The organism is Frateuria flava, from assembly GCF_017837635.1.
In the GTDB taxonomy this organism is placed as follows: Bacteria; Pseudomonadota; Gammaproteobacteria; order Xanthomonadales; family Rhodanobacteraceae; genus Frateuria_A; species Frateuria_A flava.
Genome location: NZ_JAGJRS010000010.1, coordinates 134919 through 188714 on the forward strand (window position 1 = coordinate 134919; position 53796 = coordinate 188714).

Annotated in this window: 41 protein-coding genes and 1 pseudogene (1 of these 42 cut by a window edge); 18 read left to right on the plus strand and 24 right to left on the minus strand. The window is 68.6% G+C overall.

Features of this window, described 5'->3' with window-relative positions; translation table 11 throughout:
• The 3 genes from J7I44_RS04945 to J7I44_RS04955 all read right to left on the minus strand — a co-directional run.
• Nucleotides 1-1157: the 5' portion of an APC family permease gene (locus tag J7I44_RS04945; RefSeq protein WP_209616728.1), read on the minus strand. 163 nt of this gene lie to the left of the window's left edge; 1157 of the gene's 1320 nt are visible here — the first part of the coding sequence; the start codon lies at nucleotides 1155-1157; its stop codon lies beyond the left edge, outside the window.
• A gap of 528 nt (nucleotides 1158-1685) precedes the next feature.
• Complete coding sequence (locus J7I44_RS04950; protein ID WP_209616731.1) at nucleotides 1686-3599, minus strand: S53 family peptidase; 1914 nt, start codon at nucleotides 3597-3599, stop codon at nucleotides 1686-1688.
• A 177-nt stretch (nucleotides 3600-3776) separates the two neighbouring features.
• Nucleotides 3777-4652, minus strand: coding sequence for a PhzF family phenazine biosynthesis protein (locus J7I44_RS04955; RefSeq protein ID WP_209616734.1), 876 nt, complete (start codon nucleotides 4650-4652; stop codon nucleotides 3777-3779).
• 268 nt (nucleotides 4653-4920) lie between these two features.
• Between J7I44_RS04955 and J7I44_RS04960 the strand changes: the two genes are divergently transcribed.
• From J7I44_RS04960 to murD, 7 genes and pseudogenes are all read left to right on the plus strand, one after another.
• Nucleotides 4921-5577, plus strand: a complete 657-nt coding sequence (locus J7I44_RS04960; RefSeq protein ID WP_209616737.1) for an outer membrane beta-barrel protein — start codon at nucleotides 4921-4923, stop codon at nucleotides 5575-5577.
• 55 nt (nucleotides 5578-5632) lie between these two features.
• A complete protein-coding gene (locus J7I44_RS04965; protein WP_209616739.1) occupies nucleotides 5633-6244 on the plus strand; it encodes an outer membrane beta-barrel protein in 612 nt (203 codons plus the stop codon).
• A gap of 135 nt (nucleotides 6245-6379) precedes the next feature.
• Nucleotides 6380-7894 (plus strand): fumarate hydratase, encoded by a 1515-nt coding sequence (locus J7I44_RS04970; protein WP_209616742.1) that lies wholly within the window; start codon nucleotides 6380-6382, stop codon nucleotides 7892-7894.
• A gap of 456 nt (nucleotides 7895-8350) precedes the next feature.
• Nucleotides 8351-10918, plus strand: a complete 2568-nt coding sequence (locus tag J7I44_RS04975) for a bifunctional aspartate kinase/diaminopimelate decarboxylase (RefSeq protein WP_245187945.1) — start codon at nucleotides 8351-8353, stop codon at nucleotides 10916-10918.
• A gap of 250 nt (nucleotides 10919-11168) precedes the next feature.
• A pseudogene (locus tag J7I44_RS04980) lies at nucleotides 11169-11538 on the plus strand (endonuclease domain-containing protein); the annotation flags it as partial.
• A 42-nt stretch (nucleotides 11539-11580) separates the two neighbouring features.
• Nucleotides 11581-12915, plus strand: a complete 1335-nt coding sequence (gene murL, locus J7I44_RS04985; protein ID WP_209616748.1) for a UDP-N-acetyl-alpha-D-muramoyl-L-alanyl-L-glutamate epimerase — start codon at nucleotides 11581-11583, stop codon at nucleotides 12913-12915.
• Nucleotides 12915-14273 carry a UDP-N-acetylmuramoyl-L-alanine--D-glutamate ligase gene (gene murD, locus J7I44_RS04990; RefSeq protein ID WP_209616752.1) on the plus strand — a complete coding sequence of 453 codons (1359 nt, stop codon included), beginning with the start codon at nucleotides 12915-12917 and terminating at the stop codon, nucleotides 14271-14273. Before murL ends, murD begins: the two co-directional genes overlap by 1 nt.
• Before the next feature lie 470 nt (nucleotides 14274-14743).
• Here murD and J7I44_RS04995 read toward each other — a convergent pair whose 3' ends face one another.
• The 11 genes from J7I44_RS04995 to J7I44_RS05045 form a co-directional block, all read right to left on the minus strand.
• Nucleotides 14744-15031 (minus strand): KGG domain-containing protein, encoded by a 288-nt coding sequence (locus tag J7I44_RS04995; protein WP_209616755.1) that lies wholly within the window; start codon nucleotides 15029-15031, stop codon nucleotides 14744-14746.
• A 48-nt stretch (nucleotides 15032-15079) separates the two neighbouring features.
• Nucleotides 15080-15259 carry a hypothetical protein gene (locus J7I44_RS05000; RefSeq protein WP_209616758.1) on the minus strand — a complete coding sequence of 60 codons (180 nt, stop codon included), beginning with the start codon at nucleotides 15257-15259 and terminating at the stop codon, nucleotides 15080-15082.
• A 21-nt stretch (nucleotides 15260-15280) separates the two neighbouring features.
• Nucleotides 15281-15487, minus strand: coding sequence for a DUF2795 domain-containing protein (locus J7I44_RS05005; RefSeq protein WP_209616760.1), 207 nt, complete (start codon nucleotides 15485-15487; stop codon nucleotides 15281-15283).
• Between the two features lie 15 nt (nucleotides 15488-15502).
• Nucleotides 15503-15826, minus strand: coding sequence for a general stress protein (locus tag J7I44_RS05010; protein WP_209616763.1), 324 nt, complete (start codon nucleotides 15824-15826; stop codon nucleotides 15503-15505).
• Nucleotides 15827-16015: 189 nt separating this feature from the next.
• On the minus strand, nucleotides 16016-16249 hold the full coding sequence (locus J7I44_RS05015) for a KGG domain-containing protein (protein WP_245187929.1): 234 nt from the start codon (nucleotides 16247-16249) through the stop codon (nucleotides 16016-16018).
• 55 nt (nucleotides 16250-16304) lie between these two features.
• Complete coding sequence (locus J7I44_RS05020) at nucleotides 16305-16487, minus strand: hypothetical protein (RefSeq protein ID WP_209616769.1); 183 nt, start codon at nucleotides 16485-16487, stop codon at nucleotides 16305-16307.
• 41 nt (nucleotides 16488-16528) lie between these two features.
• Complete coding sequence (locus J7I44_RS05025) at nucleotides 16529-16708, minus strand: hypothetical protein (RefSeq protein ID WP_209616772.1); 180 nt, start codon at nucleotides 16706-16708, stop codon at nucleotides 16529-16531.
• A 373-nt stretch (nucleotides 16709-17081) separates the two neighbouring features.
• Nucleotides 17082-20828, minus strand: a complete 3747-nt coding sequence (locus J7I44_RS05030; RefSeq protein ID WP_209616776.1) for a translocation/assembly module TamB domain-containing protein — start codon at nucleotides 20826-20828, stop codon at nucleotides 17082-17084.
• Between the two features lie 220 nt (nucleotides 20829-21048).
• Nucleotides 21049-22806 (minus strand): autotransporter assembly complex protein TamA, encoded by a 1758-nt coding sequence (locus J7I44_RS05035; RefSeq protein ID WP_209616778.1) that lies wholly within the window; start codon nucleotides 22804-22806, stop codon nucleotides 21049-21051.
• Between the two features lie 89 nt (nucleotides 22807-22895).
• Complete coding sequence (locus tag J7I44_RS05040; protein ID WP_209616780.1) at nucleotides 22896-25496, minus strand: glycosyltransferase family 2 protein; 2601 nt, start codon at nucleotides 25494-25496, stop codon at nucleotides 22896-22898.
• Between the two features lie 193 nt (nucleotides 25497-25689).
• A complete protein-coding gene (locus J7I44_RS05045; protein ID WP_209616784.1) occupies nucleotides 25690-26154 on the minus strand; it encodes a Dps family protein in 465 nt (154 codons plus the stop codon).
• A 114-nt stretch (nucleotides 26155-26268) separates the two neighbouring features.
• On the opposite strand from J7I44_RS05045, the gene hrpA reads away from it, so the two are divergent.
• From hrpA to J7I44_RS05085, 8 genes are all read left to right on the plus strand, one after another.
• A complete protein-coding gene (gene hrpA / locus J7I44_RS05050; RefSeq protein ID WP_209616787.1) occupies nucleotides 26269-30468 on the plus strand; it encodes an ATP-dependent RNA helicase HrpA in 4200 nt (1399 codons plus the stop codon).
• 111 nt (nucleotides 30469-30579) lie between these two features.
• Nucleotides 30580-32694, plus strand: a complete 2115-nt coding sequence (locus tag J7I44_RS05055) for a RelA/SpoT family protein (protein ID WP_209616790.1) — start codon at nucleotides 30580-30582, stop codon at nucleotides 32692-32694.
• Between the two features lie 75 nt (nucleotides 32695-32769).
• Nucleotides 32770-34518 (plus strand): tetratricopeptide repeat protein, encoded by a 1749-nt coding sequence (locus J7I44_RS05060; RefSeq protein ID WP_209616792.1) that lies wholly within the window; start codon nucleotides 32770-32772, stop codon nucleotides 34516-34518.
• 11 nt (nucleotides 34519-34529) lie between these two features.
• Nucleotides 34530-35357 carry an NAD-dependent epimerase/dehydratase family protein gene (locus tag J7I44_RS05065; RefSeq protein ID WP_209616795.1) on the plus strand — a complete coding sequence of 276 codons (828 nt, stop codon included), beginning with the start codon at nucleotides 34530-34532 and terminating at the stop codon, nucleotides 35355-35357.
• A gap of 509 nt (nucleotides 35358-35866) precedes the next feature.
• Nucleotides 35867-38170, plus strand: a complete 2304-nt coding sequence (mrcB, locus tag J7I44_RS05070; protein ID WP_209616797.1) for a penicillin-binding protein 1B — start codon at nucleotides 35867-35869, stop codon at nucleotides 38168-38170.
• A 9-nt stretch (nucleotides 38171-38179) separates the two neighbouring features.
• A complete protein-coding gene (locus tag J7I44_RS05075; protein ID WP_425599743.1) occupies nucleotides 38180-38701 on the plus strand; it encodes a tetratricopeptide repeat protein in 522 nt (173 codons plus the stop codon).
• Between the two features lie 494 nt (nucleotides 38702-39195).
• A complete protein-coding gene (gene yoaA, locus J7I44_RS05080; RefSeq protein ID WP_209616803.1) occupies nucleotides 39196-41142 on the plus strand; it encodes a DNA repair helicase YoaA in 1947 nt (648 codons plus the stop codon).
• 184 nt (nucleotides 41143-41326) lie between these two features.
• The gene (locus tag J7I44_RS05085) at nucleotides 41327-41695 is read left to right on the plus strand and encodes a VOC family protein (RefSeq protein ID WP_209616806.1); all 369 of its coding nucleotides are present in this window, start codon (nucleotides 41327-41329) and stop codon (nucleotides 41693-41695) included.
• Here J7I44_RS05085 and J7I44_RS05090 read toward each other — a convergent pair.
• A complete protein-coding gene (locus J7I44_RS05090; RefSeq protein WP_209616824.1) occupies nucleotides 41692-42546 on the minus strand; it encodes a helix-turn-helix domain-containing protein in 855 nt (284 codons plus the stop codon). The two genes, J7I44_RS05085 and J7I44_RS05090, sit on opposite strands and share 4 nt — an antisense overlap.
• A 142-nt stretch (nucleotides 42547-42688) precedes the next feature.
• On the opposite strand from J7I44_RS05090, the gene J7I44_RS05095 reads away from it, so the two are divergent.
• Together J7I44_RS05095 and J7I44_RS05100 are read left to right on the plus strand one after the other, a co-directional pair.
• The gene (locus tag J7I44_RS05095; RefSeq protein WP_209616827.1) at nucleotides 42689-42841 is read left to right on the plus strand and encodes a hypothetical protein; all 153 of its coding nucleotides are present in this window, start codon (nucleotides 42689-42691) and stop codon (nucleotides 42839-42841) included.
• A gap of 47 nt (nucleotides 42842-42888) precedes the next feature.
• A complete protein-coding gene (locus tag J7I44_RS05100; protein WP_209616829.1) occupies nucleotides 42889-43506 on the plus strand; it encodes an HAD hydrolase-like protein in 618 nt (205 codons plus the stop codon).
• Between the two features lie 397 nt (nucleotides 43507-43903).
• Here J7I44_RS05100 and J7I44_RS05105 read toward each other — a convergent pair whose 3' ends face one another.
• From J7I44_RS05105 to J7I44_RS05125, 5 genes are all read right to left on the minus strand, one after another.
• Nucleotides 43904-45319 carry an FAD/NAD(P)-binding protein gene (locus J7I44_RS05105; RefSeq protein WP_209616832.1) on the minus strand — a complete coding sequence of 472 codons (1416 nt, stop codon included), beginning with the start codon at nucleotides 45317-45319 and terminating at the stop codon, nucleotides 43904-43906.
• Between the two features lie 623 nt (nucleotides 45320-45942).
• Nucleotides 45943-46698: an oxidoreductase gene (locus tag J7I44_RS05110; RefSeq protein ID WP_209616835.1), complete on the minus strand. Its 756-nt coding sequence runs from the start codon at nucleotides 46696-46698 to the stop codon at nucleotides 45943-45945.
• 123 nt (nucleotides 46699-46821) lie between these two features.
• Nucleotides 46822-47454 carry a class I SAM-dependent methyltransferase gene (locus J7I44_RS05115; protein WP_209616838.1) on the minus strand — a complete coding sequence of 211 codons (633 nt, stop codon included), beginning with the start codon at nucleotides 47452-47454 and terminating at the stop codon, nucleotides 46822-46824.
• Nucleotides 47455-47507: 53 nt separating this feature from the next.
• The gene (locus J7I44_RS05120) at nucleotides 47508-48242 is read right to left on the minus strand and encodes an SDR family NAD(P)-dependent oxidoreductase (protein WP_209616840.1); all 735 of its coding nucleotides are present in this window, start codon (nucleotides 48240-48242) and stop codon (nucleotides 47508-47510) included.
• A 38-nt stretch (nucleotides 48243-48280) separates the two neighbouring features.
• On the minus strand, nucleotides 48281-48883 hold the full coding sequence (locus J7I44_RS05125) for an NADPH-dependent F420 reductase (protein ID WP_209616844.1): 603 nt from the start codon (nucleotides 48881-48883) through the stop codon (nucleotides 48281-48283).
• Between the two features lie 134 nt (nucleotides 48884-49017).
• Here J7I44_RS05125 and J7I44_RS05130 point away from each other — a divergent pair, with 134 nt between their 5' ends.
• Complete coding sequence (locus J7I44_RS05130; protein ID WP_209616847.1) at nucleotides 49018-49908, plus strand: LysR family transcriptional regulator; 891 nt, start codon at nucleotides 49018-49020, stop codon at nucleotides 49906-49908.
• A gap of 127 nt (nucleotides 49909-50035) precedes the next feature.
• Here the strand turns inward: J7I44_RS05130 and J7I44_RS05135 are convergent, their stop codons facing one another.
• From J7I44_RS05135 to J7I44_RS05150, 4 genes are all read right to left on the minus strand, one after another.
• On the minus strand, nucleotides 50036-50317 hold the full coding sequence (locus J7I44_RS05135) for a hypothetical protein (protein WP_209616850.1): 282 nt from the start codon (nucleotides 50315-50317) through the stop codon (nucleotides 50036-50038).
• Nucleotides 50318-50503: 186 nt separating this feature from the next.
• Complete coding sequence (locus J7I44_RS16785) at nucleotides 50504-52600, minus strand: AIPR family protein (RefSeq protein WP_209616853.1); 2097 nt, start codon at nucleotides 52598-52600, stop codon at nucleotides 50504-50506.
• A 77-nt stretch (nucleotides 52601-52677) separates the two neighbouring features.
• The gene (locus tag J7I44_RS05145) at nucleotides 52678-53406 is read right to left on the minus strand and encodes an abortive infection system antitoxin AbiGi family protein (protein WP_209616857.1); all 729 of its coding nucleotides are present in this window, start codon (nucleotides 53404-53406) and stop codon (nucleotides 52678-52680) included.
• 136 nt (nucleotides 53407-53542) lie between these two features.
• Nucleotides 53543-53796, minus strand: a 254-nt coding sequence (locus tag J7I44_RS05150; RefSeq protein WP_209616861.1) for an integrase core domain-containing protein, incomplete at its 5' end; no start/stop codon positions are given.

Below are 53796 nucleotides of genomic sequence, written 5' to 3' on the forward strand. Positions count from 1 at the left end.
CCGGGCACCCGGAAACGCACCTCGCCGCGGTCGTGGCGGCGGTACCAGAACAGCGTCGCCACGCCGACCGCGCAGGCGAGCCAGTCGCCGAAGGTGGCGTAGTCCAGCAGCGCGCCGTAGCTGCCCGACAACGCCAGCACGATCGCCCAACCCGAAAGCGCGGCCAGCGCCACGTTCGGCGTGTGGTAGCGCGGATGCAGGCGCGCCACGGCGCCGAAGAACAGCCCGTCGGCGCCCATCACCTGCAGCACCCGCGCACCGGCGACCAGCGTGATGTTGCAGAAGCCCAGCGTGGAAATGGCGATACCCACCGCCATCAGCCGCGCGCCGAGGGGGCCGAACATGCGGTCCATCACCTGCGCGGCCGGCGCGGTGCTGGCGGCCAGCCCGTCATGGCCGAGCACGGCCAGGTAGGCGAGGTTGACCAGTGCGTAGGCGCCGATCACCACCAGCATGCCGATCAGCAGCGCCCGCGGCAGGTTGCGCTGGGGCGCGTCGATTTCGCCGGCCAGGTTGTTGAGGTAGGTGAAGCCCGAATAGGCGAACAACACCGGCAAGGCTGCGCCCATGAAGCCGACGCCGGTGCGCGCCGGATCGACCGCCAGCGCCGCCGGCGCGTGAGCGCCGGCCAGATACAGGCCGCATCCCACCAGCACCGCGACCGCCAGCAGCTTGAGCAGCGCGAACAGGTTCTGCACCTGCGCGCCCAGCCGCAGGCCGAACAGGTTGATCAGCGCCACGAACACCAGTGCGCCGACGGTCAGCGGCAACGCGGCCGATGCCGGCAAGGCGAAGGCGGCGACCGTGTAGCTGGCGAAGATGGTGGCCACCGCCGCGGTCGAGCCGGAATAGATCACCAGCAGCATGGTCCAGCCGAACAGGAAACCGGCCAGCGGGCCGAAGGCCTCGCGCAGGTAGACATAGGTGCCACCCGCCTGTGGCCGGCGTGCGCCGAGCTCGGCGTAGCACAGTGCGCCGATGAGGGTGAGCAGACCCGCGCCGATCCAGGCCAGCAGCAGGGCCAGACCCGATCCGGTGCGCTGCGCGGCAATGCCGGGGTTGAGGAAAATGCCGCCGCCGATGATGCCGCCGACCACGATGAGGGCGGCGTCCCAGGGGCCGAGGCTGCGCCGGTAGTCGTTCGTCGGATTGCTCACATCGATGCCGTTGCGTTGATGAGGCGCGGAGCATCGCTGGTGTGTGCGGGGTGGGCAAGGGTGGGCTGAGGCGGGTTGCCCCCATCCGCCCTGCGGGCACCGTCCCCCGCGCGCGGGGGAAGGATCGGGGTTTCGCGTGATTCGACCTACCGAACCCTTCCCGTTCGGGAAGGGCTCGAACGTCTTGCGGGATGCCACCTACCGAGCCTTCCCCTGCGCGCGCGGGAAGCTGCCGAAGGCGGATGGGGTGCCCGCAGCGGGAGCTCCGCCGCGCTTGGGACCCTTGCCGGCCCGTGGACACGTCCTGCAAAGCGGGGAGGGATGCTAGCGAGCCTTCCCCCGTTCCACGGGGGAAGGTGCCGAAGGCGGATGGGGGCGCCCGGAGCGGGAGCCGCGCCGGCTTGGAACCCTTGCCGGCCCGTGGACACATCGAGCAACGCGAAGAGGGATGCTAGCGAGCCTTCCCCCGTTCCACGGGGGAAGGTGCCGAAGGCGGATGGGGGTGCCCGGAGCGGGAGCCCCCTCCGCTCAGAACAACCGCAGGAACGCGTCCAGGTTCGCCACGTCCAGCGTGCCGATGCCCGTGCCCGGCGTGTAGTGCGGCTTGCCCTGGTAGAACCAGTTGTCGCCGTCACGCACGCTGTTGAACGCCGAGTAGCGGCCGTAGCCGAACACGTTCTGCAGGAAGTACACCTGCGGGTTCCAGAAGCCCACGCGATGGCCAAGGCTCTGCGTCAGCAACGCGCTGACGCCGTTGAGCTGCGGCGCCACGAAGCTGGTGCCGCCGCTGGACACCACGCCGCCGTCGGTGCTGGAAACCACCAGGTAGCCGGTCTCCGGATCGGCGTTGAGCGAGATATCAGGCACGTTGCGGCCGCGGAAATGGCCGGGCAGCTTCGCCAACGTGGTCGGGCCGGCCTCGGGGTCGTTGTAGACCAGTGCCTGGTGCTTCTCGCTGCGACGGATGCCGTGGGTGAAGCGCTGGTAGAACGGCGTCTCCCAGTACACGCTCACGCCACCGCCGCCGCCGACCGAGAACAGGTCGATCAGGCCGGGCCCGAAGTGGGTGTCGAAGTAGTTCTGCAGGTAGTCCCAGCCCCACACGCTCTCGCGCTTGATCGACTCCACCGGCCCACCGCTGAAGGAATAGCTGAAGGGCACGGTGGTGCCGCCGGCGGCGGTGATGTACGGATCGGACGCGGGCGAGTCGACCGTCAGCGGCGCGCTGAATTCGCCCGGACCGTCGCCGTGGCCGAGGCCGCGCACGGTGTCGTAGGCGCCGGAGTCGCCGGAGGCGGCGAACACCGACTGCCCCTGCACCGCGGCCTCCAGGAAGATCTGGTGGAACGCGCGCAGGTCGCCCACGTCGGTGGTGTCGGACACATCGGCACCGGCCACGTTGAGCGCGGCGAAGTTGTAGATCTCCGGCAGGCCCCAGCTGGTGGAGATGCTGTCGGCAAGGTTGTCCGACACGGCCTGCGCGAAGGCCGCCACGAAGTCGCCGCTGGTGTTGGGCGCGTCGTAAACCAGGATGTCCGCGTTCGGCGCCAGGCCGCCGGACTGCTCCACGTCCAGCGCGGTCTCGCCGCTGCCGCCGTTGATCGCGCCACCGCCGTTGACGTGCACCTGGGTGATGCGGTGCGGCTTGGTCACCAGGCCGATGCCGTCCCAGTAGGCCTCCGCATCGGCGGGGTCGAAGTTCGACAGCGTGACGATGCCGATGGTCGAACCCTTGCCGGTGATGCCGCGGTCGTACAGCGGGTTGATGTTGTAGAAGTTGGCCGCATCGCCCACGGTGTAGCTGCCCGGGATGCCGGTCGCGGTCGGGTTGCCGCCGGCGGCCGCCTTCAGGTTCGGATGCAGCGACTGCGGCGCGAAGGACGTGGTCGGCATCAGGACCTTCGGCGCCTTGATGCGGTGGGAGATGAACTGGCGCTCGTTACTCAGGCCGCTCACCACGGTCACCGTACCGGCCAGTGCCGCCGGCAGCATCGGGCGGGTGGCCGGGCGATGGAACATGCGGCCGTCGTCGGCCTTGTAGGCATGAATGGTGGTGCCGAACGCCTGGCCCAATTGCGCCAGCGAACCCTGCACGCGGATGGCCATCCGGTTGTCCATCACCTGGCCACGTAGCCCCTGCTGTTTCAGGTAGGCCTGCACGCCAGCGATCTGCGCGTCGGTGGCGCCGAAACGTTCGGCGAACTGCCGCGTGGTGAGAAAGCGGTGGTAGTGAGGGTTGCCGGGCGTGACGGTCTGGCGGATCAGCTGTTCGAGCTGGTCTTCGTGGCGCAGCTTGAGCATCAAGGTGACGTTTGCCGGCTGGCTGGCGGCGGCCAGGCCCATGTCGGTGGCCGATTCGGTCGTCTGCGCGGCGGAAGCCGCACCGGCGAACAACAGTGCGCAAGAGACGGCAAGGGCTTTCTGGTGGAACTTCGCGAGCATGGGGTTCTCCCTGAGATGCACGCGACGGAACGACACAGGGGTGAAGCACTGCGCCGACAGCCGCGGGCGTGCGATGGTGGCTAAAGGTTCCTTGTCGGCGCCGCACCCCCTGCGGACGACGCCACCGCCGAGCTTGCACCCTGGCGCCCGGCAAGGGAAGGGCCACGCGCCTGTGACTCAGTCGAGCGCGAAGGTTCCGCGCACGCCGACCACGCATTGGCCGCCGATGCTCACCGCGCCGGATGCCTCGTCGATGCCGACCGCCACGCGCCCGTCGCGGCCCACTTCGCGGCCCTGGCTGGCGACATAGCGATGGCCGTAGCGCGCCAGGTCGCCGGTGTGGTGCAGCAGCGCGCCGATCGCCGCGTTGGCGCTGCCGGTGACCGGATCTTCCGGAATGCCGTCGGCTGGGCAGAACGCGCGTACGGCCATCGCCGCATCGCCGCTCGCTTCGGCGCCGAACACGCTTACCCCGATGGCTCCGCGGGCCAGGCACAGCGTGGCGATCGCCGAGAGATCGGGTGCCAGCGCCCGGACGGTGCGCGCCTGGCCCAGATCGCAGACCAGCCACAGCGGGCCGTTGTCGATCGAATGCACGGCGGTGGCGGAAAGGCCCACGCCCAGGGCATCGGCCAGCGAGGCGGCGAGCGACGCATCGGCGCGGTCGATGCGCGCTGGCGGCGCCTGCACGTGGATCGTGCGCGTGGCGCCGCTGCCCTGCACGGCCACCGGCAGCAGGCCGGCGGCGCATTCCTGCACCAGTGTCGATTGCACCGGCACGCAGCCGGCCTCGATCGCGGCATAGGCGCTGCCCACGCTGGGGTGGCCGGCGAACGGCAGTTCCTGGCGCGGGGTGAAGATGCGCACGCGATAGTCCGCGTCCGGTGTCGACGGGCGCAGCAGGAAAGCGGTTTCCGAGAGGTTGGTCCAGCGCGCGATGCGCTGCATCGTCGGCCCGTCCAGCGCATCCGCGCCGACCACTACCGCCAGCGGGTTGCCCTCGAGCAGGCGCGAGGCGAACACGTCCAGTTGCAGGAACTCGAAGGTGGCCATCGGCGTCGCTTCTTCGACAGGGGAGGGTGCGAGTGTAGGCGATCGCCTACAGTCGAAAGTCGTGGCCGTTCTTGGCACGCACGCGCGCCAGCGGTGCCTTTGGGTGTTCCTCCCTCCTCGCTTGCCGGCGACATGCCCGCGGCTGACCCGGCTCGGGCAGATCTTGTAGGCAATCGCCTACAGCGCAAATTCTTGCGTCCACCTAGAATGCGGCGCCCGGCATGCCCCGCCGGGCGTACCGACATAAGACAAAACAGGGATTCCAAGCATGAACAAGATTCTGACCGTCGCGCTCGGCGCGGCGCTGGTCGCCGCGTCCGCTTCGGCTAGCGCCGCCGACGCCAACGGTGCGTTCTTCATCAACGCCGGCGTGGGCCAGGCGCAGTACCACGTCGGCCATACCGACGACCTGGGCTACAAGCTCGACGACAAGGACACCGCCGGCGCGCTGCGCTTCGGCTACGCCTGGAAGGTCGGTAACGGCTTCGACCTGGGTGTCGAGGGTGGCTACGTCAACCTGGGCAAGCTGGTGGCCAAGTACGTGGCCCAGAATGAAGACGCTTCCATCATCGAAATCGAGAAGGCCGACGTCGAGGCCAGCGGCTGGGTGCTCGGCGGTAACGGCAAGTACACCTTCACCAACAAGTGGTTCGTGTCCGCGCGCGCCGGCTGGTTCCATTCCACCGCGGATGCCAGCTACCGCTACGAGGTGATCTACGCCGATGGCCCGGACTACGTCGATTACGCCAGCGGCGACGCCGACGGCAACGGCTGGTACGGCGGCGTGGGCGTGGGCTACAACTTCTCGCCGAACGTCAGCCTCGGCCTGAACTACGACAACTACCACGGCAAGGGCGAGACCGACCTGGGCGACGTCGATGGCAACATCGGTGTGTATACCGTGACGGCCGAGTTCCGCTTCTGATCCAACCGGGGCGGGCCTCGCGAAGGCCCGCCCTTCCATCATCAAGGACGAACCGATGATCAAGTATGCGATGTCGCTTGCTGCGCTGGCCTTCGCCGGCGCCTGCAGCTCCGCTCCCGCGCAGGACAGGAATGCGCTCTTCGTCAGCGCAGGCGTGGGCCATGCCGACTACCACGTCGATGAAGTCGCGGGCAACTATTACCAGGACACTACCGGCACCGCCGCGGCGCTGCGGCTGGGCTACCTGTGGCATGGCCCGGTGGATTTCGGCGTCGAAGCCGGCTATGTCGACCTGGGTGAACTGAAAACCTCGCTGATCAGTGGCGCAGTCCTCGAGGAAGCGAAGGTCAACGCGAAGGGCTGGCTACTCGGCGCGACGGGCAAGTACCACTTCGCCGACGCGTGGTTCGTGTCGGCGCGCGGCGGCTGGTTGCATGCCTCCAGCGACGTGGACTACCGCGTGAGCACGCCGGTCGGTTCCATGAGCGGCAGCAGCAGCGTCGACGGTGACGGCTGGTATACCGGGATCGGCGCCGGTTATGACTTTTCGTCGCACCTCAGCCTCGGGCTGAACTACGACAACTATCACGTCAAGGCCAGCACCGACGACGTCTCCGCCGACGCCAACGTCGGTACCTGGATGGTGACGGCCGAGTACCGCTTCTGATTCCGAATGTGACGCCACCGCGCACCACAACGGCCGCCCTTGGGCGGCCGTTGTTTTGTCCGGTTCGGCCGGCTGCGGCACAATAGCCGGCTTGTGCGCCGCACAAAGCGGTGCGTTGAAGCCGAAAAGCCGCCCATGACCACCATCAAGCAAGACGATCTGATCCAGTCCGTCGCCGACGCGCTGCAGTACATCAGCTACTACCATCCGGTCGATTACATCACCAGCCTCGCCGCCGCCTACGAGCGCGAGGAGTCGCCCGCCGCGCGCGATGCGATGGCGCAGATCCTGATCAACTCCCGCATGGCCGCCGAAGGCCACCGGCCGCTGTGCCAGGACACCGGCATCGTCACCGTGTTCCTGAAGGTCGGCATGGACGTGCGCTGGGAGGCGACCATGAGCCTGGAAGACATGGTCAACGAGGGCGTGCGCCGCGCCTACAACCACCCGGAGAACAAGCTGCGCGCCAGCGTGCTGGCCGACCCGGCGGGCAAGCGGCTGAACACCCGCGACAACACGCCTGCAGTGATCAACATGTCGATCGTGCCGGGCGACAAGGTCGAGGTGATCGTGGCGGCCAAGGGCGGCGGCTCCGAGGCCAAGAGCAAGTTCGTGATGCTCAATCCGTCCGACTCGATCGTCGACTGGGTGCTCAAGACCGTACCGACCATGGGCGCGGGCTGGTGTCCGCCGGGCATGCTGGGCATCGGCATCGGCGGCACCGCGGAGAAGGCCATGCTGCTGGCGAAGGAATCGCTGATGGAGCACATCGACATCCAGGAGCTGATCGCGCGCGGGCCATCCAACCGCATCGAAGAGCTGCGCATCGAGCTGTTCGAGAAGGTCAATGCGCTGGGCATCGGCGCGCAGGGCCTGGGCGGCCTGACCACGGTGCTCGACGTCAAGATCAGGGACTACCCGACCCATGCGGCCAACCTGCCCGTGGCGATGATCCCCAACTGCGCGGCAACGCGCCATGCGCACTTCACGCTGGACGGTTCGGGCGCGGTGATGCTCGATCCGCCGTCGCTGGAACACTGGCCCAAGCTCACCTACGACGCGTCCAAGGGCCGCCGCGTGAACCTGGATGCCGTGACCCGCGAGGAGGTGGCGAGCTGGAAGCCGGGCGAAGTGCTGCTGCTCAACGGCAAGCTGCTGACCGGCCGCGACGCGGCGCACAAGCGCATGGTCGAGATGCTCAACAAGGGTGAGCCGCTGCCGGTCGATTTCAACGGTCGTTTCATCTACTACGTTGGCCCGGTCGACCCGGTGCGCGATGAGGTGGTCGGCCCCGCCGGCCCGACCACCGCCACGCGCATGGACAAGTTCACCGAGCAAGTGCTGGCGCAGACCGGCCTGCTGGGCATGGTCGGCAAGGCCGAGCGCGGCCCGGCGGCGATCGAGGCGATCAAGAAGCACCGCTCGGTCTACCTGATGGCCGTCGGCGGCGCGGCGTACCTGGTATCCAAGGCGATCAAGGCCAGCCGGGTGGTCGGCTTCGCGGACCTGGGCATGGAGGCGATCTACGAGTTCGAGGTCAAGGACATGCCGGTGACCGTGGCGGTGGATTCGTCCGGCAGCTCGGTGCACCAGACCGGGCCGAAAGAGTGGCAGGCGCGGATCGGCAAGATCCCCGTCTTTGTTCAATAACGCCGTGCGCACAGCGCATACCACCGCCCCCTCTCCCCTCCGGGGGGAGGATTGAGGTGAGGGGTCGGGGCTTGCGGGGAGCCGCTTCCTCTCCCCTCCGGGGAGAGGACCGAGGTGAGGGGCCGGGGCCACGGGGAGCCGAAACTGGGCGGGGCTCGGTAGGCAGGGTCGAGGCCAGGTCGACCCCTCACCCCAACCCTCTCCCCGGAGGGGAGAGGGAGCCTGACGCCGGGCAAATTCATGCTCTCCTCCATGCCGGCCTCCCGGCCTGAGCCATGCAAGTCGAGTCCATGACAATTGGATGGCTAAACGTCCATATTTCGCCCGCAAAAATCCATTGCATTCCCCTTGCCGCAGCGCAACACTGGCGCGATTGCCTTTCGCCACCACTGCAATGGAGCCCCCGTGACCCCGCAAAACCCCGCGCCGCTTCCGGCGGACGCGCCCTGGATCGTGATGAAGTTCGGCGGCACGTCCGTCGCGACGCTGCCGCGCTGGCAGAACATCCGTGAGCTGATCGCCAGCCGCCGCGCCGAAGGCGCCCGCGTGCTGGTGGTCGTGTCCGCGCTCACCGGCATCACCGACGCACTGAAACAGCTGTGCGCCGAGGGCAACGGGGACAAACGCAAGGCGGCGGCCGGCGCCATCGCGCAACGCCACCATGAGCTCCTGGGCCATATGCAGCTGGCGTTGCCGGACAAGCTCGCCGCGCGGCTGGGCGACCTGGCGGCGCTGGCCGCGGACGGTCCGCTCGCACTGGGCGAACTGGCCTGGGCGGCGCAGGTGCAGGCGCATGGCGAGCTGATGTCCAGCGCGCTGGGCGCGGCCTACCTCACGGCCAGCGGCCTGCCCACGCAGTGGGTGGATGCGCGCGAATGCCTGGCCGCCATCGCGCTGCCCAACCAGAACGAGCGCACGCGGCTGCTGTCGGCGACGGTGGAGGCGCAACCCGATCCGGCGCTGTCGGCGCGGCTGGCCGCGCAGGGCGAGGTGTTCATCACCCAGGGCTTCATCGCCCGCGAAGCGCAGGGACGCACGGTGCTGCTTGGCCGTGGCGGCTCGGACACCTCCGCGTCCTATTTCGGCGCCTTGCTCAAGGCCGCGCGCGTGGAGATCTGGACCGACGTGGCCGGCATGTTCACGGCCAATCCGCGCCAGGTGCCGGGTGCGCGATTGCTCCAGCGGCTGGACTACGAAGAAGCCCAGGAAATCGCCACCACCGGCGCCAAGGTGCTGCACCCGCGCTGCCTCTCGCCGCTGCGGGAGCCGCGCGTGCCGCTGCTGATCAAGGACACCAACCGGCCCGAACTCGAAGGCACGGTGATCGGCCCGGAGGTGCGCGAGCACGCGCCGAGCGTCAAGGCGATCAGCGCACGCAAGGGCCTCACGCTGGTGTCGATGGAGTCGGTCGGCATGTGGCAGCAGGTCGGCTTCCTCGCCGACGTGTTCGCGCAGTTCAAGAAGCACGGGCTTTCGGTGGACCTGATCGGTTCGGCCGAGACCAACGTGACCGTGTCGCTGGACCCGACCGAGAACCTGCTCGATTCGGACGCGGTGGCTGCGCTGGCGACCGACCTGGCGAAGGTGTGCCGGGTCAAGGTGATCGCGCCGTGTGCGGCGATCACGCTGGTCGGCCGCGGCATGCGTTCGATGCTGCACACGCTGTCGAACGTGCTGGCCGAGTTCGGGCAATTGCGTGTGCACCTGATCTCGCAGTCGTCCAACAACTTGAACCTCACTTTCGTGGTGGACGAGACGGTGGTGGACGAGCTGCTGCCGCACCTGCACGAGCTGCTGATTGCCGCCGGCGCGCTGCGCACCGACGACAGTGCGCTGTTCGGGCCGAGCTGGCAGGCGCTGTACGGGAGCGGCGAGGCGGCGACACAGGGCACCGCGTGGTGGCGCACGCCGGCCGAACGCGAGCGCCTGCTGGCGCTGGCTGCTCAGGCCACGCCGCGCTATGTCTACCACCTGCCCACGGTGCGCGCGCAGGCGCGGGCGATGAAGTCGCTTGGCGTGGTCGACCGCGTGCATTACGCGGTAAAGGCCAACACCCATCCGGCGATCCTGCGGGCGCTGGCGTCGGAGGGCTTTGCCTTCGAGTGCGTGTCACCGGGCGAACTGAAGGCCGTGCTGGCGGCCGTGCCGGACAGCGCGCCGCTGCTGTTCACGCCCAACTTCGCCCGCCGCGCGGACTACCTCGAAGCACTGGCTACGCGCGCCACGATCACGCTGGATGCGTTGCATCCGCTGGAGCACTGGGGCGAGCTGTTCCGTGGTCGCGAGATCGCGCTGCGCGTGGATCTCGGCCGCGGGCTCGGTCATCACGAAAAGGTGCGCACCGGCGGCAACGGCAGCAAGTTCGGCCTGCCGGTGGAGCAGCTGGACGCCTTCCTGCGCCTGGCCGACGCCCACCAGGTGAGCGTGAGGGGCCTGCATGCGCACCTGGGTTCCGGCGTGCTCGATCCGAAGCACTGGGGCGAGGTGTATGCGCAACTGGCGAGCCTGGCCGAACGCATCGGCAGCGTCGCCTTCCTCAACATCGGCGGCGGTCTGGGCGTGCCCTCGCACCCGGGCGAGGCGCCGCTGGACATGGCGGCGCTGGACCGCGTGCTGCGCGAGGTCAGGGCGGCCTATCCGCACTACCGGTTGTGGATGGAGCCGGGGCGCTACCTCGTCGCCGATGCCGGCGTGCTGCTGGCGCGCGTCACCCAGACCAAGGGCAAGGGCAATCTGCGCTACCTCGGCGTGGACACCGGCATGGACAGCCTGATCCGCCCGACCCTGTACGACGCCTGGCACGAGATCGTGAACCTGACGCGGATCGACACGCCCGCGGAGGCGCTGTACCAGGTGGTCGGGCCCATTTGCGAGTCGGGCGACGTGCTGGGTACGGACCGGCGACTGCCGGAGGCGCAGGAGGGCGATGTGATGCTGATCGCGCAGGCGGGGGCGTACGGCAAGGTGATGTCGTCGCGCTACAACCTGCGGGATGAGGCGGATGAGGTAGTGCTGGACGACTGAGGCGAGCCCCGGCCCCTCACCCCAACCCTCTCCCCGGAGGGGAGAGGGAGCTGGTTCTGCGCGGGATGTAAACCGAGCGACGCCCACGCTCTGGCTCCCTCTCCCCTCCGGGGAGAGGGTTGGGATGAGGGGCCGCTCTAGCGACAAAGTAACGAGGGCGGCCTTGCTTTAGCTCCCTCTCCCCTCCGGGGAGAGGGCTGGGGTGAGGGGGCGCTCTAGCGAAAGACCCCCATGGAGTGAGGGTTCAAGGATGAAACGCATGAACGTGGACCGGGCGCGTGGACTGCGCCTTGGCATGACCGACGCCGAGCAGGCGATTTGGTATCGCCTGCGGAACCGACAGCTGGATGGCTGCAAGTTTCGCCGGCAGCACGAGGTCGATCGCTACGTGGTCGACTTCGTGTGCACCGAGCGGATGCTGGTTGTGGAGTTGGATGGAAGCCAACACTTCGATCAGCAGGACTACGACGAGGCACGCACGCGTTATCTGGAAGCCAAGGGCTACCGCGTACTGCGTTTCTGGAACAATGACGTACTGACGAACATCGAGAGCGTGCTCGAGGCGGTAGTGGAGGCTTTGGCGAGCCCCGGCCCCTCACCCCAATCCTCTCCCCGGAGGGGAGAGGGAGCAGGGGCGCAGCGCGTTCCACCGGAGTGATCGAGTGACGAATATCAACCCCCGCCTGACCCAGAGCTTCCGCTTCCTGCGCGCCACCTACGCCGATGGCGTCGCCGAACTGGCCTACGCCTTCGACCAGGGCGAGGAGATGGTCGAGCGCATCCGCTTCCCGGATGCGCCCGCGTTGCCGGCCGAACGCCAGCATGCCTTCGACGCCGCGCTGAGGCTGCTGCACCTGGTCGCCGGGGTGAGCTACTACAAGGCCGGCGTGCCGCCGAAAATCGAGGTCGAACCGCTGGACGAGGCGACGGCCGATCTGGCCGACGCGCTCTACCTCCATGGCCTGGCCGAGTTCGCCTACCGCAACGGCCTGGACCTGCGCGGTCGCGTAGCTTTCCCGCGTGGTGGCGCCACGCCGGTGGCGGCGCCCGTTCTCGACCTGCCCAAGCGCACCCTCGTCCCTATCGGCGGCGGCAAGGACTCGCTGGTCGCGGTAGAAGCGATCAAGTCGATCGGCGGCGCGGCCACCGCGGTGTGGATCGGCAACTCCCCGCTGATCGCCGCCTGCGCCGAACGCACCGGGTTGCCCACGCTCAACATCCAGCGCGAGCTTTCGCCAGTGCTGTTCGAACTCAACCGCCTGGGCGCCTGGAACGGCCACATCCCGGTCACGGCCGTGAATTCCGCGATCCTGGCGCTGGCGGCGATCCTCTATGGCTACGACTCGATCGCCTTCGCCAACGAACGTTCCGCCTCGGCCGCCACGCTGGAGTACGAGGGCCAGCAGGTGAACCACCAATGGAGCAAGGGTTTTGCTTTCGAGGCCATGCTGTCGGACTGGCTGCACACGCACGTCGCCGCGGACCTGGATTACTGCTCGCTGCTGCGCCCGTATTCGGAGCTGGCGATCACCCGCGCCTTCGCGCGCCTCACGCCGTACTTCGACGCGTTCTCCAGCTGCAACCGCAACTTCCGCATCCTCGGCCCCAAGCCGGCCGACCGCTGGTGCGGGCAGTGCCCGAAATGCCATTTCGTGTTCCTGGCGCTGGCGCCGTTCCTGCCCAAACCGCGGCTGCTTTCCATCTTCGGACGCAACCTGCTCGATGACGAGACGCAGGCCGCGGGCTTCGATGCGCTGCTCGAATACCAGGACCACAAGCCGTTCGAATGCGTGGGCGAGGGTGCCGAGGCACGCGCCGCGATGTACGCGTTGAGCCAGCGCCCGGAATGGCAGGAGGATGCGCTGGTGGCACGCTTCATCCGCGAGATCCTGCCGCAGCTGGACCACTCGCAGCTGGCCATCGAACCCTGGATGCTGCCTTCGGACGAACACCGCGTGCCGGCGCGGCTGCAGCCGGCCTTGCAGGCGATCGGCTGATGCGCATCGCCGATCTGGACGGGCAACGGGTTGCCATCTGGGGCTTCGGTCGCGAGGGCCGGGCAGCGATCGCGGCCCTGCGCGCGCGCCTGCCGCAGCTGCGCCTAACGCTGTTCTGCAGCGCCGCCGAGGTGGCCGCGGCGCAGGCGTTCGATCCCGCCTTGCTGGTGCGTGCCGACGAGCCCGACGCCGTCGCGCTGGGCGGCTTCGACGTGGTGTTGAAGTCGCCGGGCATTTCCGCGTACAAGCCGGCACTGCTCGGCGCGGTGGCCAGCGGCACGCGTTTCACCTCCGGCACCGCGCTGTGGTTTGCCGAGCAGCCGCAGGCGCCGGTGGTCGCGGTCACCGGCACCAAGGGCAAGAGCACCACCACCGCGCTGATCGCACACCTGGCGCGAAGCCTGGGCGTGCGCACGGCGCTGGCGGGTAACATCGGCCTGCCGCTGCTGGAGCTGCTCGATGCGCAGGCGCAACTGTGGGCGGTGGAGCTGTCCAGCTTCCAGACCGGCGAGGCCGGACCGTTGCCACTGGGCGTGATCACCAGCCTCTACGAGGAGCACCTGGACTGGCACGGCTCGCGCGAGCGCTACGTTGCCGACAAGCTCAAGCTCGCGCAGGCGGCGCGCACGCTGCTGGTCAACGGCATGCAGGAAACGCTGCTCGAGCGCACGGCGGCGCACCCGCGGCGCGTGCTGTTCGGTGTGGCCGAGGGCTGGCATGTGCGCGACGGCTGGATCCGGCGCGCTGACGAGCGCATCTTTGCCGCGGCGGACCTGCCCGTGCCCGGCGCGCACAACGCGCTCAACGCCTGCGCCGCGCTCGCCGCGCTGGAAGCGATGGGCCATGACGCGCGTGCGGCGGCACCGGCGCTCGCGCATTTCCACGCCTTGCCGCACCGCCTGCAGCCGCTGGGCGAGCGCAAGGGCCTCGCCTGGATCAACGATTCGATCAGCACCACGCCGCAAGCCACGCTGGCGGCGCTCGCGAGCCTGGAAGGCCGGCAGGTCACGGTGATCGTCGGTGGGCATGATCGCGGGCTCGACTGGTCCGATTTCGTCGAGGCGGTGGGCGACCAGGCCGCTCTGGCGATCGTGGCGCAGGGCGCCAACGGGCCGCGCATCGCGGCGGCGCTGCGCGATGCGCAGGCGCTGGGCGAGGTCGCACTCGTGGCGACGCTGGCCGAGGCGGTGGCGAAGGCGAGGGCGCTGACCCCGGCCGGCGGCGTCGTGCTGCTGTCGCCTGGCGCGCCGAGTTTCGACCAGTTCCATGATTACGCCGAGCGCGGGCGCCGTTTTGCCGAGCTGGCGGGATTCGATGGCGCGGCGATCAGCGGGATCGAGGGACTCGGGGTCGCCTGAGCGGGCGGGCCCGGGCCTTCGGCCTGCGCCGGGTGGGAATGCCAGGCAACGGTGTTCGGCCACGAGCTCTGGCGTCCTTGTCGGGAGCGAGTGCTGCTGGGGCGAATCCAGTGCGGGTTTCCCGCAGGGCTTCCCCCATCCGCCCTTCGGGCACCTTCCCCCGCGCGCGGGGGAAGGATGTGTGGGGCGAGCCCTGTACCGTGCTGGGCGAGTCCTGACTGGTCTTTACCGCGAGCGCCGGGAACGTGCCGACAGACGGATGGGGCGCTCTGTGCGGATTCGGCGGATGCTTCCGAAAGGCAGCAAACCCATGACCCCAAACGCATCGTCCGCCAGTGGACTCCCGTCGGTTCGACCGGAGCCTGCTGGCGGACGATGCGTGGTGGCTTGGTGGGTGTGCGCACACCCGCCGTGTCGCCGCCATGGCGCGGCCGGGCGGCGCAAGGCCGCCCGCCGGCCGCGAGTCGCTACTAGCCCTCGGACTCCTTGCCCTTGTTCACCAGGTCGCGCACGCGATGGCCGCCCTTGGTGCCCAATTCGGAGTAGCCCTCCGGGCCCAGCTCTTCCTTGCGCGCTTCGCCGCCCTTCTTGCCGAGCGCCGAATAGCCTTCCGGGCCGAGTTGTTCCTTGCGCGTTTCACCGCCTTTCTTGCCCATCTCCGAGTAGCCCTCGGGGCCGAGCTGTTCCTTGCGGATCTCGCCGCCCTTCTGGCCGGCTTCGCGCACGCTCATGTCACCGGTGTTCTTGTTGCTTGCCATGGTCGATACCTCTTGGTCTGCAATGGTCGATAAAGCCCTGCAAGGACTTCAGTGGTTCTTGCGCGCGGACTGCTTGCCCTCGTCCACCAGTTCGCTCACGCGCTGGCCGCCTTTCTCGCCGAGCTTCTGGTAACCCTCGTGGCCCAGTTCGTCCTTGCGGGCCTCGCCGCCCTTGTGGCCGGCTTCGCGGACGGTCATGTCGCCCTTGTCGTGGGTCTGCTTGCTCATGCTTGTCTCCTCTGCTCGGGGCTACTCGATCTCGCCGTAGCCCTTCATCACGTCTTGCGGGCCGCCGTAGTGGTCTTCGGGCAGCTTGCCGATGGTCTGCATTACCTCGTCGGGGGCGTCATTGCGACGCGCGGCCTCGACCAGATCCTGCTTTTTGGCCGGGTAGTTCACGCCGGACAGGTACTTCTGCACGTTGGCCGGCGAGTTGCCTCCTAAACCTCGTGTCATGGTGAACCTCCGCGATTACTCGCCGCCCTCGGAATTCTTGCCCTTGTTGATCAGGTCGCGCACGCGCTCGCCGCCCTTCTGGCCCAGTTCGGAATAGCCTTCCGGCCCCAGCTGCTGCTTGCGCGTCTCGCCGCCTTCGCGGCCGATCTCGCTCATCGCGTTCGGGCCACGCTGCTCGCGCAGGGCCTCGACGCCCTGGTGGCCGAGGTCCGAGTAGCCCTCGGGGCCGAGCTGTTCCTTGCGGATCTCGCCGCCCTTCTGGCCGGCTTCGCGCACGCTCATGTCGCCACTGCCGCTGGCGTGGGACGGGGTCTGGTTGTTGCGATCGTTGTTTGCCATGGTGTGTCTCCGGGTTGTCAGGGGAGCCCGCCAGGCGGGCGTGGCATGCGTTGCAACGCGTATGCCAGTGTGCAGGGCGCCGTGCCACGCGGTTGGCGGTCGGAGGCAGCGGGCAGCGCATGTAATTTGCGCTTGCACTGGAAAGAACTGCCGGCCTCGCGCGCGTGCCTGGGGCGCCTGCCTGTGTCGTCAGTCCCCCTCGCTCTGCTTGCCCTTGTTGATCAGGTCGCGGACGCGATGGCCGCCCTTGGTGCCGAGTTCCGAGTAGCCCTCGGGGCCCAGCTCTTCCTTGCGCGCTTCACCGCCCTTCTTGCCGATGGCCGAATAGCCCTCGGGGCCGAGCTGCTCCTTGCGGATCTCGCCGCCCTTCTGGCCGGCTTCGCGGACGGTCATGTCGCCCTTGTCGCTGTGCTGGTTCTTCATGGTTTGTCTCCGTGGGTGGGGAAGGAAAAGTTGCTGCGGTCGCCATGCAGGCGGATCAGTGACGTCGGCCGCCACGGTCCTCGGCCTCGTGGCCTTTCTCGACCAGCTCGCGTTCGCGCTGGCCGCCCTTGTGGCCGCCCATCTGACCGGCCTCGCGGACGGTCATGTCGCCCTTGCCGCTGCCCTGGGCCTGCTTCGCGTGCTGCTGGCCGCGATCGTTTTGCTGTTTCTGGCTCATCTGTTGGCTCCAGTGATGGATCGTGGTGACCGTGCCCGTCTTCAGCGCCGTCCGCGCTGTTCGGCCTGGCGGCCTTCGTTGACCAGTTCGCGCACGCGCTGGCCGCCCTTGTGGCCGGCCTCGCGCACGGTGGTGCTGCCACGACCGCTTGCGCGCGATGCCGAAGCGCTGGCGGCTTTCTTGTTGACCGGGTCATGGGTGGAGGACTGTTGCCGGGTCATGGTCATCTCCGTGGTTGAACACCCGGCCCTAGGTGCCGGGCAACCAGGGGATTGCATCAGCGATGCCAGAAGCGGAATGGCTCAACACCGCCGCTTTCGCTGCTCAGCGCAGAGCGCATGCTGAAAAAAGGCGAGGCGGGGAGAAAGAACTACAGGCGCGGCCAGGCGGGTGGTCGCGCGGTTGGCGGGCGTGGCGGATCGCACGCGTCCGCCGCGCTTGCGGCAGGGCGATTTCGCCGAGGAGGGTGAGGGCGGAGGGCGCGCCAGCGGCAGCCTGGTTCCCTGTGAAAGCGCACCCTGTGTTCTGCACGGTGGGATTTCATTCAAGGGAGGGGCCGGCGCGAACGCAGCCTGCAGGGTCCCTGCCGCGTGCTCAGCGCTCCAGCCGGTAGTTCAGGCTGGCCCGACTGAAGTCGGTGGCGTTCTGCACTTCGAGGTTCCAGCGCTGGCTCAGCCGGTAGCGCAGGGTGATCACCTGGCCGGGCTCGAACAGGCCCACGCCGTAGCTCAGGTACAACCGCGGCGAGAGGTACTTGCCGACGGTGAAGGCCGACTCGCCGCCGAGCGCCTCGTTGCTCGACACCCCGATTTCGTCGATGCCCAGCCGGCTGCCGATGCTCTTGGCGAGCAGGTCGCCGGCCGCCGAGCCCAGCGCCTGTGCGGCCGCGCCGACCATGTCGCCTTCGCCGCCGCTGACCTGCGAGAGCGGCTTGCCGGTGATCAGATAGGAGAGCGCGTCGGACTGCTCCATCGGCGGGTTGGAGAACACCGTGAGGATCGGCCGCTGCGCCGTGCCGGTGATCAGCAGGCCCACTTCCTGGCCTTCGTCGATGGTGGCGTTGGGGTTGAGGCTGCGCACCGCGCGCAGGTTCAGGCCGGGATTGTCGATCGGCGTGCCGGCGAACAGCAGCTTGCCCGACTCGATGTGCAGGTCCTGGCCGTAGGCCTTGTAGGTGCCGCTCACCGCGATCTGGCCCTGGCCGCGGGTGGCGCGGCCCGGCTCCTCGATCACCGTGAGGGTGCCGGTGAGCTTGCCGTCCAGGCCCTTGCCGGTCAGGTGGGTCTTGCGGCCGAGATCGACTTTCACCCGCGCGTAGATCGGCAGCTGCGCGGCGGCTTCTTCCTGCGTCTTTTCGTCGACAACCACGACGTCGGGCGAGGCCTTGGTCGCGCCGCCGCCCGGCAGGCGGTTCAGGTTCACGTCGGCGCTGTCCAGCGCGACCGCGCCGGTGACGTGCACGCCCTGGGCGTCGCGCTGCACGCGCAGGTCAGGCGTGAGCACCACGTGTGCCGCGGGGATGTCGGCCACGGTGACCTCCTGGCCGGTGAGCGTGATCGCGCTGGGCACCTGCGCGGTGAGCCCGTAGCTGCCGCCGATCTCCAGCGTGCCCTTGCCCGAGCGCACGTGGCCGTCCAGCTCCACATGCTGCGCGTCGGGGGCGCGCAGCACCACCGCGCCGTCGGTGAGCTTGAGGCCCAGCGCGGGCACTTCCGCGGCGAAGCCCTCCACCGTGGCCTGGCCGGTGACTGCCGGTTGCGCCAGCGTGCCGGCGAAGCCGAAGCGCCCGTCGAGATGGCCCTGCACGTTGGCCACTTCGCTGGTGAGGAGCTCCAGCGGGGCGAGGCTGTCGAGGTTGACGGTGAGCTGGCCGCCGAGCGCCTGCCTGTCGCCATCGACGGTCAGACGGCCGTCCAGGCGGCCACTCGCGTTGAGTGCGGCGTGCGCTTCCAGTTGCTGGTGGCCGGGTGCGAGGTCGGCGTCGACAGTGAGGTTGCGCCACGCGAGCAGCGGGCGCTGCGCCTGCTGGGTGTAGGTGATCGAACCCTGTTCGGAGGCGAGCGTGGCCTTGCCGCTCAGGGCGCCGGCGGCGCTGCGCTTGAGCGTGCCTTCGCCGTGCAGTTCGCCGTCGGCGCGCATGGGCAGATCCGCGTAACCGGCGGCGTTGAGCAGCAGCGTCAGCGGCAGCGCGCGCAGGCGATAGCTGGCGGCGAGGTTGCCCGCCTTGTCCTGTTTGCCCTGCACGCACAGCAGCGGGTCGCCCGCGGTTAGGCACAGCGGCGACAGCGCCAGCGCGCCCTCGGCGTAGTCCAGCGTGGCCGGCTCCTGCAGCCGCCAGCGCGGCAGACCCTGCGGCTCCAGATCCAGCGAGTCGAGGGTGCCCTCCCAGCGGTGCTGCTTGAGGCTGCCGTGCAGGGCGAGCTGGGCGGAAAGCTGGCGGCCGTTCGCATCGAGCGTGAGCTTGTGCGCCGCTTCAGTACCGTCGGCGTGCAGCGCCAGCGTGTCGAAGGCCAGGCCGCCGAGCCACGCATCGCGGGCATCGAGCTCGACGTTGCCGCTGGGGCGGCTGGTGTCGGGCACGTGCGCCTGCAGGTCGAGCCGGCCGACGCGCTGGGTGCCGTAGGCGATCGTGCTGCCATGGACCTCGGCGTCGACGCCCAGCGCGGGCGGCAGGCCGGTGACGTGGGCGTGTGCCTGGAGCCGGCCGCCGGCGTCGGGCAGCCAGTCGGCGAGCGTGGCGATGGTCGCCTGCACTTGCACGTCGTTGCGTGTGCCCGGTTTGCCCTCGACCGACAGCGTGCTGTTGCCGGAGGCGAGCGCAAGGGTGCCGTCCACCACCTGGTTGGGCGACAGATGCAACTGGCCCTGGCCGCGCAGCGGACGGCCGCGCAGGCGACCGTCAAGGCGGGTGAGGTCGAGCGTCGCATCGGGCTGGCCTGAGGGCAGGGTGCCGCGGGTCGTCAGTTGCGCATCCAGCGCGCCGTTCCAGCCGGCGAAGAGCTGGCCCGGATCGAAGTCGTCCGCTTCTGCGGCGAGTTCCCAACCGAGCACCGGCTGCAGGGTGAGCGTGCCCTGCGCGTGCAGATGGCCTTGCGGCTGTCGGACATCGAGCGTGTGCAGCGTCAGTTGCCGTGGCGTGCCATCGACGTTCACCGCCAGCTGCGCCAGCTTGCCGGGCGGACCGATCGCAATGTCGCCCTGCGCGTGGAACTGCGCCGTGCTGCCTCGCACGTCCAGCTGGCCGTGGCTGGCCAGCGTCTGGCCGGCCAGTTCGGCGGGCAGTTCCAGGTCCTGCCAGGCAAGCTGCAGCGTGCCGGCGGGCGGCGTGGCGTCGAGCTGGATCTGTCCGTGCGCCTGCAGCCGCCCCTTGATCTGCGGCGAGGTGAGGGTGAGCGTTTCCAGCGTGAGGCGGCTGCGGTCGTCGCTCAGCTGGGCCTGCAGCGGCGCCAGTTGCAGACGCCACTGGTTGAGGTCGACGGTGCCGTTGAGCGTGCCGCTGCGGCGGTCGCCCTTGCCGGTGAGGTCGAGCGCCAGGCTTTGCAGCGTGCCCTTGCCGAGCAGGGGCGTGGGATCGAAACGGGGCGCCTTCAGCGAGGCGGTCCAGGGCCAGGCGCCGCCCTGTTCGAGCTGGGCCTGCAGATGCGCCGCCATCGGCTGGCTGAGCGCGAGGGTGAGCCGTGCGTGGGCGCCGTCACTGTGCGCCTGCAACTGGCCGGCGTAGGTGGTGTCGCCGACGGTCCAGGCGAAGCTGGCCTGACCGTTGCCCTGCCAGGTGTCGCCGATGGCCAGCGTGCCGTCCACGTCCGCGCGCCCCTGCGGCGAGCGCAGGCGCAAGGTGCGGATGGCGATGCCCTGCGCGTCCCACTGCCCGGCGAGGTCCAGCGTGTTGGCGGTGAACAGCGGCTGCTTGCCCTGGTGGATCACCAGGTCGGCCACGTGCGCCTGGTCGACTCGGATCGCCAGCGGTGGATTGAGGGAGAGCGGACCGCTGTCCGGTTCGTTCGGTGTGGCCGGTGGCAGCGCGACCTCGACACCCTGCACGTCGAGCCTGTCGACGTGCAGGTGCTTGCCCAGCAACGGCCAAAGGCGCACGTCCAGTCCCGCGCTGTCCACGTGGACGTCCAGGCCCTTGCCGTCGGTGTAGCGCAGGCCCTTGAGCTGCAACGGACCGGCGAGGGTGCCGCTGGCCTGCTGCACGCTGAGCGCACCGTCGGTGAAGCCGCTGGCGCGCGCGAGCGCGAAGCGCAGGCCCGCGCCGGTGCCGAGCAGCCACCACAAGCCCAGTGCCAGCAGCAGGAGCAGGGCGAGCAGGGCCAGGCCGATGCGCTTGAGCCACTTCATGCGCGTAGTCCCCCGTTGCCGCGACCCCGTACGGGCGAATCCTTCCCACGCACGCGGGGGAAGATGCCGCCAGGCGGAGGAGAGGCTCCGGTGCTACGAAGCACAGGATCCCGTACGTCGGGCGTTTCCGCAGGGTTCCTCCGTCCGCCCCCTGCGCCGCTTCCCCCGCGTGGGGGGAAAGGTGCGACGGCGCACAAAGCGTGGAGGTGGCGCGCGTACATCACAGATCCGGCCCTATCACCACGTGCAACTGGATCCCGTGCGCATGGTCGTCATGGATCGGCGTCCCCACGTCCACGCGGATCATGCCCACCGGCGACAGCCAGCGCACGCCCAGGCCGGCGCCGATGCGCGGGCGGTAGTCGGTGCCGTTGAACGCATTGCCGGCGTCGACGAACGCCGCCATGCCCCAGTTGCGGGTGAAGTAATGCTCCACCTCGGAACTTGCGACCAGCAGGTTGCGGCCGCCGATCACCCGGTCGAAGCTGTTGCGTGGACCGATCGCCTGGTAGCTGTAGCCGCGCACCGAGCGATCGCCGCCGGCGAAGAAACGCAGCTGCGGCGGCAGCGCACTGAAATCGCCGGTGGAAGTGATGCCGGCGCTGGCGCGCAGGATCAGCCGGTCGCGCCGGGTGAATGCATGGATCCACTTGGCGTCCGCGGCGAGCTGGCTGAAGCGGGTGTCCGACAACAGCGAGCCGGCGGTGCTGCGTGCGTACACGCTGAGCGACCAGCCGTGCCGGACGAACGTCGGATTGTCGCCTTGCTTCTTCGACAGCGACGCCTCGGCGAACAGCAGCTTGCTGCGGCCGCGCTCGATGCCCGGCGCATCGTCTGGCTCGTTGCCGCGCTTGCCGACGGTGAAGGTGCCGATCAGGGCGTGGGCGCCCACGGTACGCGTCCAGCCATGCCACAGGTCGGTGTGGTTGCCGACCAGTTCCAGCGTGCGCGATTGGGACGTGGCGGTATCGGCGTCACGGAAGTTGGCGCCGAAGTTGAGGCTGCGCTGGTCGCCACCGGGCAACGGGATCATGTACTGCGAGGACAGCGTCTTCAGCCGTTGCGCGGCGACCAGCTCGTTCTTCCACTTGTGACCGCGGCTGTTGACCCAGCGCCGCTCCAGCCCGAGGCGGATGCCGGCGCCGGTGTCGGTGCCGAAGAACGGCCCGCCGGTGTACACGCTGCGCTTGGCCGGCTGCAGCTCGACATCGACATCGACGGTGCGGGTCGCGTCGTCCACGTCCGGGCGCACGTTGACCACGGAGAAATAGTCCGCACCGTTGAGCGCCTGCTGCAGGCGCAGCAGGTCGGCCTGGTCGAAATAGTCGCCGTGGTCGAATGGCACGAAGCGATCCAGGAAGCCCGGTTCGAATGGCGAATCGGTGAAGGCGACCTTGCCGAAGCGGTAGCGCGGGCCCGCCTGCCAGGCCAGGTCGACCACCGCGCTGTGGTCGGCGCGGGTCACGCGCACCTGGTGCGTGAGCAGCTTCGCGCCAAGGAAGCCGTTGGCAGTCAGCGCGCCGCTGACGTCGTCGCGCGCCTTGTCATAGGCGCCATGGTCGAGCACGTCGCCCTTGAGCCGCTCCACCGCGCGTTCGGCGCGACGGATCGCCGGGATCTTCAGGGCCGCCTCGTCCAGTTTCACGTGCACCTCGGTGATGCGCACCGGTTCGCCCGGTTTCACCGTCAGCGTGACCTGCCAGTCATTGGCGCCGGTGCGCGTCAACGCGCCCTGCACGCTTGCCTCGTAGTAGCCGTAGGGCTCCAGCGCCGCGCGCACTTCGTCGGGAGCGTCCTCGTACAGGCGCCGGATCTGCGCCTCGCTGACCGGCCGGTTGGCGTACTGCGACAGCGTCAGGCCCGCCTGCACGGCGGACTTGAGCGGGTCATCCACGCCCTTGACCGTCAGCCGCACGCCCGCGTGCGCCGCCAGCGGCAGCAGCAGGAGCAGGACGATCAGGCGTCGGAGGCGGCGCATGTGGTGGGGGACGTCCCTGTGCGGAGGCTCGCGGGGCGCTCCAGCTTAACCACGCCGATGTTGCCGCGGCATAAACACGCGGCGACCGGTCAGCCGACCTTGTCCCCCGCCTTGTGCGCGATCCACGCGCCCGCCACCGCCGAGAAATACGGGATCGACTGCGCCGCAAGGATGAACATCCACAACGTGCCCTCGATGTAGCGCGTGCCGAAGGACAGGCCCATGCCGATGATGCACATGACCAGCGCGCAGGCCATCAGCAGCTCCTCGCGCACCGGCGCGAAGGCGGCGAAGCCCGACTCGCCCAGGCGGCGGCTCTTGGCGGTCACCACGAAGGCGGTCTTCTCGCGGGTCAGGCCGTGCAGGATGCCGCGCGCGATCGCGTGCGACAGGCCCATGCTGGCGACCGAGGCCATCAGCGTGTCGTACCAGCCGCAGGGCACGCGCGCGCGGTAAAGCACGATGCCGAAGATCGCCTTGGCGAAGAAGAACCCGATCACCGGAATCAGGAACAGCTGCATCGGCAGGCTGAACAGTTGCGGGAAGGCGACCATGCCGGCGGTCCAGTAGATCGCCATCAGGGTAAAGATCAGGTGCAGTGCGTCGGCGAACCAGCTGAACCAGCCGGTGAGGAAGTGGAAGCGCTGGCCCATCGAAAGAGGGCCGCGCTTGGTCATCCAGTCCCAGCGGCCCTTGAGGATCTGCATGGCGCCGAACGCCCAGCGGTAGCGCTGGCTCTTGTACGCCTTGAAGTCGGCGGGCGTCAGTCCCTTGCCCATCAGCTCGTCGACGTAGACCAGCTCGTAGCCGGCGTGCATCAGGCGCAGGCCCAGCTCGGCGTCCTCGCAGATGGTCCACTCCGACCAGCCGCCGGTGCCTTCGAGCGCCGAGCGGCGGACCATCGTCATGGTGCCGTGCTGGATGATCGCGTTGCGCTCGTTGCGGTGGTGCATGCCGATGCGGAAGAAGCCGTCGAATTCCCACGCGGTCATGCGGCGGAAGCGGTTGTGCTCGAAGTCGCGGTGCGCCTGCGGGCACTGCACCACGGCCACCTTCGGGTCGTGGAAGTAGCCGGTGAGGGTGGACAGCCAGTCCTCGCGCACCACGTAGTCGGCGTCGATCACCGCCACTACGTCGGCGCGCGGGTCGGTTTCCTTCAGGCCGAAGTTCAGCGCGCCGGCCTTGAAGCCGGGCCACGGTTCAAGATGGAAGAAGCGGAAGCGCTTGCCCAGTCCCTCGCAGTAGGCCTGCACCGGCTTCCACACGTCCGGATTCTTGGTGTTGTTGTCGATCACCAGGACTTCGAAGTTGTCGTAGTCCAGCGCGGCCAGGGAGTCGAGCGTGGCGATCACCATCTCCGGCGGCTCGTTGTAGCAGGCCAGGTGGATGGAGACGAACGGCTGCTTCCCCGGCCGGTCGGGCTTGAGCATCCCTGCATGGCGCTGCCAGCGCCGGCGCCACAGCACCTCGGTGAACTCGAAGCCGTTGATCAGCAGGATCGCCAGGATCGCCACCTGCGCCGGGAACAACAGCACCAGCATGGTCCAGTCGATCCAGCTCAGGTAGAAGTTGAACGGCAGGGTGGCCGACCACACGACCAGGCCGCAGGCGAGCTGGATCAGCAGGCAGAAGAACAGCCTTCCGGTCAGCTTGAAGCGCTTGAACTTGCGCGCGAACCAGATCATCGGGATCAGCGCGAGCAGGCTGGCCGCCAGCGCCTTCCAGGGCCAGGCGGTGTCCTCGGTCACCGGGCCGGTGAACGGGAACTTGAGCTGGCGGTCGGCGTTGAACGTGCCCCAGTAGGCGCCGGTGCGGCCCTCGCCGAGGTTCTCCTTCCACGGCTGGTCGAACGCTTCGAGCAGGTAGTAGTCGATGTTGCGCGCCTTGGCCGCGTTGAGCCAGTCGCGGATGAAGATCGCCTCGTTGGAGATCGACGGATCGGCGTACTCGTGGCGGTCGCCGTTGGATGGCCAGCCGATCTCGCCCACCACCACCGGCTTGTCCGGGTAGTGCTGGACGATGTTCTGGTAGGCGCCGAGCGCTGCATCGACTGCATCCTTGCGCGCGATGCCGTTCCAGAACGGGAACAGGTGGATGGTGATGAAGTCGACGTGGTCGGCCAGCTCCGGGTACTTCAGCCAGATGTAGTCCGGCTCGGCAATCGACACCGGCTGGCGGATCGCGGCGCGGGCACGGTCGAGGTAGTCCTCCATCTGCTCCACGCTCAGGTCGCCGCGGAACAGCACTTCGTTGCCCACGATCACGCGATGGATCGTCTCCGGATAGCGCCGCGCCAACGCGATCAGCGCGTCGAGTTCCTTCTCGTTGTTGATCAGGCGCGTATCGATGTTCGCGCCGGCCATCACCTTGAGGCCTTCCTTCTCGGCCAGCCGGTAGACCTGCGGGTTCTCGAGCGTCGAATAGGTACGGATGCGCGGGGTGTATCGGCGCAACAGCTTCAGGTCCGCGTCGATTTCCTCGTCGGAGGGGAAGTCCTGCTTGAGCGGGTTCTGGTAGCGCTGGAACACCGACACCGAGTAGCCGCTGATCGGCCCGTGGAAGTCCTCCGGGCCGTGCGGGCGATTGCTCCACCACCACAGGGCGATATTGAGCGCGGCCACGAGCAAGGCGAGCAGGATGGCCGCAAGCAGCGGATGCCGGCTGTCGTGGGTGGGTGCTGTGGCGCTCAAGACTTTCCCCGGCGGACGCCTCCATGTGAGGCCAAGTTAGCCCGCGGAGCTTAACGATCCGGGGGAGATGGCTCAATAAAGGCCGCCCGGAGTGGTCAGCGCGAGGTCAGGCCGTCGGGTGGGATCCGGCCCACCGTGCCTGATTCCCGTCCCCGGGGAGGTGGGCTGAAGCCCACCCTTCCCGGGGCTCTTCTCACTTCAACAGCGAACGCAGCATCCAGGCCGTCTTCTCGTGCTCCTTCAGGCGCCCGGTCAGCATGTCGGCGGTGCCTTCGTCGCCCCCGTCCTGGGCAACCTTGATGGCGCCGCGGGCGGTGTGGGCGGCGATCTCGTGGCCTTCGACGAGCTGGCCGACCATGTCCTTCCAGTCGGGCACGCCCGCCTCTTCCTTGATCGAGGTGAGCTTGCCGAACTGGCTGTAGGAGCCGGGAGCGAACACGTCCAGTGTGCGGATGCGCTCGGCGATCTCGTCGGCGGCCAGCCACAGCGCGTTGTACTGGGTCTCGAACATGGCGTGCAGGCTGTTGAACTGCGGGCCGGTGACGTTCCAGTGGAAGCTGTGCGTCTTCAGGTACAACGAGTAGGTGTCCGCCAGCAGCTTGGAGAGCTGTTCGGCGATGGTCTGGCGGTCCTGCTGTGCGATGCCGATGTTGGCCATGGGCAATCCCTCCTCGTGAAGTGGGTACGCGTTCCAAGGTACCGGCTGGCGCCTGCCGCGTGAAATGAATCGTTCCGATGGGGCCCATAGCCTGCGGCTATCATGGGCGGTCCCATGAACGACACTCCGCCCGCCCCGCCCCCTGAAGAGCGCCTGCGCAGCCTGCGCGAGGCGATTGCGACGGTTTCCAGCCGCGACTTCGGCCGCCTGCTGGGGCGCTGGCGCGGGCTCTCGCGGCAGCCGGATGCGCGCAAGCTCGATGCGCTGGCGGCCGACATTGCCGCCTCGGCCGCGAAGCGGCAGGCGCGGGCTGCGGCCAAGCCGGCGATCCGGCTGGACGAGTCGCTGCCGATCAGCGCGCGTGCGGACGAGATCGTCGAACTGATCCGCAAGCACCAGGTCGTGGTGATCGCCGGCGAGACCGGCTCGGGCAAGACCACCCAGTTGCCCAAGCTGTGCCTGGCCGCCGGACGCGGCGAGGCGGGCATGATCGGCTGCACCCAGCCGCGCCGCGTGGCCGCCCGTTCGGTGGCCAGGCGCGTGGCGGAGGAACTTGGCACGGCGCTGGGCGAGCAGGTCGGTTTCCAGGTGCGCTTCACCGACCAGGTGTCCGAGCGCACGCTGGTCAAGTTCATGACCGACGGCATTTTGCTTGCCGAGACCCAGGGCGATCCGTGGCTGTCCAGCTACGACACGCTGATCATCGACGAGGCGCACGAGCGCAGTCTCAACATCGACTTCCTGCTCGGTTACCTCAAGCGGCTCGCCTCAAAGCGGCCGGAGCTGAAGATCATCGTCACCTCGGCGACGATCGACACCGCGCGGTTCGCCGAGCACTTCAACGATGCGCCGGTGGTCTCGGTCGAAGGCCGCGCCTACCCGGTCGAGGTGCGCTGGCGTCCCGCGGACGCCGTAGGAGCGCACCCCGCGCGCGACCGCGGCGCGCACGCCCGCGAGACGTCCGAGCGCGTCCAGCAGGGCAGCGTCGAGCATCTCGGCCTCGTGCTCGACGAGATCATGGCCGACCGCAGCCTGGGCGGCGGCCCGGGTGACGTGCTGGTGTTCCTCCCCGGCGAGCGCGAGATCCGCGACGCGCACCTGCTGCTCTCGCGCCGTCAGTACCGCGAGACCGAAGTGCTGCCGCTGTACGCGCGGCTGTCGGCGGCCGACCAGGACCGCGTGTTCAAGCCCGGCCCGAAGCGGCGCATCGTGCTGGCCACCAACGTGGCCGAAACCTCGCTGACCGTGCCGCGCATCCGCTACGTAGTCGACAACGGCAGCGCGCGGGTGATGCGCTACAGCCAGCGCAGCCAGCTCGAACGCCTGCACGTGGAGCCGGTGTCGCAGGCGGCCGCGGACCAGCGCAAGGGCCGCTGTGGCCGCATCGGCCCGGGCATCTGTTATCGGCTCTATGACGAGGCGGATTTCGAAAGCCGTCCGCGCTACACCGACCCGGAGCTGCTGCGTTCCTCGCTCGCCAACGTGATCCTGCGCATGCTCTCGCTGAGGCTCGGCGAGGTGGAGGACTTCCCCTTCCTGGAGGCGCCCGATCCGCGCATGGTCGCCGACGGCTACCGCCGGCTGGCGGAAATCTCCGCCATTGACGAGCGCCGGCACCTGACCGTGATCGGCCGCCAGCTGGCGCGGCTGCCGATCGACGTCCAGCTGGCGCGCATGCTGGTCGAGGCAAACGAGCGGCACGCCCTGCGCGAGCTGCTGGTGGTGGTGGCCTTCCTGTCCATCCAGGACCCGCGCGAGCGGCCGGCCGATGCGCGGCAGCAGGCCGACGCCGCGCATGCGGCGTTTGCCGATCCGAAGTCCGATTTCGTCGGCGTGCTCAATCTGTGGCGCGAGTACACCAAGGCGCACGAGGAACTCACGCAATCGAAGTTGCGCGACTGGTGCGGGCGGCATTTCCTGTCGTTCCTGCGCATGCGCGAGTGGCGCGAGCTGCATCGGCAGTTGTTGCTGGTGGTGGCGGAGCTGGGGTGGAACCACACTTCTCCCTCTCCCCTCCGGGGAGAGGGTCGGGGTGAGGGGACACCCTCGCGGAAGGCTTCGGGAGAGCAGGAGGAAGCACGCGCTTCGCGCAGCGAAGCGCAGGGCTTCCGTCGCTCCAGGAAAGCTCCGGGCGAGCCCCGGCCCCTCACCCCAACCCTCTCCCCGGAGGGGAGAGGGAGCGAACGCAAAAAGCCGCCTCATGGCGGGCCCCGGCCCCTCACTTCCATCCTCTCCCCGGAGGGGAGAGGAGGCGAACGCGAAGAGCGCACTGTCGAAGAAAAAGACGCGGCGCGTCTTTTTGAAGCGATCCACCGCTCGCTGCTCGCCGGCCTGCCGACCCAGGTCGGCCACAAGGACGAGAAGGGCGTCTACCGCTCCACCCGCGAGCGCCGTTTCCAGGTGTTCCCTGGCTCGGCGCTGGCCAAGCAGCCGCCGGCATGGGTTTTCGCCGCGCAGATCCTCGACGTGAGCGGCCGCGTGTGGGGCATGAGCTGCGCCCGCGTCGAGCCGGCCTGGATCGAGCAGCAGGCCGCGCACCTGGTCAAGGCCAGCTGCCGCGACGCGCACTGGTCGCGCAAGCGCGGCACGGTGGTCGCCTACGAGCAGGTCAGCCTGTTCGGATTGACCCTGGTCGAGCGCCGCGCGGTCACCTTCCAGAAGCAGGACCCGGCGCTTGCCCATGCGATTTTCCTGCGCGAAGCGCTGGCGCGCGGCGACCTCGATGCACGCGCCGATTTCGTGCGGGCCAACCAGCGCGTGCTGGCACAGGCGCACGAGATCGAAGCCAAGCAACGCCGCGAGGGCCTGCTGCGCAGCGAGGAGGAACTGGCGCGGTTCTTCGAAGGCAAGCTGCCCGAGGACGTCGCCAGCACGCGCGCGCTCGACGCCTGGTACAGCCGGGCGCGTCCCGCCGAGCAGGCCGCACTGCGCTGGTCGCTCGACGACGTGATGGCCGGCGGCAGCGGACTGGACCCGAAGGCCTTTCCCGCCACGCTCGACCTCCCGCCGCAGCGCTACAAACTCGAGTACCGCTTCGTACCCGGCGACGAAGCCGACGGAGTCACGCTGCAGCTGCCGCTGGCGATGCTCAACGCGCTGCCCGCCGCCCGCTGCGAGTGGCTGGTGCCGGGCCTGCTCGCGGACAAGGTGGCCGAGCTGATCCGTGGCCTGCCCAAGGCACTGCGCCGCAACTTCGTGCCCGCGCCCGATTTCGCGCGCGCCTTTGTCGAAGCCGAGGCGCCGCGCGACCAGCCCCTGGTCGACGCCCTGGCCGCGTTCCTCAAACGCGCCACCGGTGCCGACGCACCGGCCGCCGAATTCGCCGCGGTGGCGCTGCCGCCACACCTGAAGATGCGCTTCCGCCTGCACGACGAGCGCGGCAAGACGCTCGCCACCGGCCGCGACCTGGCCGACTTGCGCGCGCAATGGGAAGCGCAGGCGCGCGAAGCCTTCTCGCGCAAGACCGACGTGGAGCTGACCCGCGAGGACGTCACCCGCTGGGATTTCGAGGAGATTCCTGCGCAGGTGCGTTCCGAGGGCGGACTGACTGCGTTTCCGGCGCTGGTCGACCTGGGCGAGGCAGTGGCATTACGCGTGTTCGAGCGCCGCGACGAGGCACGTGTCGCGCACCTGAAAGGCGTCGAGCGGCTGCTGCGCAATGCGCTGGCGAGCGAGATGAAGCAAGCCCGCCGGCGCCTGCCGATCGCCAATCCGCTGTCGCTGAAATACGCCCCGCTGGGCAGCGTCGACTCGCTGCGCGAGGACCTGGTCGAAGGCGGCTTCGCCGACCTGCTGGCGACGCACGACCTGGACGCGCGCACGGCCGGTGATTTCGAGGCCCTGCGCACCGCGCTCGCACGCGAACTCTTCGCCGCGGCAGTCGAGCGGCTGAAGCTGGTCGAGCCGGCCATCGAAGCCCAGGCCGAACTCAAGCCGTGGCTGGAACCGCCGCTGATCGGCTTTGCCCGCGCCAGCTACGACGACCTGCGCGAACAGCTCGATGCGCTGCTCGCGCCGGGCTTCTCGCGCGAACTGCCCAACGCCCGCCTGGCCCATTACCCGCGTTACCTGAAGGCCATGCGCCTGCGCGCCGAACGCCTGCGCCAGGACCCGGCCAAGGACCAGCAACGCATGCTGCAGGTGCTGCCTTACTGGCGCGAGTACCTCAGGCACCAGGCCGGCGGCAAGGCGGACCTCGACGAACTGCGCTGGTTGATCGAGGAATGGCGCGTGTCGCTTTTCGCGCAGGAATTGAAGACTGCCGAGCCGGTCTCGGCCAAGCGCCTGGCGCGGGCGCTGGAAGCCCTGGGGTGATCGAACTGAGGTGATCGGTTCGCTGGCGGGGTGAACAGCGCGCTCCGTGCTTGCGAAAGAATTTCCCTGTGCGATCCCGGGCACGGGCCTTCTTCTAGAATGCCCCTTCCCATGTCCCAGCCCGCCCACCCCGCTTCGAACCGCCTGGCCCCATGGCAGGCACGCGCGTCCGCCTCGCCCCTGCTGGCGGCGGCGCTGGAGGCCTGCACGCCCTCGAGCGGGGCCGAATGCGCCGACGTGCTCGACCTGCTGGCGATGCTCGGCTGCGACGCGCAGACCCAGGCCGCGGCGGTGTGGTTCGAGCTGGCGCAGCGCGATCTGCCGGCGTGGCAGTTCCATGCCCCCGCGCTGCCGCTGGACGTGCAGCGCCTGGTCGAGGGCCAGCTGGCCGCCGAAAAGGTCTGGGCCCTGCACGCCCAGCGCGAGGCGACCACGTACGAAGGCCTGCGCCGGCTGCTGCTGGCGATCATCCGCGACCTTCGCGTGGTGTTCGTGCTGCTCGCCCGCCAGCTGGCCAAGATGCGCGGCGCCGCGGCGTTGCCCGAAGCCGAGCGCCTGGCGCTGGCGAAGCTCACCCGCGACATCCACGCGCCGCTCGCCAACCGGCTGGGTATCTGGCAACTCAAGTGGGAGCTGGAGGACCTCGCCTTCCGCTACCTGCAGCCGGACACCTACAAGCGCATCGCGCGCCTGCTGGACGAGCGCCGCGCCGACCGCGAGGCGTTCATCGCCCAGGTGCTGGCCGAGCTCGGCGCGGCGCTGGAGGACGCCGGCATCAAGGCCGACCTGGCCGGCCGTCCCAAGCACATTTATTCCATCTGGAAGAAGATGCATCGCAAGGGGCTGGATTTCGCCGACCTGTACGACATCCGCGCCGTGCGCATCCTGGTCGACAGCGTGGCCGACTGCTATGCCGCGCTGGGCGTGGTGCACGCGCAGTGGCAGCACCTGCCGCGCGAGTTCGACGACTACCTGGCCCGCCCCAAGGGCAACGGCTACCGCTCGCTGCATACCGCGGTGATCGGGCCCGAGGGCAAGACGCTGGAAGTGCAGATCCGCACCCACGCCATGCACCGCGACAACGAGCTGGGCGTTGCCGCGCACTGGCGCTACAAGGAAGGCGGCGGCGCCGACGCCGAGTTCGAGGCGAAGATCGCCTGGATGCGCAAGCTGCTCGAGCCGCGCGCGGACGAGGAAGTCGCCGCGGAGCTGCGCACCGAGCTGCTCGAAGACCGCGTCTACCTGCTCACGCCCAAGGGCGAGGTGTTCGACCTGCCCCATGGCGCCACCGTGCTCGACTTCGCCTACTACGTGCACACCGAGGTCGGCCATCGTTGCCGCGGCGCCAAGGTGAACGGGCGCATCGTGCCGCTCACCCACCAGCCGCGCAGCGGCGATCGCGTCGAGATCGTCACCGCGAAGAACGCCGAGCCGAGCCGCGACTGGCTCTCGCCGCACCACGGGTACCTCAACACCGCCCGTGCGCGGGAGAAGGCGCGCTCGTGGTTCCGCCGCATCGCTTTCGACGCCAACCTGGCCGCCGGCCGCACGCTGCTCGAGCGCGAGTTGAAGCGCCTGGGGCTGCCCCATGCCGACCTCTCGAAGCTGCCGGCGCAGTTCCACCTCAAGAGCCACGAGGAGCTGCTGGTCGCGCTGGCGCTGGGCGAGGTCAGCGGCGGCCAGATCGCGCGCGTGCTGCAGGAGGCCGCCCACCCGGTCGAGCCCGCGCCGCCGCCGGCGCCGCCGGTCGCGCGCCATGCCACGCCTGACCACAGCGCGCTGCGCATCGAGGGCGTAGGCAACCTGCTCACCGTGCTGGCGCGCTGCTGCCAGCCGCTGCCGGGTGATCCGGTGCGCGGCTTCATCACCAAGGGCCGCGGGGTGTCGGTGCATCGCGCCGACTGCGCCAGCCTGGCGCGGCTGGCGCGGCGCGATCCGGATCGGGTGATCGAGGTCGAATGGGGTCGTGCGACCGCGCAGTCCTACCAGGTCGACATCGAACTGCGCGGCTTCGACCGCAAGGGTCTGCAGAAGGACGTCATGAACCTGATCAGCAACGTCGGCACGCCCATCGTGGCTTCATCAAGCCGGCTGGAAGGCCGCACCGGCGAGGTGGAGATGCGCTTCACCCTGCGCGTGAAGGACTTCGAGCAGCTCTCCTCGCTGCTCGGCAAGCTGGTGGCGTTGCCCAACGTGGTGGATGCGAGGCGGGTCAGCGCAAGCTGAATGCACGGACTTCACCGTCGGGCGCGTGAAGTGGGCGATGCTAAGCTGAATGCGTTGCCAGGACAGCGATCGAGCATGAGCGGACGCAGAGACCAAAACGGCCGCGACGGGCGAGCCGAACCCACGCTGGGCGATCTGGGCGACCTGGACTCGCCGCGCCCGCGCGCGGACGATCCGGACGATCGCCTGCCGCCGATCTCCTTCCACACGCCACGCAGCACGCCGCCGGCGCGCCACCGGCGCGTGCGCCTGCGCACCTGGCACGTCGTGGCGCTGGTGGTGGTGCTGATCGTGGGCGCCGGTGTGTGGGCGATGCGCGAATACCAGAACAGCCTGCGCGACATGGTGCCGCGCACGGAACTCAACGACGTCCTGAGCCGCGCCGACAAGGCGTTGCAGGACGGCCACCTGGACGGCACCGACGGCACCAGCGCGCGCGAGCTCTACCAGGGCGCGCGCGCGCTCGAACCGGACAACGACCGCGCCCGCGACGGCCTGCACCAGGTCGGCATGGCCGAGCTGTCGCGCGCCGACACCGCCTTTCGCGCCGGCCACCTGGACGAAGCGCAGCAGGATCTCACGGTCGCCCGCGAACTCCTTGGCGGCGGCAGCGACGTGGATCGGCTCGACCGCCTGATCAGGCAGGCACGCGGCGCCGCGCAGCCGGCCGACGACCTGGTCGAGCGCGCGCAGCAGGCGCTCAATGCCGGCAAGCTCACCGGCAAGGACGGCGCCGGCGCGCTGTACCAGCAGATGCTGGCCGCCGATCGCGATAACGCCGTTGCGCAGCACGGCCTGGACCAGGTCGGCGCCGCGCTGGCCGCGCAGGCGCGCGCGGCGCTCGCCCACGGTGACGCGACGACCGCCGCATCCACCATCGACCAGCTGGCCGCGCTGCTGCCCAGCTACGGCGACCTGCCGGCCCTGCGCGCCGCGCTCGCGCAGGCACAGCATCAGGACGACGGCGCGCTGCTGCAGGCCATCTCGCAGGGTCAGCAGGCGTTGCGCGACGGCCGCATCGCGGGCGCGGGCGACGACACCGCGCTGGCCCACTTCCAGGCCGCGCTCAAGCTGGACCCGAACAACGTGCAGGCGCGCGCGGGCCTGGGCCAGGTCGCCCAGGCACTGGTGGTGCAGGCCAACGCGGCGCTCGATGCCGACGACACCGAGCAGGCCTCGCGCCTGCTCGACCAGGCCGAGGCGCTGGCGCCCAAGTCCGCCGACCTCGCCGCCGCACGGGCGCGCCTGAACTCCAAGGCCCCGCATGCCCATCCGCCGGCCCCCACGCAACCGGCGGCCACGCAGCCGGCGCCGACCGCCGCGGCACCCGCGCAGCCCGCGCCCGAAGCCGCGGAGCCACCCCCGCCCCCGCCGCTGACCGCCGACCAGATCGAGCAGGTCGCCGAACTGGTGCGCCGCGCCCGCACCGCGGCCACGCAGGGCCAGATCATGCTGCCGCCGGGCGAGAGCGCGTACGACCTCTACCGCAACGCGCTGGCCATCGACGGCAACAACCAGGCCGCGCTGCAGGGCCTGGAAGATCTGCCCAACCTGGTGGTGCAGCTGTTCAATCAGTCCCTCGCCAGCGGGAATCTGGACAAGGCCGGCGAACTGCTCGGCGCGCTGGGCGATCTGTCGCCGGGCGATTCCAACGAAAGCGTGCTGCGCGAGCGACTGGTCGATGCCTGGCTGGACCAGGCCGAGCAGCAGCTCGGCCGCGGCGATCGCGCCAACGCGGCGCAGTCGATCGAACAGGCGCGGCGGCTCGCCCCCTACCTGCCGCGCGTGAGCGAGCTTTCGCGCCGCCTGCAATCCGGCCACTGACCGGGGCGCGCATGACTGTCGTGGTGTTCGGGGCCAGCGGCCAGATCGGCCATTTCCTGTTGCCGCGCCTGCGCGGGCGGGGCGAGCAGGTGATCGCAGTGAGCCGCGAGCCGCATGCCGACAGCGAGGGCGTGCGCTGGATGCGCGGTGGCCTGCCTGATGCGGTGCCGGCGCTTCCGCCCGTTTCCGCCATCGTCAGCTACGGTCCTCTGCAACCGTTCGCGCACTGGCTGGCCGCGGCGGCGCCGGCCGGCGCACCGCGCATCGTCGCCACCAGCTCGATGAGTGCGCAGAGCAAGGTCGACTCCGAAGTGGCGGCCGAGCGCGATATCGCGCGCCAGCTCAAGCAGGGCGAGCAGGAACTGATCGCCGCCTGCACGGCACTGGGCTGCGGGTGGACGGTGTTGCGGCCCACGCTGGTCTACGGGGCAGGGCGCGACAAGAGCCTGACGCCGCTGGCCCATCGGGCGATCCGTACGCGGGTCTTTCCGCGCCCCACCGGGGGCGGCCTGCGCCAGCCGGTGCACGGCGACGACATCGCGCTGGCCACGCTGGCCGCGATCGATCGTCCCGCCAACCGCGTACTGATGCTCGGCGGTGGCGAGCGATTGCCGGCGGGCGAGATGTTTGCCCGCGTGCAGCGAAGCCTGCCGGTGGCGACGCTGCCGCTGCCCGTGCCGGCGTGGCTGCTGCGCCAGGCGCGCCACGTGATCCCGCGCCTGCGCGGTCCACTGGCGCGGCTGGCATCGGATCTGGTCGCCGACAACAGCGAGCTGGAACGGCTGCTCGACGTGCATCCGCGGCCGTTCCGGCCGGATGCGGGATGTTGGTCGGGCTGAGGTGTCCCTCGCAGAAAGCCGCACAGAGCCCCTGCTCCTGCTGCGCGAAGGAAATGACCCGTCGTGCAGGGGACGGGAAAGCCGTTTGGCAGGCCCCAGGCATCCGGTCCAAAAGCGCCCCCATCCGCCTGTCGGCACCTTCCCCCGCGTTCGCGGGGGAAGGTTCGGAACGCGTTCCGGCTTTGATCTCTTTCCCGCCACGAGGGAAGGATCGGAACAGGCGATGCGGCTTCGATCTTTCCCCGCCGCGGGGAACGCCCGGAAGCGGGCGTTGCGGGTCTTGATCCTTCCCCCGCCGCGCGGGGGAAGGTGCCCGAAGGGCGGATGGGGGAAGTCTTGCCGATAGCCACCCTCCCTTCGCGCAACCATCGCACGCCATGGCGCGGCCACAACCGCGCCACCGGCCTGCCACGAACCGCCCTTGACGTTCAGATGCGCGCCGGGTGGCACGCCCTATCATCGGAGCCCACCTTGGATCCCGGTTCCCGACTTTGGCACTGATCTCTCGCATGGGCGCGTTCGCGCGCCACAGCTGGCGCTGGCTGCGCATCCCGTTCTGGGTGGCGCTCGGCCTGGGGCTGGGCTTCGTGCTGCCGTACACGCTGATCCTCAACAAGCGCGTGCAGGACCGCTTCAACGACCTGGTATTCGCCGTGCCCACGCGCGTGTACGCACGTCCGCTCACGCTGGCCCCCGGCGTGCCGATGTCGCCGTCCGCGCTGGAGCTGGAGCTGACCTTCGCCGGCTACAGCCACGATGGCGCAGGCAAGGTGCCCGGCACCTGGACGCGCAACGGCAGCCGCTACGTGATCTCCTCGCGCGGCTACGCCGGCCCGGATGGCGGCGAGCTGCCCAAGCGCATCCGCGTGACGCTCGGCCTTGGCCAGGTCGAGTCGCTGGCCGAGGCGGGCAGTGGCGAGGCGATCAAGCTCGCCCACCTGGACCCGGCGCGCATCGCCACCGTCTATGGCGCACAGCAGGAAGAGCGCCGCATCGTGCGCCTGGCCGACGTGCCGCCGCTGCTGGTGACCGGCCTGCAGGCGGTCGAGGACCGCGACTTCAAGCACCACATCGGCCTGGACTTCAGTGCGATCCTGCGCGCCGCCTTCGCCAACCTGCGCGCCGGCCATACCGTGCAGGGCGGCTCCACGCTGACCCAGCAGCTGGTGCGCAACCTGTTCCTGGACCGCAGCCAGAACCTGGTGCGCAAGTTCAACGAGGCGCTGCTCTCGCTGCTGATCGAGGCGCACTACTCCAAGGACCGCATCCTGGAGGCGTACATCAACGAGGTGTTCCTCGGCCAGCAGGGCAACCAGGCGGTGCACGGCTTCGCCGCGGGCGCGGAGTTCTACTTCGGCCGCCGGCTGGAGGACCTGCGTCCGCAGGAGATCGCGCTGCTGGTCGGCATGGTCAAGGGCCCGAGCTATTACGACCCGCGCCGCTACCCCAAGCGTGCGCTGTCGCGGCGCAATCTGGTGCTGAAGGAATTCTTCGACACCGGCCTGCTCGACGCCGGCCAGGTCAACGCCGCGCAGGCCGCGCCCCTGGACATCGCGCCGAACGCGCAGCTGCCGCACAACCGCTTCCCGGCCTTCATGCAGCTGGTGCGCGCGCAGATCACCAACGATTTCGACGACGACATGCTGCGCAAGGGCAACCTGTCGATCTTCACCACGCTCGATCCGGCCGCGCAGCTCTACGCCGAGCAGGCGATCACCACGGCCATCAAGAACATGGGCAAGCGCGGTGACAAGGTGCAGGCGGCGGGCGTCGTCACCGACACCGATACCGGCAGCGTGCTGGCGGTGGTCGGTAGCAAGACGCCGGGCGATCCGGGTTTCAACCGCGCGCTCGACGCGCGCCGGCCGATCGGCTCGCTGGTCAAGCCGTTCGTCTACCTGGTCGCGCTGACCGATCCGGCACAGTGGACCCTGGGCACGCCGCTGGACGACTCGCCGATCATGCTGCGCCAGCCCAACGGCAAGACCTGGATGCCGCAGAACGACGACAACCAGTCGCACGGCTTCGTGCCGATGGTCGACGCGCTGGCGCACTCGTGGAACCTGGCGACCATCCACCTGGGCCTCGCCGTCGGCGTGCAGCGGGTCAAGGCGTTCCTCGAATCGTTCGGCTTCACCGATATCAACCCGAGCCCGTCGATGCTGATCGGCGCGGTGGACATGTCACCGTTCCAGGTCGCGCAGCTGTACGAATATCTGGCCGCCGACGGCCATGCGCTGCCGCTGCTGGCGGTGCGCGGCGTGGTCGACGGCACCGGACATACGGTCAAGCGCTACGAGGTCGAGGGCGGCAAGGGCGAGTACCAGGAAGCGGTGCGGCTGGTCACCTGGGCGATGCAGCAGGTGGCCGAGTACGGCACCGCGCACAGCCTGGGCGATTCCTCGCTGGCCTGGCTCAACGCCGCCGGCAAGACCGGCACCAGCAACGACATGCGCGACAGCTGGTTCGCCGGCTTCACCGCCGACCGCCTGGCCGTGTTCTGGATGGGCCGCGACGACAACAAGCCGACCGGCCTGTTCGGTGCCACCGGCGGCCTGCGCGCCTGGCAGGACCTGTTCCGCCACCTGCCGACGCGCCCGCTCCCGGCGCAGCCGGGCGAGGGCCTGGAAATGGCCTGGATCGACCCGACCAACGGCAAGCCGACGCAGCCCGAATGCGAGGGCGCGCGCCAGTTCCCGGTTGTTGCGGGCTCGCTGCCGGCCGATACCGAAGGCTGCTTCTGGCAGCGCGTCGGCGACTTCTTCGGCAGCGACGGCAGTACGCCGGCGCCGGCCGCCTCCACGCTTCAATAGAGACCTTCGATGTTCCCCGTGTCACGTGTTCGCCTGGGTTCCACTGCCTTCGCCGCCTTGCTGCTTGCCGGGTGCTTTAGCGTTCCGCCACAGGAAGAAAAGCCGGTCATGCCCGCGCATGACATGATCGCGGCGATCCGCGCTGCCGGCGCGCGCGAGCAATCGGTCATCGACGTGGCGCCGCTGCGCGATCCCGGCGTCACGGCCTGGCAGGATGCCGCCCAGGCGGACGAACGTGCCGGTCGTTACACCGACGCGGCGGCCAAGCTCGACGAGGCGCTCAAGCTCAACCCGGACTCGCCCGACCTGCTGCAGGACCGCGCCGAAGTCGCCATCCGCCTGCACGACTACGCCACCGCCGAGCGGCTCGCCCGCCGCTCCTGGTCGCTGGGCCCGCAACTGGGCCCGCTGTGCGCGCGCAACTGGCAGACCATCGCGGAGATGCGCCTGCAGGCCGGCGACGAAGCCGGCGTGGCGGCGGCCCGCAAGGGCGTGAAGGACTGTCACAAGGAAGGCGTCCCGCGGTACTAGGGTCTGGCTCCCTCTCCCCTTCGGGGAGAGGGCTGGGGTGAGGGGCCGGGGCTCGCGAAACGCCGGCTCGTGCGATGGCACGACTGCTCCAAGGCGGCTCGGAGCAATTCCCCGTAAGCGCGCCCCCTCACCCCAACCCTCTCCACGAGGGGGAGAGGGAACAAGTAGCCCCGTTCAAAGTGCCGCCTTCAGCAACAGCACGATCCGCGGTACTAGGTTCTGGCTCCGCTGGGGTGAGGGGCCGGGGCTCGCGAAAACGCCGGCTCGTGCGATGGCATGACTGCTCCAAGGCGGCGCGGGGCAATTCCCCGCAAGCGCGTCCCCTCACCCCAACCCTCTCCCCGTGGGGGAGAGGGAGCAAGTAGCCCCGTTCAAAGTGCCGCCTTCAGCAACCGATGCCCATCCTGCCGCTCCCGGTTGAAGTGCCGCCATCGTGCGCCGGCGAAAGGGCGCTCGCCAGTGCGTCCGCGCAGCGGCTCGGCGATACTTGCGCGATGACCGATCACGACGACATCGGCGCGCTGCTCGGCGCCGACGGCCCGTTTGCCCGCGAGCTGCCCAACTTCGCCCCGCGACTGGCGCAGCAGGCGATGGCGCGCTCGGTCGCCGAGGCCATCGCCAACCGCGACACGCTCATCGCCGAGGCCGGCACCGGCACCGGAAAGACCTATGCCTACCTGGTGCCGGCGCTTCTCTCGGGCGAGCGCGTGATCGTCTCCACCGGCACCAAGGCGCTGCAGGACCAGCTCTACTTCCGCGACCTGCCGAAGGTCCGCGCGGTCCTCGGCACGCGCGGCAAGGCCGCGTTGCTCAAGGGCCGCGCGAACTACCTGTGCCTGTACCGGCTCGACCAGACCGTGCGCGAGGGCAGCACGTTCGAGCGCACGGAAGCCTCGCAGCTGGCGGCGATCCGCGCCTGGTCGGCGCGTACCCGCGCGGGCGACCGCATGGAACTGGCCGAGGTGCCGGAAGAGTCGCCGCTGTGGCCGCGGGTGACCTCCACGCCGGAGAACTGCCTGGGTGTGGAGTGTCCGTTCTTCGACGACTGCCACGTGGTGAAGGCACGCCGCGAAGCGCTGGAAGCGGACCTGGTGGTGGTCAACCACCACTTGCTGTTCGCCGACCTGGCGCTCAAGCAGGAAGGCTTCGGCGAGATCCTGCCTGGCGCCGGCGCCTTCATCCTGGACGAGGCGCACCAGGTGCCGGAACTGGCCGGCCAGTTCTTCTCCCAGAGCGTGAGCGCGCGCCAGCTCGCCGACCTGGCCAACGACGCCCTGCGCGAATGCAACGGCGTCACCGGCGCGATCGGCCTGCTGCTGGAACCGGTCGAAGCCCTGCAGGGCGCGTTGCGCCGCCTGCGCCTGGCGATGGATGCGCTGCCCACGCGCGGGCCGTTCCAGCAACTGGACGCGCTGGCCACCGTGCACGAAGGCCTGCAGGATCTGGGCGAACTGCTCGCCGCCTTCACCGACCTGCTCGCCTCGCAGGCCGAGCGCTCGCGCGGCCTGGCCAACGTGCACGAGCGTGCCGCCGCGCTTGCCGAACGACTGGACCGCATCGTCGAAGGCGGCGGCGCTGAAGACGTGCGCTGGTACGAACTGTTCCCGCGCGGTTTCGCCCTGCACGCCACGCCGCTGGACCTGGCCGCGCCGTTGCGTGCCATGCGCGAGCGCACCGGCGCGGCGTGGATCCACACCTCCGCCACGCTCTCGGTCGCCGGCAGTTTCGATCACTTCGCGCGCCAGCTCGGCCTGGACGATCCCCAGGCGCTGCACCTGGACAGCCCGTTCGACTACGCCAGACAGGCGCTGTGCTATCTCCCCGCGGGCCTGCCCGATCCGAACATGGTCGACAGGAGCGGCCGCGACCACACCGAGTGCGTGATCGACGCCGCGTTGCCCGTGCTCGAAGCCTCGCACGGCCGCGCTTTCCTGCTGTTCACCTCGCACCGGGCGTTGCGCCGCGCGGCCGAACTGCTCGCCGATCGCGTGCCGTGGCCGCTGTTCGTGCAGGGCAGCGCGCCGCGCCACCAGTTGCTGGAGGACTTCCGCGCCAGCGGCCACGGCGTGCTGCTGGGCGCCGCCAGTTTCTGGGAAGGCGTCGACGTCGTCGGTGAAGCCTTGAGCGTCGTGGTGATCGACAAACTCCCATTCGCCGCGCCGGACGACCCGGTGCTGCAGGCGCGCCTGGATGCGCTGGAGCAGTCAGGCATCAACCCGTTCATGGGCTGGCAGGTGCCCGCCGCCGCGATCGCCCTGAAGCAGGGCGCCGGCCGCCTGATCCGCGACGTGCACGACCGCGGCGTGCTGATGCTGTGCGACCCCCGCCTGACCAGCAAAGGCTACGGCCGCCTGTTCCTGGCCAGCCTGCCGCCGATGCCGCGCACGCGCGAGCTGGGCGACGTGCAGGCGTTCTTCCGCGACGCCGCGCGCCCCTTGTAGGAGCGCACCCTGTGCGCGACCGACGGCGTCAAGCCGCCGGGTGTTCGGCATGGCGGTCGCGCACAGGGTGCGCTCCTACGGGGCAGCGCGTCGCATGGCTGGTCCGCCGCGCCGTGGTGGCGCACTATCCGGCCAAGCGCCTGGGGCGGCCGCACCCGCGGCCGACGGCGAACGGGGAGTGGTCATGGCCAAGGTCATCGGACTGGGTGGGATCTTCTTCAAGTCGCGCGATCCGGCCGCGCTGACCGCGTGGTATGCGCGGCACCTGGGCATGGAACCGGAGGCCTGGGGCGGCGTGCGTTTCCAGGAAGATGCCTCGCGCCCGGGCTATCTGCTGTGGACGCCGTTTCCGGCCGATACCACTTACTTCCAGCCGAGCCAGCAGGCCTACATGGTCAACTTCCGCGTCGACGACCTGGCCGGTTTGCTGGAGCGGCTGCGCGCCGAGGGCGTCGAGGTGGACGAGCGCGTGGATCAGAGCGAGTTCGGTGCGTTCGGCTGGATCATGGACCCCGAGGGCAACCGCATCGAACTCTGGCAGCCGCCCGCTTAGGCCGGGTTCGCCGCCGCAGCGCTCGTGCGGCCGCGACCCTGCGGCGGCGCCGCGTCTTCGGGGACCAGCATCGTCGGCGCCAGGCCGAACATGCGCCGGCAGGTGCGGCTCAGGTGCGCCGAATCGGCAAAGCCGGCCTGTTGCGCGGCGTCAGTCCATGAGCCGCCGGAAAGGCCGCGCGCCACCGCAAAGCCCACCCGCGCCCACAGCAGGTAGGCGCGAAAGGAAATGCCGGTCTGCGCCACGAACAGATGCCGGAAACGGCTCGGCGACAGATGCGCCAGCGCGGCCGCCTGCGCGAGCGTGAGCTCGGCACCGGGCTGGTCCCGCACACGCTCCAGCACCGTGGCGATGCGCCGGTCGACCGCTTGCGGCCCCGCGGGCGTGGCGGCCAGATGTTCGACCACGCGCTGCGCGGCCGCGATCAGCGCCTGATCGGTCCCGCGCGTCTCGAACACCGCATGCAGCGCGGCGGCGAGCGTGGCCAGACCCTCGTCGGCAAGCAGGCTGACGTCGCGGTTTCCATAACGGGCGAGCAGGGCGCGTCCGGCCAGTGTTTCGGGCTCGACGAACACCATCGCCACCGGCTGGCCGCAACCATCAAAGACGTGTCCACGATCGGGCATCACGATGGCCGCAAGGGTTTCGTGCCATGCCCCTTCGCTCGCGCCGCGGATGCGGATCGGCTGCGTCGCGGCAAGCGTGATCTGGATGGCATGGTGGCTGTGCGGCTGCACCTGGCCGGTGTCGCGCCCGACCCAGACGCTCGCGCCCTTCCACAGCAAGACACGGCCGACGCCGCCTGCACCGCGACGGGCGTCGGCCGGGCTGGCAACCAGGGTTGGCGACATTGCGAGCCTCCGCGTGGGCACGGGAACGTTGCGAAGGTTAGCCCTTCAGTTCAAGCGGCGGGTAGGGGCGCGCCGGACAATGCCCCCACGGATCGATCTCCGTACCCCTACCCACGTACCCTACCCAACGAGGACATCACCGATGAACACCAACGACACCTTCGCCTGCCATTGCGCCAACTGTGCCGGCGCCAGCTGCAGCTGCGGCTGCCAGGCCGCGCCGGCCAGCCCGACCGGTTGTGGCTGCGGCTGTGGCATCGGCCAGCCCTGCCGCTGCGGCGAGCCGAACGCCTGACGCCCTACGGGCGGCGTGCCCCGCGCACGCCGCCCACGGATGCACCCATGACTTACGACCTGATCATCTTCGACCTCGACGGCACGCTGGCTGATTCTTTTCCGTTCTTCGTGAGCGTCCACAACCAGCTGGCCGATCGCCATGGCTTCCGTCGCATCCAGCCGGCGGAGATCGGGCCACTGCGAACGCTTGGCGCGCGCGAGGTCATGCGTCACGTGGGCCTGCCGCGCTGGAAGCTTCCGCTGGTGGCGCGCAGCTTCGTGCAACTGATGCGCGAGGCGGACGTGCGCCTGTTCGATGGCGTGGGCGATGCGCTGGATACCCTGCATCGGCGTGGCGCAGCCCTCGCGCTGGTTACGTCCAACGCCAGCGACAACTGCCGCCGGATTCTCGGTGACGCTCACTGGCGACGGTTGGCGCACGCCGAATGCGGCGCCTCGATCTTCGGCAAGCGCCGGCGCATCGCGCGCGTCCTCGGAAAGACCGGCATCCCGCCGGGGCGCGCGATCTATGTGGGCGACCAGATCACCGATGCCGAGGCGGCGCGTGCCGCCGGCGTGGCCTTCGGCGCCGTCGCCTGGGGCTACGGCACGCCGCAGTCCCTGCAACACCTGCGCCCCGACCATCTGTTCCACCACGTCGACGAGCTGGCCATGCTGGCGTAGCCCTGCGTGAGCGCGCTTGGGCGATCCAGGTGCGGCTCGACGGACGGACGTTCGCAGCCCGTTGCAACGACTGCGCCGTCAAGCTGACGGAGGCGCACGCCTCCCCACCCGCATCGAAGCCGGCGTGGCCGGCTTCCGCGCCCGGACGTGGCGGTGCGGTTCCTTTCGCGCCCATGCCTTGCCGGCCGCAAGACCCTGTACGCCGACGCGCGCCACCTGTTGAAACATGAGCGACCGAAACCGGACCCCGCTTGCAGGGGAAGGCTTCCAGAGCGCGCCGTGGGATTTCCGTTCCAGCCACGCCGACCCGCACAACCGAATCCTTCCCCCGCCAAAGCGGGGGAAGGATTCACTGGTCAGTGGACGGTTGGCGAGTCCGTGAGGGCGATGACTCACCCTACGGTGCGAGCGCCGGACGCACCGCCATGGCGCTTTCCCCCCGCGGTACCTGCGCATCCGCCGCCGCCAGCCGGCGGGCCAGTTGCTGCGCGGCCACGCGGATCTCGGCCATCGCGCTGCACTCCCACAGGTTGCCGCGCAGCAACGCGCCGATCGCGTACAACCCGACCTGCAACTCGCCGCGGGCGTTGAGCAATTGGCCGTCCGGGTGCGCGGCCACGCCCAGCTGCAGCGGGTCGGGTGTCGCCAGCCCGTCGCGCAGCAGCCGCGAAAGCAGCGTGTGCTCGGTGAACGCGACGGCGGTGTCCAGCCCGGTGGCCTGGATCACCAGGTCCGCACCAAGCGTGTCCAGCTGTTGCGTGGCGCGGTGGCGCACGCGGACCTGCAGCGGCCCGTGCCCGTCGACGCCGAGCACGCGCGCCGCGTGTACCTGCAGGCGTCCGTGTTCCAGCATCGCGTCCAGTGCCCGGGCCGAGGCCGGCGCCACGCGATGGCGCGCCGCTTCCCACAGCCAGCGCAGGTGGCGCAGGAACTGCCGCCGTTGCTTCGCATTCAGCCGTCGCCAGAGCCGCGCGTTGATCGGACGCATGCCGTCGAGCAGGCTGCGCCAGTCCGTCTGTGGCGCCGCTTCGATGGCGGCGTGCACGCGCCGGAGCATGGCGAGCGGGCTTCCGCAGGCAAGCAAGGCGCTATTGAGCGCAGACTGCCGCGCGTACGGCGCCGACGGCAACGCGGTGTGCTCGAACGGAAATCGCCCGTGGCGCGACAGCGCCACCAGTTCCGCGGACGGCCAGCGTTCGGCGGCCGAGAGCAGCGTATCGACGGCGGTCAGGCCAGTGCCGATCACCAGCACGCGGCGCGGTGCCGGTTCCTGTCTGGCGATACGCCACGGATCAAGCACGTAGGCGCCGCTCTGCAGCGCCTCGCGCGACACCGCCTTCAGCGGCCGAGGCGCCAACGCACCCAGCGCCAGCACGACCGCGTCGGCCTTGATCAGCACGCCGCTGGCCAGGCGCACCGCGTAGCCACCGTCGCACAGCGGCTCGATCCGGACCGCGTCCTCGGGGTGGATCTGGACGGGCCGCCCCTGCTGCAGCGCCAGGTCCGCGCAGGCCCGCACCTGCGCCTCGATGAAATCGCCGAACAGGCCGCGCGGCAGGAAGTCGTCGGCTCCCACGCCATCGACCTGCCGCCTGGCGAACTGCAGGAACTCGCCCTCGCCGCCGGCGAACAGGCCTATCGCGTGCGCACGCACGTTGAGCAGGTGCCGGTCGCTGCCGGCGGCATAGGCCACGCCACGGCCGGCCGCCGGGCGGTCCCCGGTGATCCAGTGCACGCGCGTGCCGTGCCGCAGCAGTTCGCCGAAAAGCGAAGCGCCCGCAGCGCCTCCGCCAATGATCGCAATGTCAGCCATACGCACTCCTGTCGGGGACGAACCGGCAGCGCCCTGCCTTGGGGCAGGACGGGAAGGGTGGGGGAATCGGAAAAGACGGCCCGACCTGGCAGTCAGGCGCGGCGGGCGGGGCGCTCCGCAAAGGCCGTGCGATACGTGGTCTGCATGTGGCTCACCTGGGGCCGGTTGGTTGGCAGCCACTCGAACACAGCATCCGTTAAGGAACGGCTAGGACCCCGCAAGGATCGGGTTTGCCACGGCAAGCACGAAACATAGACGCAAAACGCGACCGCCCCGCGGGGGAGGTTTCAGCCCACCGTGGCGTGCGGCAATGCGAATAACCGCCGGTATCGCCTCCATGGACGAAGCAGCGCTTCTATCGGCATGCGCCCGGCTGCGCGAGCTGATCGGCGAGTTTTTCCTAGGACGACTGCTGCCGGCGGTGTGCCGCCCACTGCGCCAGGCAGAAGCGGACATTGCCATCATCGGTGCGTTGCGTCTGCTACCGGCCAGCAACGGACATCGGACACCCAGGTTTCAGCCGCTGGCTCGTGGAGATCCGGTCGCCGTTTGGCAACATGCGAAGGGGCGAGGTGCCAATCGCTGCCCCATGGCGATAGGCGCCGACCGCTTTGTTGCATCCGTCAGCGCGCCGTCATCCCACCGTCGACACGGTAGTTCGCGCCGGTCAGGAACTTGCCGCGATCGGACACGAGCAGCGCAACGACCTCGGCGACGTCCTCGGTGGCGCCGATCCGGCCCAGCGGCAAAAGCTGGAGCCAGGCATCCGTGGAAAAACCCGGTGTCGTCCGGGCGAATTCGTCGGAGCCCGGCGTCGCGATGACGCCGGGCGACACGACGTTGACGCGGATGCCCGGCGCCAGTTCCAGCGCAAGCGTACGCGAGTAGTACTCGAGCGCCGCCTTGGCCGCGCCGTAGTGCACGAAGGGCCCAAACGGCATCGACGCCGCCGCCGAGGAGATGTTCACGACGGCCGCCGCCTTGGACTCCCGCAGCGCCGGGAGCAAGGCATTGGTGAGGCGGATCGCCGCCTGCAGGTTGAGCGTGAAGCTGTCGTCCCACGCCTCGTCGGGGATCGTCCACGAGCCTTCCAGGAACGCACGCGCACCGCCGGCGTTGTTCACCAGGATATCGAGGCCGCCGAGCGCTGCCAGGGCCTCCTTCGCGATGGCCTGCACGCCTGCGCTGGTGGAGACGTCGCCGGATACAAACGTGGCGCCCGCGGGCATGTCCTTGTCCGCCTTGCGTGCGACGACCACGACCTTGGCGTCGGCATCGAGCAGGCGCTGGGCGACCGCTGCGCCGATGCCGCGCGTGCCGCCGGTGACGAGCGCACGGTGGCCGCTGAGTTCTTTCGGGAAATTGGATGGGTTGGACATGATGGTTCCTGGATGGAGGATCAAACGTTTCCAAGGCCGTGATCGGGACGATCACGGGCGTTGGTGAGCGGCAATGCTTCCGCGCTTGCTGGACTGATCGCCTGGCAGGCGATCACTCGTTGGCTACGGCTTCACGAACCGATAGGCGAAGCGATCGGTCCGGCCCTTGATCGAAGGGTGGAAGACCTTGCTGGGGTGCGGATCGCCGTGGTTCGCCAGCAGGCTGCTTTCGGCGTCCAGCACGAAGCCGGCGGCTTCCACTTCTTCGCGAACGACGGCCGGATCGATCCGGTGCAGCGATCCGGCGCTACGCGTGCCCGTTCCCGCGGCGGCGGCGTGGTCGACGATGACGTAGAAGCCACCGCGCCGGAGCCATCCATGGACGCCCCGATTGAAGTCGGCCGGGGTGGCGCCCCTGGCCTGCAGGAGCGCGGTGTGGAGGTCGTGATAGAACAGGTGCAGCCACACGACGTCCGCGGTGGGCGCGCTCCGTGGCAACGCCATGAGGTCCGCCGAGACGGCCAGGACGTTCTCCCGTCCCGGCTTCTTCGCCAGCGCGCGACTGCGGCCGACCGGATCGTTATCCAGATGAGCGACCTCGGCCGGCACGAAACTGCAGACGCGCCCGTCAGGTCCGACGACGTCAGAAAAGAGTCCTGTCCAGTGCCCGTCGCCCGGATAGACGTCGATCACGGTGAAGCCGGTCTCGGCTCGCGCGAAGCGCATCAACGCCGATTGTGCTGACTGTGGGTACATGGTGGCCTCCGAAGCGGCGTGGGGTAGGAAGCAGGCGGTCGGGCGGGGCAGGCCTAAAGCTGAGCCAGTCCGCCGTCGACGGCGAGCTCGCTGGCGGTCATGAAGCTGCTGTCCGGCGAGGCGAGGAAGGCTGCCGCCGCGCCGATCTCCGCCGGCTCGGCCATGCGCTGGAGCGGATTCATCGAGGCGAAGACCTTCATGCCATCCTCGCCGATCGCTGCCTTTGCCAGTTCGGTCGCGGTCGGCCCGGGCGACAGCACGTTGACCCGGATGCCGGTGCCCTTGAGGTCCTCCGCCCAGGTCCGGGCGAGGTTGCGCACGGCCGCCTTGCTCGCGCTGTAGGCGCCGAAAGCCGGGGCGCCCGTGGTGCCGGCGCTCGATCCGGTCAGGATGATCGAGCCGCCCGGACCCATCAGCGGCAGTGCTTGCTGGACCGTGAAGATCGTGCCCTTCACGTTGGTGTCGAAGGTCTCGTCGATGTGCTCGGCGGTGATCTTGCCGAGCGGTAGCAGGCTTCCCGTCCCGGCATTGGCGAACACGATGTCGAGGGTGCCGCGCTCGGCCTTGACCGCCGCGTAGAGCCGGTCGAGATCGGCCGGGTCGGAGACCGAGCCCTGCACCGCGCGGGCGTTCGGCCCGAGGTCGGCGACCGCGGCGTCGAGCGCTGCCTGCCGGCGACCGAAGATGAAAACGAAGGCGCCTTCCTCGATGAAGCGCTTTGCCGCGGCGCGGCCGATGCCGGTCGCGCCGCCGGTGATCACTGCGGTCTTTCCGTTGAGTCGGGTCATGTCATGGGGGCCTTGGTGGGGATGGCGTCGATGGGTGATCAAGCGGCGGCGGTGGCCGTGCGCTCGGGATCGTTCTTGAACAGGTCCTGGAAGATCAGCGGCGCCCAGCTCCTGTCGAGCACCTGCACCAGCGCGCCGCCTTCGGCGAGCTTGCCGAGGTTCACGGGGGCGAAACCCAGGTGACTGGCAAGGTCCGCCACCTGCGCGGTGGCCGCTTCGTCGTCGCTCGACAGGAACACGACGCGGCGGGTGCCGTTGGCGCTCGGATCGGCGGCCAGCGTCCTCGCAGGCAGGTGATTGAAGCCCTTCACCCATCGGGCACCGGGGAAGGCCTTGGCGACATCGGCCGAGGACAGCCCCTCGAAACCGTTCATCGCGTCCACGACGGTCTTGCCCTTCCAGGTCGGCAGCAATCGGGCGACCTCGCGATGCCCTTCGAAAAGCACGGCGAGGAAAATCACGTCAGCTTTGAGCGCTTCCTGCAGTGTCCTGGGCACGATCGTGGGTCCGATCGCCTGCGCCTGTGGCAACAAGGCTTCGGGCGGCCGCCGGCTGGCGACCGTGACCTCGATGTTGTTGCGGGCGAAAGCGCGGGCGAGGGCTTGGCCTATGGCGCCGAAACCGATGATGGCGTAGCTCATGGGGTGGTCCTTTCTATGCGGGGGATGGGGCGGGCTGGCCCATGCGGGCCGGTCGCCTGATCAATCTGGGTCGCTTGACGCATCAACGCAATTGACGAAAGATCGATCAACTCGATCTATTTTCTGTATACAAGGTGCTCGACAACGTCACCATCAACCAGCTGCGTGCGTTCGTCGCGGTGTGCGATCAGGGGAGCTTTTCGGGTGCGGCGCGGAAACTCGCACGTGCGCAGTCGGCCATCAGCCACGCGATCAAGGCACTGGAAAGCGCGTTCGACGTCGAGCTGTTCGAACGCAACACACGCAAGGCGCAGCTCACCGCGGCGGGGCGGAGCCTGCTGCCGGATGCACGGGCGGTGATCTCGCGTACGGAAGAAATGAAGAACCGGGCCGGCGCGATCGCCCAGGCCGGGGTGCCGCAGGTGTCGCTGGCGGTCGACGCCTACTTTCCGCGCGCCCACCTGATCGACTGCCTGCGCACGGTGCAGGACGAGTGCCCGACGGCCGCGATCAACCTGCACATCACGACCATGCAGGGCGGCGAGAAGCTGGTGCTCGAAAAAGTGTGCGCCCTCGCCGTCACGATCGAGAACGTGCCGGAGGTGAATCCGGATGCCATCGAACGCCACTGGTTGCGCGAGGCGGAGATGGTGACGGTATGCGCACCCTCCCATCCGCTCGCCTCGACACCGAAGCCGATCCCGGTGGACGAGTTCGGCCGTCATATCCAGGTGGTCGTGACGGACAATCAGCCCGGAGCCGAAAAGATCCAGCAGGGCGTCGCCGGGAAGCGCCAGTGGCTGGTCAACGATCTCGGCGCCAAACGTGATCTGCTCAAGGCCGGCCTGGGCTGGGGACACCTGCCACGCCACCTCGTCAGCGAGGACTTGGCATGCGCACAGTTGGTCGAACTGGAGCGCCGTGCCTGGCACATCCGCTCTCTCACGTTCGTGATCTCGCAGCGGCGGGGCCACGATCTCTCACCATGCGAGTCGAGGCTGGTGGAGCTCCTTGGAAAACCCTAGCTTCATGCAGATGATCTCTGCTGTCTGCCTGGGCTGGCGCAAATGGATGGACGCCCGCAAAGCGACGTCTCGTAGGGAGCGTCCCCCAATGCCCGCTTCGGGTCGGAGGCCGAGAACTCCTTGACGCCTAGAAAGCAATCCAGAGGTACCAGGTTGCCTGCGTGACGCCCAGCAGTAGCGCGACGATGGAGCGCGTTTTTGACCCGGCGTAGGCATAGCCTGCCAGCGCGGCCCCACTCACGAGGAAAAGTTGGGACCCGGTCGCCCAAAGCGCTTGTATCCGCGGATCATGCATCGGTTGCGGTCCGGGGCCGTGCTCCCATGCCGTTGCACTCATCGCCGCGATGAGTGCAACGGTCGACAACACCATAAACGCCAACGCCAAGTTGGCAGCCAAGCTCTTGTTCATGTGGTTCCCACTGGAAAGGCCAAGTGCAGGCTAGCCCGTGAGGCCTCTCATAACCCTCAAGTCTGCTCTCGGCCAGAAGCGGCCATTCGTCTGTCTACGACACAAGGTTTTAGCCACAAAGCCACGGTAGTGACCACGTGGAAGCGCGCGAGCCGGGCGGCGCCACTGAACGGCTCTGGAGCCGCCTCAACCGCCCGTTGCGCAACCAGGTTCTGTATTAACTGGCCGACCAGGTTCTGTAACGACCAGCCGGAGTGAACCGTCTTCCGCCGGTGCCACCCGCGCAGGGTCGTAACCTGCTACTGAGCCGTCGGCTGTGTAAATCACGCCGTCGCGCTGCCGCAACACCCGTCCCGCAGCGATAAGTCGCGCCACGGCCGCAAAGTAGTCAACCTCGCTGCACGCCAGCCGCCTGCATACCAGATGATGAGTTCCCGGCTTCCACGGCTGCGGCGGAAGCACTGCGAAGACCTGCTCGATAAAACCATCTGAGACCACAGCGCTTGCCTCCTTCCGGCTGCGCGGCATCGGCTCCCGCTCCTTCAAGGCGTTCCCCGCTTCACGGATACGCGCCACGCCATCAAGGTCGAACATTTGGGCGAAGCGCTCACAGATCGCCACGTCCTGCCCCTTGCTTCTACCCATACGTTTCTCGGCCGATGGGATTGCGGTTAACGAGGAGCTAATGACTTGAGCAAAGTCGGCATTGCAATCGATGGCGACAAAGTCCTTGTCTGCGTAGTTAAACGTCCCCAGTCTGCGGGCAACCGCGAGCAACGCGACCAAATAACGATTCTTCTTCAGAAAGCCCTCTGAGGCCTTTGCTGGACGCTCCGCCAGCAGCACCGAATCGACGGCCTTCATAACTTTCGCGATGGGCGCGCAAAGCGCCAAATTCGTCTTCTCGCCAAAAAGCTCGTCGTATAACCTGCCGCTACGCAAGTGACGTTGCTTAAGTGCGACAGCGGACCAAGGCTCGCGACGGCGGCCCAACGCCAACGCGCCAGCTGCCAGGTACATCGGCGTTAAGATGCTGCTAGTGGCCACGCCCTGGTTAACGTAGAAGTTCTTTCGACGTTCGTAGTGAAGACCGCACCGAATTAATGCATCTTCGACATCGCGTTGTATCTTGTCCGTGGCGTGGAGCGATATCTGCTCGACGCTCGTTTGATTGTTTGTCGCTCGGATAATTTCATCGCGCGTGACTTCGTCGGCGGAGCTGATGACCTTCACCATAACCGCCCGTTTATCACGCTGGTCCGCCGACAAGGACGCGGTGACCATCAGCTGGTCACGCCTCGCAAAGTTACGGAAAATCGTCTCCGTTGTCTGTAGGCCGTTGACGATCTGAACGTTCTCCATGTGAAGTGTGTTACCGGTCGACCAAGCGTTAGTGGCGAGTATCGTGACGCCATTGTTTAGCCACCAGAAGTCGGCGTCACCGGCGACATCCAGCGTTGCTGCGATGTCTTCATTCACCCGATTCAGGCCCATGAAGTCCCGGACATTTGAGTCAAAAAGATAGCGCCTTAACTTTCCTTCATTATCGCGGCAGAAGGCATAGTAGTCCTCAAGGCCTACTAGCAGAATGTAGTTCGAGCCTGAATTGTTAAGGGACGTTTGATACGTAAGGTCCAGAGAGAAAACCGGGCGACGACGATAAAGTTCCACCAAGTCGCTGGCGCCGATGAAATCGAACGTGGCATCTGCGCCAAGGAAATGTGACCTCACTAAGGCTATTACTTGGTGTGCCCTCGCCTGTACTTCGAGGCCTACGCTATCGCGGATGCCACGCGATGCGTACGAAACTTTCACCGCAAAGCCTGCGAGGCGGGGCGCAAGCCTTCGATAGGCGACGAGCAGGCGGTTTCGGCAGGTAAGCAACTTAGAAGAGTAAGCGCCTTTAAGATCGCGATCTTCTCTTGACAGATCCAAGAGCTCCGTCAACGATGCAATAAGCGCGTCGATAGCCCCTTGGTTGAAGCTGTCCGCGTGCTTGCATGTGACGATGTGCACGACCATGTTTGCCGATACCTTCGGCCATACGAACTCGGAAAGGTCGCTGATGTAGTGTCCATTAACTAGGACATAGAAGCCATCGATGCCACCGTCCTGACGCCCGTCTGTCCAGCCCGACTCGAGCTCGTCGACGCTCAGATCCCACTCTTTCAGCAACTGGCCTAAGGCGAAAAATTCAAAGGTGCGACCACGGTCGGACGATTGCTCTTTCTCGAGCAAGTCATCGATTAAGCCGTCGAGTAGCAAAGCATCGTTTGTGGCCACGCAGCCCTCCATTAGCGGCAATAGAACGGTCGACCGAGGTTGCGCCCGCGAGCTGGGGAATTGGGCGTTTGAGCAAGTTAGGCGTCACCCGCGCTGCACTTGACTGGGGGACAGTAAGTGGTGGACTGTTGCGCTGACAAATTTCTTAGCAGCTCGTTCAATATTTGGACTTCCTTCGGATCCTCCACTAGAACCATCTCGACGTCCTCCAGGCGTAGTGGCAATCGCTTGCCTACGTCACTATCTCCGCCCATGAACTCATGTCTCCCGGCGATACGCCACTCGAGTTCCTCTAAGTTGCCGCGAGTTTCGACATATGCGAGCAAATCAAGGGTGGCGCGGCTTGTCATATTTTCGAAGAGCGGATCGCCTGTCTGATTCAAGTGAAGACCGAGAATATTGGCCAGGGTGATCAACCTATAAACGAGCAGTGTGACTGCAGACCTCTCACCCAGGTAAAGCACCCGATCGGCACCCTGCCGCTCAAGCCATTCGCGCCGAATGAATAGGCCATACCTGCCGTACTGATATTGATGGAACGTCACCTCGCGTCCGTTGGGGACTTCAGTCAAACAGATCATCGGCATGTCCGCCGTCATCGAACCGAGCCCAAACATCAGTGCGCGCCGGCGCTCTTCAGCCAACGATTCCCACGGCTTGCCGAGTTGGCGGAGCTTGCCCTTCAGTAGCGGATGCATCTCCTCCAATAGCTCTTCCCAGTGTTCGCGAGCATCCGCAGGCCGAAACTGCACCTTGTGGCGTGTAAACATCAGCCCGTCAGCAAGCGCCTGGGTGAGGTGATCCAACTCTCTCATCGAGTGTAGAAACTGAAGAGCGGGAGGAAAAGCTGACATGTGGGACCTAACGCTGGAGTTCAGCGGCGGCGAAGCCGTCCGCCGCGGTCGGACCGTTACGCTAACACTGTGCTCGGTGTGCGTCCGGCTAGTTGTGTAAACCCACCAGGTTGTTCATGGCGATGCGGGCGATCGGTGGCCGGTAGTCGAGGCTGGCGTGCGGGCGGTGCCAGTTGTACTGGTGCAGCCAGGTCAGCCAATGGGCGGCGCGCTGGGCCGAGTGCTCATAGCTTCGAGCGTAGGCCCACTCGCGCAGTGCCGTCTGGATGAAGCGCTCGGCCTTGCCGTTGGTGCGGGGCGTGTAGGGTCGCGTGCGTACGTGCCGCAGGCCCAGCCGGCGCA

Bases quoted from the DNA above. Each gene is read 5' to 3' on its own strand.
- J7I44_RS04955 (WP_209616734.1), bottom strand. From the start codon at position 4,652: ATGGCCACCTTCGAGTTCCTGCAACTGGACGTGTTCGCCTCGCGCCTG.
- J7I44_RS05025 (WP_209616772.1), bottom strand. From the start codon at position 16,708: ATGACCCGGCAACAGTCCTCCACCCATGACCCGGTCAACAAGAAAGCC.
- J7I44_RS04970 (WP_209616742.1), top strand. From the start codon at position 6,380: ATGACCACCATCAAGCAAGACGATCTGATCCAGTCCGTCGCCGACGCG.
- J7I44_RS04950 (WP_209616731.1), bottom strand. From the start codon at position 3,599: ATGCTCGCGAAGTTCCACCAGAAAGCCCTTGCCGTCTCTTGCGCACTG.
- J7I44_RS05110 (WP_209616835.1), bottom strand. From the start codon at position 46,698: ATGTCCAACCCATCCAATTTCCCGAAAGAACTCAGCGGCCACCGTGCG.
- J7I44_RS05030 (WP_209616776.1), bottom strand. From the start codon at position 20,828: ATGAAGTGGCTCAAGCGCATCGGCCTGGCCCTGCTCGCCCTGCTCCTG.
- yoaA (WP_209616803.1), top strand. From the start codon at position 39,196: ATGACCGATCACGACGACATCGGCGCGCTGCTCGGCGCCGACGGCCCG.
- J7I44_RS05090 (WP_209616824.1), bottom strand. From the start codon at position 42,546: ATGTCGCCAACCCTGGTTGCCAGCCCGGCCGACGCCCGTCGCGGTGCA.
- J7I44_RS05120 (WP_209616840.1), bottom strand. From the start codon at position 48,242: ATGACCCGACTCAACGGAAAGACCGCAGTGATCACCGGCGGCGCGACC.
- J7I44_RS05010 (WP_209616763.1), bottom strand. From the start codon at position 15,826: ATGGCAAACAACGATCGCAACAACCAGACCCCGTCCCACGCCAGCGGC.
- hrpA (WP_209616787.1), top strand. From the start codon at position 26,269: ATGAACGACACTCCGCCCGCCCCGCCCCCTGAAGAGCGCCTGCGCAGC.
- J7I44_RS05135 (WP_209616850.1), bottom strand. From the start codon at position 50,317: ATGAACAAGAGCTTGGCTGCCAACTTGGCGTTGGCGTTTATGGTGTTG.
- J7I44_RS05020 (WP_209616769.1), bottom strand. From the start codon at position 16,487: ATGAGCCAGAAACAGCAAAACGATCGCGGCCAGCAGCACGCGAAGCAG.
- J7I44_RS04975 (WP_245187945.1), top strand. From the start codon at position 8,351: ATGAAGTTCGGCGGCACGTCCGTCGCGACGCTGCCGCGCTGGCAGAAC.
- J7I44_RS05105 (WP_209616832.1), bottom strand. From the start codon at position 45,319: ATGGCTGACATTGCGATCATTGGCGGAGGCGCTGCGGGCGCTTCGCTT.
- murD (WP_209616752.1), top strand. From the start codon at position 12,915: ATGCGCATCGCCGATCTGGACGGGCAACGGGTTGCCATCTGGGGCTTC.
- J7I44_RS04995 (WP_209616755.1), bottom strand. From the start codon at position 15,031: ATGGCAAGCAACAAGAACACCGGTGACATGAGCGTGCGCGAAGCCGGC.
- J7I44_RS05095 (WP_209616827.1), top strand. From the start codon at position 42,689: ATGAACACCAACGACACCTTCGCCTGCCATTGCGCCAACTGTGCCGGC.
- J7I44_RS05065 (WP_209616795.1), top strand. From the start codon at position 34,530: ATGACTGTCGTGGTGTTCGGGGCCAGCGGCCAGATCGGCCATTTCCTG.
- J7I44_RS05060 (WP_209616792.1), top strand. From the start codon at position 32,770: ATGAGCGGACGCAGAGACCAAAACGGCCGCGACGGGCGAGCCGAACCC.
- J7I44_RS05100 (WP_209616829.1), top strand. From the start codon at position 42,889: ATGACTTACGACCTGATCATCTTCGACCTCGACGGCACGCTGGCTGAT.
- J7I44_RS05075 (WP_425599743.1), top strand. From the start codon at position 38,180: ATGTTCCCCGTGTCACGTGTTCGCCTGGGTTCCACTGCCTTCGCCGCC.
- J7I44_RS05045 (WP_209616784.1), bottom strand. From the start codon at position 26,154: ATGGCCAACATCGGCATCGCACAGCAGGACCGCCAGACCATCGCCGAA.
- J7I44_RS05125 (WP_209616844.1), bottom strand. From the start codon at position 48,883: ATGAGCTACGCCATCATCGGTTTCGGCGCCATAGGCCAAGCCCTCGCC.
- J7I44_RS05015 (WP_245187929.1), bottom strand. From the start codon at position 16,249: ATGAAGAACCAGCACAGCGACAAGGGCGACATGACCGTCCGCGAAGCC.
- J7I44_RS05085 (WP_209616806.1), top strand. From the start codon at position 41,327: ATGGCCAAGGTCATCGGACTGGGTGGGATCTTCTTCAAGTCGCGCGAT.
- mrcB (WP_209616797.1), top strand. From the start codon at position 35,867: ATGGGCGCGTTCGCGCGCCACAGCTGGCGCTGGCTGCGCATCCCGTTC.
- J7I44_RS05115 (WP_209616838.1), bottom strand. From the start codon at position 47,454: ATGTACCCACAGTCAGCACAATCGGCGTTGATGCGCTTCGCGCGAGCC.
- J7I44_RS04965 (WP_209616739.1), top strand. From the start codon at position 5,633: ATGATCAAGTATGCGATGTCGCTTGCTGCGCTGGCCTTCGCCGGCGCC.
- J7I44_RS05005 (WP_209616760.1), bottom strand. From the start codon at position 15,487: ATGACACGAGGTTTAGGAGGCAACTCGCCGGCCAACGTGCAGAAGTAC.
- J7I44_RS04960 (WP_209616737.1), top strand. From the start codon at position 4,921: ATGAACAAGATTCTGACCGTCGCGCTCGGCGCGGCGCTGGTCGCCGCG.
- J7I44_RS05000 (WP_209616758.1), bottom strand. From the start codon at position 15,259: ATGAGCAAGCAGACCCACGACAAGGGCGACATGACCGTCCGCGAAGCC.
- J7I44_RS05055 (WP_209616790.1), top strand. From the start codon at position 30,580: ATGTCCCAGCCCGCCCACCCCGCTTCGAACCGCCTGGCCCCATGGCAG.
- J7I44_RS05035 (WP_209616778.1), bottom strand. From the start codon at position 22,806: ATGCGCCGCCTCCGACGCCTGATCGTCCTGCTCCTGCTGCTGCCGCTG.